This window comes from Saccharopolyspora sp. NFXS83, assembly GCF_026241095.1.
Lineage (GTDB): Bacteria > Actinomycetota > Actinomycetes > Mycobacteriales > Pseudonocardiaceae > Saccharopolyspora_C.
The window spans coordinates 1-56,753 of the sequence record NZ_JAPFGB010000014.1 but is presented as its reverse complement, the minus strand read 5'-3'; the positions used below and the strand labels follow the sequence as shown (position 1 = coordinate 56,753).

Sequence of the window (56,753 nt, the reverse complement as noted above, 5' to 3'; positions counted from 1 at the left end):
CGTTCAAGCCGTTCGCGCTGCTGACGATCGCGGTGACCGCCGGGGTCGCGTTCACGTTGTGGAGCGTCGTGGTCCGCAGGCGGATCGCCGTGCTGTGCGCGGTCGCCACCACGCTCAGCGGGTTCCTGCGCGGCTTCGACGAGCCGTACGCGTGGATGTCGGTGGCGTGGCTGGTGCCGGTCGCGGTGGCGGCCTGGCACGTGCTGCGCTGCCGGGAGCATCCGCACCGGGCGGCGACGGTGGGGCTCGGGCTGTTCCTGGGCTTCGCCGCGATCACCTACGCGCTGTACCTGGCGTTCGCCACGATGGTGCTGGTGGTGATGGCGGCCGTGGTCGCCGCGCGGCGGCTGCGGGCGGGCGGCGCGTGGCGCCGCGTGGCCGGTGGGCCGGCGCTGCGGCTCGCGGTGATCGGCGCGGTCGCGGCGGCGGTGGCGCTGCTGGTGTGGGCGCCGTTCGTGCTGGCGAAGCTGGGCGGTGCCGGGTCGGCGGGCGCGGCGAACCGGTACCTGCCCGCGGAGTCGGTGCCGCCGTTCCCGTTCCTCGAACCGACCTTGTTCGGCGCGTTGTGCCTGGCCGGTTTCTGCTGGCTGGTGCTGGCGTTCCGGCGCAGCGAGGCCGCGGCGGCGCTGCTGGTGCTGACGGCCTCGGTGTACGCGTGGTTCGGGTTGTCGGCGCTGGCGGTGGCGGCGCAGACGACGTTGCTGGCGTTCCGGACCACGGCCGCGCTGGAGGTGCTGCTGGCGGTGGCCGGAGTGCTGGGGCTGCTCGACCTGTGGGGCTGGGCGCGCACGCGGCTGGACGCCCGGTTCCGGCGGCAGGTCGCGGTGCTCGGGTTCCTGCTGCCGCTGGCGGGCGCGGTGAGCACCGTCGAGACCGCGCTCGCGTCCGCGGTGGACGAGTCGGCGGCTCCGGCGTACCAGGACTACTACCCGACGGGCGCCAACGCGCAGCGCCGGGCCGATCCGGCGGAACCCGGCTCCTGGAACGACGAGCTCACGGCAGCGCTCGGCGATCTCACGGGGCGCGCACCGGCGGACATCACGGTGCTCACGACCTACCACCCGATCATGTCGTTCGCCCCGTACTGGGGCTTCCAGCAGGAGACGCCGCACTACGCGAACCCGCTGTCGGCCTACGAGGACCGCGCCGCCGTGATCCGCGAGTGGGCGGCGGCGAGCGGCCCCGAGGAGCTCGCCGCGCTGCTGCGGCGCAGCCCGTACCCGGCGCCGGACGCGTTCCTGCTGCGCCGCGAGAGCGACGGGCTGCACCTGACGCTGTCGCACGACGCGTTCCCGCACCAGCCCAACGTCCAGGTCTACGACGTGCGGTTCGACCCGGCGCTGTTCGACTCGGCCGCCTTCGTCCGGCGTGACGCGGGTCCGTTCGCGGTGATCGCGGTGCGCTGATCGTTTCGGGCGGTCCTGACCGGGTGAGCTGAACCCGCCCCCGCTGTCAGGTTAGCCTTGCCTCAGAGAACCAGTCGCGATGAGGAGAGCTGATGGCTCAAGCGGGCAAGTCCAGGCCGGTCAAGCGGCTGCGAGTGCTGCGCAAGGAACAACTCACCCCGCACATGATCCGCATCGTCGCGGGAGGGGAGGGAATGCGGGCCTTCCAGGCCAACGAGTTCACCGACGCGTACGTGAAGGTGGTCTTTCCCGTCGACGGCGTGTCCTACCCGGAGCCGTTCGACCTCGGCGTGATCAACGCCGAGCTGCCCCGCGAGCAGTGGCCGAGCACCCGCACCTACACCGTGCGCCACTACGACCAGCAGGCCGGCGAGCTCACCTTGGACTTCGTCCACCACGGCGACACCGGGCTCGCCGGGCCGTGGGCGGCGAACGCCGCGCCCGGTGACGAACTGCTGCTGGCCGGACCCGGCGGGGCGTACGCGCCGGACGCCGCCGCGGACTGGCACCTGCTGGTCGGGGACGAGAGCGCGCTGCCCGCGATCGCCGCGGCCCTGGAAGCGATGCCCGCCGGATCCCAGGTCCGGGCGTTCGTCCTGGTCGACGGTGCCGACGAGCAGCAGGCGCTGTCCACCAAGGCCGACGCGGAGATCCGCTGGCTGCACCGCTCGTCGGGCGACGACCTCGTCGGTGCCGTGCGGGACTCGGAGTTCCCGTCCGGTGACGTGCACGCCTTCGTGCACGGCGAGGCCGGTTTCGTGCGGGAGCTGCGCCGCTACCTGCTCAACGAGCGCGGAGTGGGCAAGGACCGCCTGTCGATCTCCGGCTACTGGCGCGAAGGCAAGAACGACGAGCAGTGGCGCAAGGAAAAAGCGGCCGAACGAGCCGCGGAAGAGGCCAAGGCCTCCTGACGAGAGCTCGGCCGAACCCCGGTCACATGCGGTCGGCCGGGGTTTGGCCGGGGATCACCCGGACGACCTCGCGGAGTGCGACGACGAGGGCTTCGACGGCGGGTGACGGCGGGCCGCCGCGGATCGCGACGGCGATGGTGCGGGTGACCGTGGGGCTGACGGGGATCAGCCGGACGCCCGGGAAGCTTTCGACGGCGGCGCGCGGCGCCAGCGACACGGCCAGTCCGCCCGCGACGATCGTCATCTGCGTCGGGAAGTCGTCGGCGACGAACCGGACGTCCACTTCGATGTCGTGGCGGCGCATGATGTGCAGCTGCGCCTCGTGGTGGTCCGTTCCGGGCGGGCACGCGGCCCAGACCTGGTCGCGCACGTCGGACAGGTCGATGCGCTCGCGGGAGGCGAGCGGGTGCTCGGATCCGACGGCGAGCACCACGTCGTGGTCGACGAGCGGGTGCAGCTGGACCCGCGGCGGCATGCGCATCGGCAGCGACGACCAGTTCTCGATGATCACCGCATCGAGGTCGTGGCTGAGCAGCAGCGGGATCATGTCGATCGCCCCGCCGCCGCTGCGCGCGCTGGGCAGGACGTCGGGGTGGCGCAGCGCCAGCTTGTGCAGGGCCGGTGCCAGCAGCAGGCGGAAGCTGCTGTGCAGGGCGCCGATGCGCAGCGGTCCGACGGCGCGGCCGTCGAGCTCGGACAGCGCGTGCTCGGCCGCGGCGATCTTGCCGCCCGCCGCGCCGGCGGCCTCCGCGACGATCCAGCCGGCCGTGGTGAGGCGCATCCCGCGCCCCTCCGGCTCCACCAGCGCGGTACCGGCCTCGCGTTCCAGCTTGCGGATCTGCTGCGTGATGGCGGGACCGGTGACGTGCAGGGCGGCGGCTGCCGCTGCGACCGAGCCGTGCTCGGCCACCGCGGCCAGCACGCGGAGGCGCTCCCAGTTCAACACCTAAGCGATACTAATCTGATCAGCCGAAAAATAGTAACTAGTGCTGAGCAGTGTGCGGCGGCAGAGTGAAAGCCGTGAACGCTGATGGGTGGAAGCACGCCGCGAAGGGATCGACGGCGCCCGTGGTGTGGGTCGTGCTGGGGGCGCTGTCGCTGTCGGTGTCGGCGACGCTGATCGCGCTGGCCGGCACGTCCTCGGTGACGACGGCGTTCTACCGGTGTTCGCTGGCGCTGGTCATGCTGCTGCCGCTGCTGGTCCGCGAGGTGCGCAGGCACGGCCTGCCGGACCGGCGCTTCGTCGTGATGGCGCTGCTCGGCGGCGCGTTCCTCGGCGCGGACTACCTGCTGTGGAACGTGAGCATCGGCGACGTCGGCCCGGGCATCGCGACCGTGCTGGTGAACATGCAGATCGTGCTGTTCCCCGTCGTGGTGCGCGTGATCACCGGAACTCCGCTCGCCCGCCGGTTCGTCGTCGCGATCCCGGTGCTGCTGGTGGCGGTGATGTTGGCGGGCGGAGTCGTCGGCCCCGCTCCCGGGGGAGCCGCTCCGCTGCGGGGCACGCTGCTCGCGCTGGCCGCGGCGCTGGGCTACTCCGGGTACCTCTACTTCACCAGGGACTGCGGCGTCCGGTCGCCGGAGTACCTGGTCGCTCCGGTGTTCCTGGCGACGTTCGCCGCCGCCGCGATGGCCGCGATCACGGGCCTGTTCACGTCGGGCATCGAGGTCGACCTCCCGCCGCGGACCTGGGTGTGCCTCGTGCTGGTCGCGCTGTTCGGCCAGGCGGTCGGCTGGCTCCTGGTGGGGGCGGCGCTGCCCAGGTTGGCCCCGGCGCTGTCGTCGACGTTGCTGCTGCTGCAGCCGATCGGCGCGGTGCTGATCGGGATCATCTGGCTCGGCGACGTTCCGACGCCGCTGCAATCCGCGGGCTGCGCGATCGTGCTGGCCACCGTCTGGGTCCTGACCGCGGGAAGCGCGCGTTCGAAGCGGGGGAAGGGGCCCGAGTCCGGTTCCGGAGGTGACCTCGCGCGGGACGCGGAACGAGCGGTCGCAGCGACGAAGCCCTGATGCGCTCCGCCCGGCCTGGCAGGACGTGGACGGGCCGCCCCGGGGAGCGGCCCGTCCGGTGCGTCAGCAGTCGGATTCCGGGGTGTCGCCGTCGAAGCGGTCGGCGAGGTAGTCGACGGCGGAGCCCGCGCCGGTGATCAGGGTGCTCACGTGCTCACCGGGGAAGGTGCGCCAGGTGACCTCGGAGCCCGCCGCGCAGTACTGATCGCGGAGTCCTTCCGCCTGGTCGCGCGGGAGGATCTCGTCGTGGGTGCCGTGGAACAGGTAGATCGGTGCCTGCTGCGGGCGGGAACCGAGCGAGTTCTCCTCCAACCGCGCCTGCCAGCGCGGATCCTCCAGCGGGCTGTGCGTCGTGTAGTCCTTCAGGCGCTCGAAGGCGTGCCCGAACACGGCGTCCACGCAGGCGTCCTTCTCCTCCTCGAAGGTCTCCTTGCCCTTGTCGTTGAGGAACGACATCAGGTCCAGCTCTGGGTACGCCGCGTCGAAACCGGCGGCGGTGAGCATCGCGAACCCGAACCCGATGCCGCCGTCCAGGAAGGTCGACACCGCCGCCAGATCCGCCGGGTTCCCGCCCGCTGCCACCCCCACGACGTCCATCTCCGGCGCGTAGTCCGGCGAGAGCTCACCGGCCCAGGCCGCGGCACCGCCGCCTTGCGAGTACCCGGAGAACGCGATCGGCCCGTCCGGGCTCAACCCGGCAGCAGGCAGTCCGGTGGCGGCGCGAGCCGCGTCGATCACGGTGCGGCCCTCGGATTTTCCGACCACGTAAGGGTGTGTTCCGGGAGTGCCGAGACCTTCGTAGTCGGTGATCGCCACCGCCCAGCCCCGCTGGAGCATCGGCTCGACCAGCGGGCGCTCGTAGTCCGGCTGGAACTTCGACGGCGCGCAATCGTCCCCGATCCCGCGCGTTCCGCTCCCGATCGACACGACCGGCCGCTCGCCCTCGCCGCGCCACTCGGTGGTCGGCACCAGGACGCGGCCGGTGACGGCGATCGGCCGCCCGGTCGCGGATTCGGAGCGGTAGAGCACGAGGTACGCCTTGGTGCCCAGCTGCTGCGGCAGTTCGCGCCACCAGATCACGTCGCCGTTCACGCCGTCGGGCAGGGGAGCGGGCGGTTGGTAGAACTCGTCGCCGGGCGGGCCTTGCGGCGGTTCGGCGGTGGCCGCGGCGGCTCCGGAAGGAACGGCCAGCGCCAGCGCCGCGGCGACCGCGAGCGTCCGCCAGCCGAACGTGCGGAGTGGGGTGCGGGAGGACGAGATCGGTGGCACGGGAACTCCTCGTTGAGCGCGCACGCCGTCGTGCGCTTCCTGACCGATGTGGACGGTCGCGAAACCCGGTGGGTGCGGGGTCGCCATCGTCGGTGCGAGCGGGGTGCGCCGGGCGGGCTCCGGTGCCGGGGCGTTCGTCGGCGGCAGGCGGTCGTGGGCCGGAACAGATGCCGTGTTCGGCGAGATCGTCGCTGATCACAGCCGTGCGAGGACGGAAGTGTAGATCGCCGAAGCGGGACGTGGAACTCCTCGACGATCTCATTACGCGCGAGTAACCTGTTCGGCCTCCGCATTCGCGAGCCGAGCGATTTCCGCCGCGCAGCGGGGTTTCCGCGCGCTCGGCCCACCACCGGAACCGTCAGGTCAGCGCGTCAGGACGTCCCGGATCGCTCGCACGACCGCGTCCGGTCGGCTCCAGGTGATGTTCGAATGTCCGGCGTCGTCCAGCCGCCGGATCTCGGCTCGGGGGCGCGCCGCGGCCAGGTCCGAGTAGAGCCGGTGCTTGGCCCGGCCGGATTCGGCGGACTCGTCCCGAGATCCGGGCGGTGCGAGCTCGTCGGCGATCGGATCGGGCCCCATGGCGGACACGACGATCAGCGGCACGTCGGGCTCGGAACCGGCGTCGCGGACTTCGTCGAACAGGTGCCGCAGGTTCAGCGGTTCCCGCAGCGATCGCCGGTAGCCCTCGTCGCCGAACGCCCGGTCCAACAGCGGTTCCCGGATGTCGCCGGGCCAGCCGGTGAGCGCTCGGTCGAACGCGGCCCGGTACGCGGAGCGCATCGCGTTCACCTGCTCGGCGTGCGGGGCCGAGGGGTCGGTGTTCCAGTTCCGCAACCGCCGGGCTTCCTGCTCCGGGAGGTAGTCGGCGATGTCCTCGTGCGTGGGGTCCAGCAGGACCAGACCGGCGACCTCAGCGGGGAAGCGCTTCGCGTAGAGCCGTGCGTGCAGGCCACCGAGCGAGTGCCCGACCAGCAGGTACGGGCCGGGCACGGCCGCCGCGCGCAGCAGTTCGCGCAGGTCGTCGGTCACCTGCGCGCCGCTGCGGGGGAGGTCCACCGCGTCGCTCCAGCCCAGGCCGAGCCGGTCGTGGATGACGCTGGTGGTGAACTCCGCGACGAGGTCGTGCACGTTCCAGTAGTACAGCCCGGACATCCCGCCACCGGCGAGGAACACCACGGGCGGGTCGCCGGTGCCGGAACGGTGCAGCAGCATCGCGCCGCCCGAGACGTCGAAGAGCTCTCCTCGCGGAGCCGTGCTCGCGGTGTCGTCCACTGGACTCCTCGGCAGGAAGACCGGTCAGTGCTTCGCTTCCCTCGCAGGGTATCGGGAGAGGAGCGTCGGTCCCGCTACGTGAGCTGCTGGGCGGTGAGGGTGGCTGCGCCCGCGAGGGACAGGAGCATCGCCAGGTTCCGCGTGCGGCCCACGTCGAGGTGGGCGGCCAGCGGGCGGGCGAGCAGCACGCCCGCCGCCGCGGCGGGAGCGAGCAGCACCGCGTAGCGCAGGCTCTCGGTGGTCACCACGCCCGCCAGGCACAGGCCGGTGAAGGTCATGATCGAACCGAGCAGGAAGTACGCGCTCATCGTGCTGCGCAGCCTCGGGCCGGCCAACCGCTGCCACACCATCGCCATCGGTGGGCCGCCGATGGCCGTGGTGGTCGCCATCAGGCCCGAAGCCAGGCCCGCCACCACCACGGCGCGCCGCGTCGGGTGCGGGGTGAAACCCCACCACGACGCGAGCACGCCGAGCGCCACCACGGCCGCCACGCACAGCGCGAGCGCACGCGCGGGCAGCGCCGCCACCAGCACCGCCCCGGCGGCCACTCCGGGAACGCGGCCGAGCAGCGCCCACGCGGTGCCGCGCACGTCCAGGTGTTCGCCTTCCAGCAGCACGACCGCCCCGGTCACCGCCGCCGCCAGCAGCACCACCACCGCGGGCAGCAGCTCCGGCGCGAGCAGCGCGAGGACGGGGGCCGCGAGCATGCCCAGCCCGAACCCGATCGACACCTGCAGCAGCGCGCCGACGAGCACCACGACGCACAGCGCCGCGAACACGCCGCCGCTCATGCGGGCGTCAGCGGGAAGTGGCACCGGCCTTCGTGCGGTTCGGCGCGCACGTCGCCGCGGCTCACCACGCCGGGTGCTTCGGCCGCGCACCGGTCGGTGGCGTGGTGGCAGCGGGTGCGGAACCGGCAACCCGAGGGCGGGTTCAGCGGGGACGGGATCTCGCCGCCGAGCAGGATCCGCTCGGATCCCGGCGCGGGGTTGAGCTTCGGTGCCGCGGACATCAAAGCGGCGGTGTACGGGTGCAGCGGCCGGTCGAAGACGTCCGAGGTGCGGCCCTGTTCGATGATCTTGCCGAGGTACATCACCGACACCCGGTCGGCGACGTGACGCACCACCGACAGGTCGTGGGAGATGAACACGTACGACACGCCGAGCCGCTGCTGCAGCTCCGCCAGCAGGTTCAGCACTTGGGCCTGCACCGACAGGTCCAGCGCGGAGACCGGTTCGTCGCACACGATCAGGTCCGGGCCGAGCGCCAGCGCGCGGGCGATGCCGAGGCGTTGCCGCTGGCCGCCGGAGAACTCGTTCGGGTAGCGGTGGGCATCGCCTGCGCGCAACCCCACCAGGTCCAGCAGTTCGCGGATCCGGGCGTCCTTCGCGGGGCCAGTGGGCGCGGCATCGCGGTGCGTGCGCCACGGCTCGCCGATGATGTCGGCGGCCGTCATCCGCGAGTTCAGCGAGGCGAACGGATCTTGGAACACCATCTGCACCCGCCGCCGCCACGCCAGCAACTCCTTGCCGCGCAACGAGAACGGGTCCGTTCCGGCGAAGCGCACCGCGCCCTCGTCGGGGCGATCCAGCATCAGCAGCACGCGGGCCAGCGTCGACTTGCCGCAGCCGGACTCGCCGACCAGCCCGAGCGTCTCGCCGCGCCCCAGCCGCAGGTCGACGCCGTCGAGCGCGGTGAGCCGAGCGCCGCGCGCCACGCGGAACGTCTTGCGCAGACCGGAGACCTCCAGCAACGGCTCAGGCATGGGTGAGCTCCTCGGTGAAGTGGCAGGCGGCGGCGCGGGAGTCGCCGGTGGCGGTCAGGGCGGGGCGCTGCTCGGTGCAGCGCTCGCGGGCCATCGGGCACCGGGCCTGGAACGCGCAGCCCGCGGGGAGGGCGCTGAGTTCCGGCGGGCTGCCCGGTACCGCGGGCAGCGGCCTGCCCTTCTCGGCGTGCTCGGGAACGGAGTCGAGCAGGCCCTTGGTGTACGGGTGGCGCGGGTTCGCGAAGACCTCGGCGACCGGGCCGGTCTCCACCACGGTGCCCGCGTACATGATCGCCACGTCGTCGGCGTGCTCGGCGACGACGGCCAGGTCGTGCGTGATGAGCACCAGCGCCATGTCGTGGCGCGCCTGCAGGTCCCGCAGCAGCCGCATGATCTGCGCCTGCACCGTCACGTCGAGCGCCGTGGTCGGCTCGTCCGCCAGCAGCACGTGCGGCTCCAGCGCCACGGCCATCGCGATGAGCAGCCGCTGCCGCATCCCGCCGGAGAACTGGTGCGGGTAGGAGCGCGCGCGGGCGCGCGGTTCGGGGATGCCGACGGTCTCCATCAGCTCCACGGCCTTCTCCCGGGCCTTGCGCCGCGACAGGCCCCGGTGGATCCGGAACGGTTCGGCGAGCTGCCTGCCGACCGGCTGCACCGGGTTGAGCGCGGTGAGCGCGTCCTGGAACACGATGGACAGCGCCGGTCCGGCGAGCTTGCGGCGGGCGGTGGTGTCGAGCCGGAGCACGTCGGTCCCGGCGACCCGCACGGAACCGTCGGTGACCCGCGCGATCGGGTCGAGCAGGCCGACGATGGCCTGCGCGGTCATCGACTTCCCGCAGCCGGACTCGCCGAGCAGCGCCAACGTGCGTCCCTTGTGGACGGAGAATCCGACGTGGTCGACGGCGCGCACCGTCACGTGCGGGGTGCGCAGGTCGACGGTGAGGTCCTCGACGGCCAGCGCGGCATCCGGTGCGCCGGGCGCGCTCGCGGGCGTCGCGCCGGCCTCCGTGGTGGAGGAAGTCGTTGCGGTGGAACGGTTCCCGGTGGGGACGGCGCCCTCCTCCGCGCGCGGCAGCGTGAGCCGCCAGCGCTGCGCCGGATCCGTGGCCAGCCGCACCCACGCCGCCAGCACCGTCGCCGACACCGTGGTCACCACGATCGCCAGGCCCGGCAGCACCGCTATCCACCAGGCCGTCTGCAGGTATTGGCGGCCCTGCGCCACCATCAGGCCCCAGCTCACCTCCGGCGGCTGGATGCCGATGCCGAGGAAGCTCAGCGAGGACTCGGTGAGCATCACGAAGCAGAAGTCGGTGGCGGCCACCGTCAGCAGCGTCGGCATCGCGATCGGCAGGACGTGCCGGTAGATCGTCGGACCGCTGCCGGTGCCGAAGGTGCGCGCCGCGTCGACGAACAACCGGCTCTTGAGCTCCGCGGCCTCGGCGCGGGCGGTGCGCAGGTACACGGGGATGCGGGCCAGCGCGATGATGAGCACGATGTTCGCCGCGCTCGGCGCGAACACGTACAGCACCACCACCGCCAGCAGCAGCGACGGGAAGCTCAGGATCACGTCGGCGACGCGCATCGCCACGTTCTCCCGCCGGCCGCCGTGGAATCCCGCCCACATGCCCACGGCGGAACCCAGCAGCAGCGAGCACAGCACTGCCGGCACGGCGATGGACAACGTGGTGCCGGCGGCCTCGACGAGCCGGGCGAGCACGCTGCGGCCCAGCACGTCGGTGCCCAGCAGGCCGGTGACGCCGTGGTCGAACGACGGCGCCAGCAGGGACGCCCGCAGGTCCTGGCGCACGGCCGCGTCGCCCAGCAGCAGCGGGCCGAACACGGCGGTGACCAGCACGAGCCCCAGGACCACGGCGGCCACCGCCGCCATCCGGTCCTTGCCCAGCAGCGCCCACCAGCGCGGCGGTCGCCGGGACGCGTCGGCCGCGGTTTCGGCAGTCGTCATCGTCGTTTCCTCCGGCTCGGCAGTGCTGCGGCGGCCATGTGGGCGTCTGAACGAGGTGCTCCGGCTCGTCGTGCTGCCGGGGGCGGAGCCGCTGAGCGCGCGCAGCCGGACCACCGGCGGGTTCTGCGCGGCTTCGTCGTGCGGACGGCGATTTCGCCGGGGGAGCCGCACGAGAAGGCGATCCCGCGGCGAGGAAGCCGCTGAGGTTCCGCTACCCGGACACCTGCGCAGGTCATCCCGTAACTCCTTAGGCCGGTGCGGTCTGGCGCACGCGCGGATCGAGCAGCGCGTAGCAGACGTCGATGAGGATGTTCAGGGCGAAGATCGTCACGGCGGTCAGCAGCACGGCCGCCTGCAGCACCGCGAAGTCGCGCTGCAGGATCGAGTCGATCATCAGCTTGCCGATGCCCGGCCAGCCGAAGATCGTCTCCACCACGACGGCGCCGTTGACCAGGCCGATCGTCAGGTCGCCCGCGACGGTCAGCGCGGGCACCGTGGCGTTGCGCAGCGCGTGCCCGAACACGACCCGCCGCTCGCTCGCTCCCTTGCTGCGCGCCAGCTTCACGTAGGGCGCGGACAGCGCCGCCACCATCGCCCCGCGCACCACCTGCACCAGCACGCCGAACGGCCGGATCAGCAGCGTCGCGATGGGCAGCACCCACACCTCGGCGCCGCCGTCGACGCCGGAGGTCGGCAGCAGCGCCAGGCTCACCCCGAACACCAGCACGCCCATGATCGCGAACCAGAAGTCCGGGATGCTTGCCGCGGTCATCGACAGGAAGCTCGCGGTCCGGTCGGCGGGCGAGTTCGGCCGGTACGCGGCGAGGCTGCCGATCAGCACCGCCCCCGCGATCGCGATGAGCATCGTGACGGCCGCGAGCTGCAAGGTGGCGGGGAACGCGGCGAGCACCATCTCGCCCGCGCCCTGCCCGGTGCGCAGCGATTCGCCGAAGTCCAGCCGCAGCGCGCCCAGCACGTAGTCCCACAGCTGCACCAGGATCGGCTGGTCGAAGCCGTGCTCGGCGGCGAACTCGGCGCGCTGCTCGGCGGTGGCGCTCAGCGGCAGGTACAGGTTCACCGGGCTGCCGGTGAGCCGGGCCAGGCAGAACACGCCCAGCACCACCACGAGCAGCGGGATCGCGCTGGAGACGATGCGCTTGCGCAGGAAGGTCGTCATGTCAGCGGACCTGCCCGTCGGCGGGGGTGACGGCGGCGAGCCGCAGTTCGTCACCGGTGGCGGAGTTCGGTGCGTAGCGCACGGTCTTCGCGATGCCCAGCAGCCCGCGCATGTGCGCGAGGTAGGCGTACTGCGCGACCGCGTCCCGCTCGACGGCGAAGATCGCCGCGAAGGCGTCCTGGCGCGCCTGGCCGGAGAGCCCGTCGGCGCGGGCGATGCGCTCGTCGAGCTCGGGCGTGCCGAAGTTGGACTGCGGCCCGTCGCTGATCAGGTACTGGCTGGTGGTGAACGCGGCGTCCCCGGCCTGGTTGCCGTGCATGATCAGCAGCGCCACCGGTCCGGCGTCCACCGGCATCGGCCGCAGCTGGTACTGGAGGTGTTCGGCGGTGTCGGCCATCTGGATCCGCACCCGGAGGCCGACCTGGTTGAGCTGGTACTGCAGGGCTTCGGCAGTCTCGGAAACCCTGGGGAACTGCGCGTTGCGGGCGATGAGCGTGATCGGGCGGTCCACCGGCACGCCGTCGGCGGCGGCTTCGGCGACCAGGCGCCGCGCGGTCTCGGGGTCGGGGGGTGGCGCGGTCATCGCCGGGTTGAAGCCGACCACGCCTTCGGGCACCAGCTGCGCGGCGGGCTGGGCGAGCCCGTCGAGCAGCGCGTCCGTGATCCCCTGCCGGTCGATGGCCAGCCCGATCGCTGTGCGCACCCGGATGTCGTCGAGCGGTGCCTCCCGCCCGTCGAGGCGCAGCGCGGTGGTCTCGTTGTTCGGGTACGCGACGGAGTCGTCCTGGTCGGCGTCCTCCGGGTCGAGTCCGGTGGCGATGTCCGCCTCGCCCTTCGTGATCATCGCGGCGCGCACGCTCGATTCGCCGCGCCAGACGTAGCGCGCGGCGGGGAACGCGGGCCGCGGGCCCCAGTAGTCGTCGTTGCGGTGCAACGAGATGGACACGCCGGTCTGCCAGTCGGCGATCGAGTAGGGGCCGGTGCCGACGGGCTCGCGCACCTTCGCCTCGGTGCTGGTGCCGCGCGGCACGATCTCCACGAAGCTCAGCCGCAGCGGCAGGATCGGGTCCGGTTCGGCCGTGGTGATCGTGAGGCTGTTCGCGTCGTCGGCCCGCACGCTGAGGTCGCGGCCCTCGAAGACGTAACCGTCCACATTGCACGCGAGGTCGGAGTTCACGGCGCGGTCGATGGAGAACGCGGCGTCCTCGGCGGTGAACGGGCGCCCGTCGTGGAATCGCACTCCCGGCCGGGTGGTGAACGTCCACGTGGTGGGGGAGCTCTGGCGCCAGCCGGTCGACAGCAGAGGCCGCAACGCGCCGGAGGTCGGGTCGCGCTCGATCAGCGGTTCGCTGATGTTGGAGCGCACCACCACGCCGGTGGAGGTCAGCGAGGACTCGCACGGTTCGAGCGTCGGCGGTTCCTGGGTGAGCACGACGCGCAACGTGGCTCCGTCGGCCGCACCCGCGTCGCCGGTGGAGTCGCTGTTGGCGACCGCGCAGCCCGACAGCGTCGCCGCGACGGTGGTGAGCACGACGGCGTGGCGCAGGAACTCCCGGAGGGGCGCGCGCCCGGTGCGGTCGGGTTCGCCGGGGCGTGGCCCGGTCGCGGCAGGTGCGGAAGACATCATCGTCTCTCCGGGGTCCTCTTGTCGTTCGCTCCCGGCGACACGTTCACCCGGTCCCGAAACACCGAGCTGTCTATAAACGTGCAATCGGTCTGCATGTGTAGACGGAACCTAGGCGTGTCGAACGTGACCGTCAATACACCCGGGACGCCGCTCCGGGTCCGCCCCCGAGGAGGTCGAGGCGAGCTCCCGGAGTGCTTCGATCCCGCCGCCCACCTGGAGTCCGGATCGCTCGCCGGCCGGTATCGGTGGTGGTCAAGGCCCGTTCGTCGAGGCTTTCGCGAGGTGCGGGGCCAAGTGATCGGCGGGGTGGGCGTCGATCCGGACCACCTCCTGCCGGCGGGCATCGCACGTGCCGGACGAAGTCAGAAAAGGTATCGGCGGATGCCGGATCGGTGTTAGATCCGGCATCACCGCCGACCTAGGCTCGCCAGCAGCCGCCCACCTCCCGGCGAAGCGCGAGCACCACGAGCGCCGGACAGCACGAGGAGTTCCGCATGCCCCAGTCCGCCCCGCACGGCACCGTCCTGCAGGTCTGCCCGCTGTTGCCGTCGCTGGAGGAGTCCCTCGCGGCCCGCTACGACGTGGTCCGCCTCGCCGAGCAGCCCGACCCGGCCCGCTACCTCGCCGAACACGGCTCCGAGGTGGTGGCCGCGGTGACCAGTGCGCGCGTCGGGTTGAGCCACGAACTCATGGACGCGCTGCCGAAGCTCGGCGCGATCGTCCACTTCGGAGTCGGCTACGAGACGACCGACGTGGCGCGCGCCCGCGCCCGCGGCATCGACGTGAGCAACACGCCCGACGTGCTCACCGACTGCGTCGCGGACCTCGCCGTGGGCGGGCTCATCGACGTGCTGCGCGGCCTCGCCGCGGCCGACCGCTACGTGCGCGCGGGCGAGTGGGTGCCGAACGGGTTCGGGCTGCGCACCAAGGTGAGCGGCACACGCGTCGGCATCCTCGGGCTCGGCCGCATCGGGCAGGCCATCGCGCGCCGCCTGGAAGGGTTCGACGCCGAGATCAGCTACCACTCGCGGCGTCCCGTCGACGGTGTCGGATACCGCTACGCCGACTCGCCGCGCGCGCTGGCCGACGGCGCCGACGTGCTGGTGGTCGCCACCTCCGGCGGCGCCGAGACGCGGAACCTGGTGTCCGCCGACGTGCTCGACGCGCTCGGACCGCGCGGGTACCTAGTGAACATCGCCCGCGGCAGCGTCGTAGACGAACCCGCCTTGGTCGCGGCGCTCGTCGAGGGGCGCATCGCGGGCGCCGCCCTGGACGTCTTCGCCGACGAGCCGAACGTGCCCGCTGCGCTGCTGGAGGCGGACAACGTCCTGCTGCTGCCGCACATCGCCAGCGCCACGCACGAGACCCGGCAGGCGATGGGGGAGCTCACCTTCCGCAACCTGGACCACTTCATGACCGACGGCACCCTCGTCACCCCGGTACCCCCGGTCGTCTGACCGCTTCCTCGAGTGAACGGCTCGTTCGTCCAAGGTGATTGGGCGAACGGTCCGTTCGCTCCGATCGGTTTCGGGGTGAGCGGCGTTACTCGTGCGGTCTCCGGTGGGTCGTTGCCTCCGGGGGCCGGGGTTCTTAGCGTGTCCTGCGCACGGTGTCCGCTCGACCCGCGACGACCGCGGGCGGGAACGGCCACCTGCTGAGGAGGATGGCGTGAGCGGACGAGGTGGGAGCGGGCCGTCGCCCGGGACGAGGCGGGCCGATCGCGACCGAGGGCGAGGTCGTCGATGAAGCCCTTCCACGTGGTGTTGCTGTTACCGGTCGTCGCGCTGCTGGGGACTCCGTTCTTCCCGTTCGTCAACGCCGCGACGCCGTGGTTCGGGCTGCCCTCGGTGGTGGTGTGGGTGTGCGCGTGGTGCGTGCTCACCAGCCTGCTGCTGGCGTGGGTGCTGCGCCGCGAGGAGAGCGCCGGGCTGATCGGCGACGACGATCCGGCCGAGGCCGACGCCCCGGATCCTGGTGAGCGGCCTCCGGCCGGCTCCGCGGGACGGGAGGACCGGGCATGATCGCCATCGCGTTGGTCGGCCTAGTGCTGATCGCCGTCGTCGGCCTGCTCGGCAGGCGCGGCGGCGGGTTCGACCTGGCGGCCTGGACCGTCGGCGGGCGCCGCTTCGGTGCCGTGGCCACGTTCTTCCTGCAGGCCGGGGAGATCTTCACGACCTTCACGTTCCTCGGCATGTCCGGGATGGTGCTCGGCGGCGGGGTCGCCGCGATGTACATGCCGTCGTACCTGGTGCTCGGCTACGTGGGGATGTTCCTGGTGGGTCCGTTGGTGTGGCGGCTGGGCAAGCGCCACGGCTACCGGACGAACTCGGACTTCCTGCGCCACCGCTTCGGCAGCCCGCTGCTGGGCGGGTTGACCGCGGTGCTGGCGATCGTGTTCTTCATGCCCGTCATCCAGGTGCAGCTGGTGGGGCTCGGCACGATCGTCTCGTTCATGACCGGCGACGAGTCGTCGGGGACGGTGAGCATCGTGGTGGCGATGCTGCTGATCCTGCTGTTCGTGCTGTGGTCGGGCCTGCACGGGGTGGCGGCGACGTCCTACTTGAAGGACGTGCTGATGGTGGTCGCGCTCGTCGTCATCGCCGGTGGCGTGCTGCTGGCGCGGCAACCGGAGGGCGGGCTGTTCACCGCCGTGTTCCAGGGCGCGCGGGAACTGCTCACGATCCAGCCGTCCGGAACCTACGGAACGGCCTGGTACGTGACGAGCATCCTGGTCAGCGCGGCCGGTTTCGGGTGCATGACGCTGCCGTCGAGCTGGCCCGCGGTGCTGTCGGGCCGGTCCTCGAAGGCCGTGGCGTCCAACCACGTGTTCCTGCCGCTCTACACGATGGCCGTCGCGATCCCCGTCATGGTGGGCTTCTACGCCGTCGCGGACGCCACGACCCGAGCCGGGGACGAGAACGCCGCGCTGCTGGGCCTGGCGCAGGCGACGTTGCCGCCGTGGTTGCTGGCGGTGGTGCTCATCGGCGGCGCGGCCTGCGCCATGGTGCCCGCGGCGGGCGGCCTGATCTGCGTGGCGACGCTGGTGTCGAGCAACCTGGTGCCCAGCGGCGTGCCGGAGCAGGGGCGGCTGCGGGCGAGCCGGATCACGGCGGCGGTGGTGTCGGTGCTGGTGCTGGCGTTGACGCTGGGGCGGCCCGACTTGATGGCCGACCTGTACTTGCTCACCTACAGCGGCATGATCCAGCTGGCGCCGGCGAACCTGCTGGCGCTGCGCGAACCGGTCCCGGTGCGGTCGTCGGCGGTGCTGGCCGGGTTGATCGCGGGGGAGTGCGTGGTGCTGGGCGCGGCGCTGCTCGGCGTGAGCCCGTTCGGCGTCAACTCGGGGCTGACCGGCCTGGCGGTGAACCTGCTGGTGCTGGGCGTCGCCGTCGCGCTGCGGCGCCGCACCCCCGCGCCGCGCGAGCCGATCGGGGCGTGACCGTCCGGCGCGGAGCCCGCTGCGGTGGGTTCCGCGCCGCGACAGCGAGTGATCTTTCCTGTGAGTAGGGCCACGGGTGAGTAAAACCACTGGTAAAGACCATCTCGGGCTCGACGGTGGGAAGGCCGGCGGGAACGGCTCGCGGCGCACTCCGCCGCAATGCGCCGGAAACATGCCGGAAACTCGCGCGTACGCCCCTTTTTCGCCGTTCCCGGCCTGGTCTCTGGGCCGGACGAATCGGGCCGCGAGACGGGCGCGGAGCGGACTCAGAACGCGCTCGGGGGCTCGGAGGCCGAGATAGGGTTTCGCGGAGGCGGTAGCGGGCCGCCGGGACGAACGCTGGTTGCGGGCAGGGCTCACCAGGTATCACGCCGATGTTGACCGCCGAACCGGGTGATCAGACGAGATAGGAGCGAGCCTTGGCGAATCTCGACGAGAAGCTGCAGGACATCTACGACGAGGTGCTGCACCGCAACCCCGGTGAGGACGAATTCCACCAGGCGGTGCTCGAAGTTCTCGACAGCCTCCGCCCCGTCGTCGCGAAGCACCCGCAGTACGTCGACGCCGAGGTCATCCGACGGTTGTGCGAGCCGGAGCGGCAGATCATCTTCCGGGTGCCGTGGGTGGACGACAAGGGCTCGGTGCAGATCAACCGCGGCTTCCGCGTGGAGTTCAACTCGGCCCTCGGGCCGTACAAGGGCGGCCTGCGGTTCCACCCCAGCGTCTACCTGGGCATCGTCAAGTTCCTCGGTTTCGAGCAGATCTTCAAGAACTCGCTGACCGGGATGCCGATCGGCGGCGGCAAGGGCGGCTCGGACTTCGACCCGAAGGGTCGCTCCGACGGCGAGGTCATGCGCTTCTGCCAGTCCTTCATGACCGAGCTGTACCGGCACATCGGCGAGTACACCGACGTCCCGGCGGGTGACACGGGCGTCGGCGGGCGCGAGATCGGCTACCTGTTCGGCCAGTACAAGCGGATCACCAACCGCTACGAGTCCGGCGTGCTCACCGGCAAGGGCCTGACCTGGGGCGGTTCCCAGGTGCGCCCGGAGGCCACCGGCTACGGCACGGTGTTCTTCGTCGACGAGATCCTGAAGACCTCCGGCGATTCCTTCGAGGGCAAGAAAGTCGTCGTCTCCGGTTCCGGCAACGTCGCGCAGTACGCGATCGAGAAGGTCCACCAGCTGGGCGGGACCGTCGTGGCGTGTTCGGACTCCAGCGGTTACGTCGTGGACGAGAAGGGCGTCGACGTCGCACTGCTCCAGGAGATCAAGGAGGTGCGGCGCGACCGGATCGAGGAGTACGCGAAGGCGCGCGGCTCCGCGGTGCGGTTCGTGGCAGGCCGCACGGCGTGGGAGGTGCCGTGCGACATCGCGCTGCCCTGCGCCACCCAGAACGAGCTCGCCGCCGACCACGCCGCCGAGCTGGTCCGCAACGGCTGCAAGATCGTGGCCGAGGGCGCGAACATGCCCACCACGCCGGAGGGCATCAAGTTCCTCAACGAGGCCGGGGTGAAGTTCGCGCCGGGCAAGGCGGCCAACGCGGGCGGTGTGGCCACCAGCGCGCTGGAGATGCAGCAGAACGCTTCGCGCGACGCGTGGAAGTTCGAGCACACCGAGCAGCGCCTCGAAGAGATCATGCGCGGCATCCACGATCGCTGCCTGCAGACCGCCGACGAGTACGACACCCCCGGCAACTACATCGCGGGCGCCAACATCGCCGGGTTCACCAAGGTCGCCGACGCGATGCTGGCCCTGGGCGTCGTCTGAGCCGCGCGACCGGCCCGGCATCCGAACCGCGGCCGGGCCGGTCGCACCACCACCTGGCACGGGGTTCCGGGCGGCGAAGGTCGGTCTCACATGAGCGGGCTCACGGCGGCGGGCGGCAACCCGAGCAGCACGCCGCCGACGACGGCCGGGAGCCACCACGGGGCGCCGCTCCTGGCGAGGACCGCGGCCCAGGCGAGGTGCCACAGCAGCAGTGCCCCGAGCAGCGGCGCGATCAGGAGCACGAAGCTCGGCAGGACGCCCGCGACCGCCGCCGCCCCGATGCCGAGCAGCGCGGTGCACAGCACCGCCGCCCGCACGCCGTCCCGCCGCCGACCGTGCAGGCCGCGGGCCAGGAGCTCCGCGGCGGCGCAAGCGATGCCGCAGCCGGCGACCACCAGCGGGGTCCACCACCAGCGCGGACCGTGCGGAATCGGCTCGGCCAGGCCGAACCCGATGGGAACGGCGACCGCGAGCACGGCGTAGCTGGTGACCGCGCTCGACCTCCACGGAGCGAACCCCCGTCCACGGTGGACCGAATCCGGGGCGAGCAGGGCGAACGCGAGTCCGCTGCCGAGCCCGAACAGCGCGAGGAACCACCCGACCTCGCCTCCGACCGCCAGCGGTGACCATCCGGTCGGGACCAGTGCGGAACCGGTGACGGCGAGGACGGTTCCGGCCGCGACCGCACCGGCGATCCGGGCTGACGCGCCTGCCCGCGCCGTGCCTGGAGGCGCAGGGCGGAAGAGCTTGCGCACGAAGGGGAGGAAGCCGACCGCGAACGCGCCCCAGAGCAGCGCGGCGGCGAGCACCCGTTCGCCGGCCGCGTTCCCGTCCGGCGCGGCGGTGCCGTGCAGCGACGCCCGCAGCCAGCGCGCGGCTTCCGCGTGCGCTCGGGGCGCGAAGAGGATCGTGATGTGCTCGGCGTGCTCGACGGTGCGGCCCTGCCGAGCGTTGCCCAGCGCGGGATCCCCGTTCGGCGACCCTCGAACCGAGTCGGGATATCCGGCCCGCAAGGCGTCTTCGGCCGCCCGGTGGAACGCCGGGAACTCGTACTGGCCGGTGAGCAGGAGGAGGTCCTTCGGCAATGCCGGGTCCTGGAGCGAGTCACCGCCGCCGGGCAGCGAGATCGCCACCGTCGCCGCGATCTCGGGGTGCTCGGAGGCGAACCGGTGCACCGCCCCCGCTCCCATGGAGTGCCCGGCGAGGCCGATGCGGTCCGGATCCACCTCCGGCGTCCGGCGCAGCAGGCCGACGGTCGCGGTCAGGTCCGCCGCGAGCCGGGACTCCCGCGCGGAGCCTTCGGGCAGCGGCGTCCGGTTGGCTCCGTGCCCGGCGAAGTCCGGCAACGCGACGACGAATCCCGACCGCGCCAGCGTCGTGCCCCAGTCGGCCATCAGTCGACGGCTCCCGGCGTACCCGTGCGCCACGATCACCGCGGGCGCCTTCTCGGCGCTCATGTCGGCGGGGCGCACCAGGTCGATCGGTACGCCGTCGGCGACGGTCGTCGTGCGGACCACCCCCGAATCGACCCGCGCCACCCCGAACCCGGCCCCGACGAGCAGCAGCACCACCACGACGCACGACAACAGCAGCGGACCGGACCCTCCGGCCTCGGACCACGAAGACCTCACCACCCCGAGATCGTCCCACGCCCCCCGCCCGCCGAAGATCATCGGTGCTCGGCGGAGCGCGGCTCACCGCGATCCGCCGCTCTCGTCGCGGGGGATTCCGCGAGGCGATCGAGTGGTGGCAACGGGAACCGCGTCGAGGTCGCCGCGTGGAAAGCGGGATCGCGGCCGGCATTCGAAGGATCCGGATGGTCCGGTTCACCGCGGCGCAGTCGCCGGGGCTCGTGGCTCGGTGGCGGGATCCGGGCGGCCGGAGCGAGCCACCGGCCCGCTCGTGGTCCTCGTGGTTGGGTGCGGCGTGGTCGTGCGGTGGGGCTCGTCGGCGATGTCGCAGCGGGCCGCGTCCAGCCGGTCCCCGAGCCGGGCTCAGCCCCGGCGGGGACGCAGGACGGTGCGGGCGAGCGCGTCGAGGGCGTAGCCGAGCACGCCGATCACCAGGATCACCGCCATCACCTGGTCGTAGGCGAGCTGGTCCCGCGAGTTCAGGATCTGGTAGCCCAGCCCGGAATCGACGCCCAGCATCTCCGCGGGCACCAGCACGACCCACGCGATGCCCAGCGCCAGCCGCAACCCGGTCAGCACGTGGCCGCGCGCGGTCGGCAGCACCACGCTGGTGAGCACCTCGAACCGGCTCGCGCCGAGCGAGCGCGCCACCTGGAGGTGGCCGGGGGACACGGAGTGCACGCCCGCGGCCGTGTTGAGCACGATCGGCCACACGGCCGCCGCCGCGACAAGGAACGTCACCGGCCGGTGGCCGATGCCGAACACGGCCACCGCGATCGGCGCCCAGGACAGCGGCGAGATCATCCGCAGGAACTGGAACACCGGGCGGGTGGCCCGCTCGACGACGTCGAGCGAGCCCACCAGCAGCCCCACCGGGATGCCGATGACGGCGGCGATGAGCATGCCCAGCAGCAGCCGCCACAGGCTCGCCGCCACGTCCGGCAGCAGCACGCCCCGAGCCATCAGGTCGCCCACCGCGGGCACCGCGTGCTGCGGGGCGAACGAGGACAGCAACCGGTCGCCGGTGAGCACGTCGGTCACCAGCCACCACAGCGCCACCGCGACCAGGACCGCGACCAGCGGCGGTCCGGCGCGGTGCAGCAGCCGCCCGTCGTTCGAGGATTGCGGGGCGGTCTCCTCGGCTCCGCGCGGGGAGGTCGCGGTCATGCGGGGTTCACCTCTTCGCTGCGGAGTAGGGAGTCGGGCAGGCCGAACGCGCCGGGCCCGCCGAAGCGGTCCAGGCTGCTGCGCACGAACCGGTCGTCGACGAGCTGCCCGTGCACCTCGTCGGGGCGGATGCCGGTGAGGAACCCGGTGTCGCCGTCCACGACCGTGTCCCGCATGGCCGCCACGAGTTCGGCGGTGAAGCCGGGGAACGGGAACGGCTGGAACCCGATGCGCTGACCGGCCCAGCCGGGGTGGCGCAGCGCGCCGCGCTCGACGTAGTCGGCGGGCGGGTAGTCCAACGCCTTCGACACGGCTGTGAGCGGCTGCGGCAGGTACTTGCCGCCGGTGAGCGCCCGCGCCCCGGCCTGCCGGTCCCGCGCGAGTCCCAGCTGCGCCAGCGCCAGCGCGTCGACCAGCCCCTGCGCCCGGTCCGGTGCGGCGCGCAGGAAGTCCTCGTGGGCCAGCACCACGCAGCAGGCGTGGTCGCGCCACACGTCGCCGACGAAGCGCAGGATGCGCCCCACGCCTTTGATCTCGGCGATCGCGTTGAACGGGTCGGCGACGATGAAGCCGCCGACGGAACCGTTGTCCAGCGCGGGAACCATGTCCGACGGGCTCATCACCACCAGCTCCACCGTCCCGTCCGAGACCGAGGGCCGTTGCCGTACGACGGGGGTGAGCCCGGCGGCGCGCAGCATCCGCTGCAGCACGATGTTGTGGATGGACCACCAGAACGGGATGGCGACCTTGCGCCCGGCGAGCTGCTCGATCCGGTCGAGGGAGCGGTGCACGGTCAGCGCGGAGCCGTTGGTGTGGTTCCACGCCAGCACCCGGCACGCGGTGCCCATCGCGTAGCGCAGCTGCACCGCGAACGGCATCAGCAGGTGCACCACGTCGACCTGGCGGGTCAGGAACGCTTCGGCCAGCGAGGCCCAGCTGCGGAACTTCACGGGACGTTGCGCCCCGGTGCCGTGGTCGTCGAGCAGTCCGCTGCCGTGCGCGACGAGCAGCGGCGCGGCGTCGGTGATCGGCAGGTAGCCGATCCGCATGGCGGCCGACGAGGCATCGCGGTGCTGGGCGGCGTGCAGGCCGAGGTCCGCGGTGGCGCCGATCCCGGCCGCCGCCCCGAGCGCGCCCGCGCCGAGCAGCAGCGAGCGGCGGCTCCACGGCGGCCCCATCAGATCGCCCCTGCGCTGACCGGCCCCGCCGGGTACCGCGCCAGCAGTTCGTCGCGCAGCGGTCCGTCGACGCCGCCCGGAGCGTTCGACCACTCCTGGGCCACGCCACCGGACCCGTCGAGCATCGCGATGCGGTCGCCGACCAGCAGCGCCTCGTCCACGTCGTGGGTCACCAGCACCGTGGTCAGCGCCAGGTCATCGGTGGTCGACCGGACCCAGCGCCGCAGGTCGTCGCGCGCGGCCGGGTCGAGCGCGCTGAACGGTTCGTCGAGCAGCAGCAACGCCGGTTCGATCGCCGCCGCCCGCGCCACCGCGACGCGCTGCGCCTGCCCGCCCGAGAGCTGGTCCGGGTAGGAGTCCGCGAGCTCGGCCAGACCGAGGCGGGACACGAGCTCTTCGGCCCAGGCCGGGGCGAAGCGGTCCCGGTTGGCGCGGTAGCGCCCGCCGAGCAGCACGTTGTCCCGCACCGTCGACCACGGCATCAGGTGCGGCTGCTGGAACACGGCCCCGATGGGCGGCCGGGCGTCGCCACCGGACCACTCGACGGTGCCGCCGTCGAGGGATTCCAGCCCGGCGAGCACCCGCAGCAAGGTGGACTTGCCGCAGCCGCTGGGCCCGAGGAGCACCAGGAACTCCCCGTCCCGCACCGCCAGTTCGAGTCCATTGAGGACTCTGCGGCGGCGCGGACCGCGGCCGTAGGACTTGTCCGCTCCGGTCAGGCGGACCGTGAAAGTTCCCACCGCAGTTGCCCTTCCGTCGGAGCCTGGATCGGGAGGAAGGCCGCTTCGCGCAGCCGGCGGCTCGTGGCGCTCGTGGCGACGTAGCCGCGACCGCCGGTGACGGCGGACTCCAGCCTGGTCGCCGCGCCCGCGACGCGCGCGGCGTCCAGCCGCAGCCGCAGCAGGTCCGCCGCCGACGGGCGGTGCGTTGACCTGGCGAAGTCGAACAACCGGGCGCGCACCGAATCGTGCTCGGATGCGAGCTCGTCGAAGTCGTCGTCGAACTCGGCGTTCAAACCGGTCAGCAGCTCCGCCGAGCACCGCCGGGAGGCCCCGGCGAGCCCGGCGCAGAACGCGCTCTGCACCAGCAGGAACGTCGGGCGCACCGAGCGCACGAACCCGGTGAGGTCCTCGCTGAGCACGTGCTCGGCGGGCACCTCGACCCGCGAGAGTGTCGCCGAGGACGACCGCGTGCCGCCCAGCGCCAGCAGCTCCGGTGCATCGTGGACGGTCACCCCGGGATCGTCGATGCGCAGCACCGCGATCAGCCCGCCGCCGTCGGCGAACCGGGCGGGCACCACGACCAGCGCGTCCTCGAAGAGGTTCGACGCCCAGCGGATCGGTCCGTCGAGCCGGACGCCTCCCGCGGTGCGCTCGGCGATCACCGGAACGGGTTCGAGTCCGGCGACGTGCTTCATCGCCGGAGCCATCGCGGTGACACCGATCCGGGAACCGGCCCGCAATGCCGCGAGCTCGCCGTCGAGTTCCGGACCGGTGGATCCGCGAGCGAGGTACTCGACGACCATCCGCTGCGCCCACAACGAGAACCCGGAGCTCATGCAGCTCGCGGCGACGTCCTCGACCACCAGCAGCATGGTCGCCAGCTCGTCGCCCGCGTTGTCCGGGGCGCCGAGGCCGAGCAGTCCGCGTTCGCCGAGGAAGCGCAGACCGGGACGGACGTCGCAGCCGCCCCGGTCCAGCTCACCGGCCTGCGCGGTGAAGAACTCCGCGACGGCCGCGCGCTCCGGGTAGCCGGTGGGCGCCGCGACCTGCGCGGCGGTGTGCGCGGAGGTCATGGTTCAAGGTCCTTCCAAGATGGTCTTTCGTGGTGCCGTCCCAGCGGCGGAGCCGCTGCGCAGTGACCAGTTCGGGAGAGGTGACCACCGGCGGGTTCTCAGCGGCTCCCTCGCGAGGACGGCGAGTTCGCCGTGCGGAGCTGCGCGGGAGATCGATCCCGCAGCGAAGGGGCCGCTGGTTCCGCCACCCGGCCCGCCGCGCGAATCCGCGGCTTGCTCAGCCCCGATCCAAGGTGTGCAGGCGGTCGATGGGGGTGCTCACGACGTCTCGGGCCTTGCGGACGACGTCTTCGTCCGGCGCGTCGTAGAAGCACAGGCACTTCGCCATGTCCTCGCGCACGTAGGTGCGCAGGAACGTGACCTCGGGGACCTCGGCGTACTTCGGGGCCTTGGCCTTCTTGTTCGCCAGGTAGGTGTCCATGTCCAGGTCGGCGGGGAAGTCCCACTCGACGAGGTACCCGGCGTCCGGGCGGGCGGCCTTCACGTCGGCGAGTTCGGCGCCGACCAGGCGGACCAGGTGCGGGCCGGAGAGCTCCGCGACCTCGGGGAGCCGCTCGGTGTTCAGCGCGCCGCCGAGGTCGGCGTCGTCGGCGGCCTCCACCACGACGAACACCCGGTCCAGCGAGCCGGTCACCTGGGACTCGATCACTTCGCCGCCTGCGGTGCGGGCGGCGGCGTCGAAGGTGCTGAGCAGCTTCTCCGTCTCCGGGCGGGCGTTGTCGGTGGGCACGATCTCGTACAGGTACAGGGACATGGCGAAGCCTCCGGAACTGGCTCGGGACATGCGGCGTCGGACGGCTCTCAGCCGTCGCAGAGGTACCGCGGAAAGGGGAGATTCAGGCCAGGGGAGCAGGACAGACCGCGCTGGCGACCCGAAGCAGGTCCACCTGCAGTCGCCGCACGAGCTCCGAACGTGGCATGGCCCCACCCTAGGGCCAGACGGATCGGTCTGTCTATTGGTGTTACGGTGTGGTCATGGCCACCACGCGATCAGGCGGGACCGCACCCGCCCAGCGGCTGCTGGAGGCGGCCGGCGACCTGTTCGTGCGCGAGGGGATCCGGGCGGTCGGGATCGACCGGGTGATCGCCGAGGCGGGCGTGGCGCGGGCCAGCCTGTACCACGCGTTCGGTTCGAAGGACGCCCTCGTCGCGGCGTACCTCGACGACCAGGACGACGCCGACCGCAAGAAGTGGGAGAAGGCCACCGCGGGCCTCGACGCCCCGCGGGACAAGATCCTCGCCCTGTTCGACCTGGCCCACGGCGCGGCTGTCGCCCGGCGGTTCCGAGGCTGCCTGTACCTCAACGCCGCCACCGAGTTCCCCGACGCGGGGCACCCCGCCCGCGCCGCCGTGGACCGGCACCGCGCCTGGTTGCACGAGCTGCTGGTCGACCTGGCCGAGCAGGCGGGCGTCGCCGAGGCCGAGGCCACCGCCGAACGCGTCCGCTTGCTCTACGACGGCGCGGTCGCGGGTTCGAAGTTCAGCCGTAGCACCGACCCCATCGACCTCGGCAAGGAACTCGCGGCGAGCCTGCTGGACGAACGAGTCGCCCAGCGCGCGTAACCGCCACCGCAGTCCCTGAAGTGAGTGCCTCCTCCGTCCGGTGGGACCGGACGGAGGAGGCACCCGGCCGCAGGCCCCGTCGGCCCGTTCGGCCGGTGGGACGACGGTGGCGCTTACCCGAGCCGATCCGCGGGCGGTCGCGGAGTCCGCGAGGGGGAGTCAGCGGATGGTCGCGGCCGATTTCTCCTGACTGCGCACCAGATCGTCGTGCAGTGCGGCGATCTTGACCTGGAGTCGTTCGACGGCGTCCGGACCGAGCACGAGGTGCGAAGGTGGGCGGCCGTCGCCGCCGACACCGTGGCGATGCCGCGCCTCGACGCGGGCCGCCACCCGGACGATCCGAAGCTCTCGGCGTTGAACGGCGAATCGTCCATCCACAGCGGGGAATTCCGCCGCTGGTGGCCGGATCACCGCGTCCACCGGCGCACCACTGGCACCAAGGGCTACCGCCACCCGCTCGTAGGCGAGCTCGCCGTCACCTACCAGGCCCTGCAGCCCGCCGGAGATCCGGAGCAGACCCTGTTCGTCTGCACCACCGAACCGGATTCACCGTCGCAGACGTCGCTGCGGTTGCTGGCGCAGTGGAACGGGCCGGATCGCAGCCGCGGTCCGGCCGGGAAGTTCTGACCAGATCCCGCAGGCCTTTTCACCCGGACGGCGACATCGCCGGAATCGGCGTCCGGAGTCGGATCCGGGGATTCTTCTGGTAAATATGTGAGCGGGTGGTTCGAGATTGCCCTGAATGGATGGAAAACTTTCCGGAATCGGCTGGTCCGAGCGATCTGCCGACGGTGGTCGTTGCCGCTTCCGAGGCGGATCTGTACGGTTGTGATCACCGCATTAGACAACGTTGTCATGGGGGATTTGTGCGCGCTTCGGGGTCTTCCTCCTGCTGTCGGCGACGGTTCTCCGGGGCGTTGCTGCGACCGGAGCAGGCTCGGCGTCCCCTTCGCGCAGAACGGGATCCGCTGAATACGTTCCGGCGGAACCGCCGGAGGAAATGATGCAGCGGCGCCCGGATTCGCGATCCGCGCTCGCAGCCCGTTCGCGCTCACGCCGGAAAGGCGCCGCCTCCTCGCATCCGGTAGCGGACCGATCGAGTTCCCGCGGAGAATTCCGGTTCGCGATTCCCGCGCCGGGCGTTCCCGCCGCCACCTCGTCCTGACCCGTCGTCCCGTCACCAGGGAGAGGAGCACGATGCGCACATCCAGGCGCAGACGCACATCCGGCCGATACCGATCAGCGCTGGTCACCACGGTCGGGCTGGTCACCGCACTGGCCATGCCCGCGGCAGCGGTACCGGCCATCGCCGCGGCACCGGCCGCGCCGGACGTCGAAGATCCCGCGCAGTACGTCAACCCGTTCACCGGAACCCAGGTCGGCGGTCCCGACTTCGGCCACGGCGGCGGCGCGGGCAACACCTTCCCCGGTGCGGTGGCGCCGTTCGGGATGATGCAGTGGAGCCCGGACACCGCCGAATACCAGCACGGCGGCTACCAGTACGAGGACGACCGGATTCGCGGTTTCAGCCTCACCCACATCTCCGGTGCCGGCTGCGGGGACTTCGGCAACATCCCGTTCCTGCCCGTGCTCGGTGACGCCCCGGTGGCGGACTACGCGTTCTCGCACGAGAACGAGTCCGCGTCGCCCGGCGCCTACGACGTCACCTTCGACAACGGCCTGCGGACCGAGCTCACCGCCACCCAGCGGGCGGGGATCGCGAAGTTCACCTATCCGGAAGGGCAGACCGCGTCGCTGTCGGTCGACGCCGCGAAGGCGTTCAACGACGCGTCCGGATCGGTGACCGTCGAAGGCAACAGCATCAGCGGCTACACCGACGGCGGCGGTTTCTGCGGTGGCAGCAACAAGTACCGGATCTACTTCCACGCCGAGTTCGACGAGGACTTCACCGGCAGCGGCGTCGTGCGCGACGGCAAGGTCGACCCGTCGAGCAAGGAGATCACCGGCTCGGCCGAGGGAACCGCACCCGCGAACGACGGGCGGCCGGCCCCGCAGGACGACGGCGCGCAGGCGTTCGTGTCCTTCGACCCCGGCGCCGACCGCACGGTGACCGCCCGCGTCGGCATGTCCTTCGTCAGCCTCGACGGAGCGAAGGCCAACGCCGCCGAGGAACTCGGTGAGCGCGGCATCGGCGAAGTGCGCGACGGCACCAGGGCCGCGTGGAACGAGATGCTCGGCCGGATCGACGTCGGCGGCGGTGAGGAGCAGGACCGGCGTCGCCTCTACACCGGGCTCTACCACTCGCTGCTGCACCCGAACGTCTTCAGCGACGTCAACGGCGAGTACACGGGCTTCGACGGCAACGTGCACACCGCGGAACCGGGGCACGCCCAGTACGCGAACTACTCGGGCTGGGACGTGTACCGCTCGCAGATGCAGCTGGTCTCGCTGATCGCGCCGGACATCGCCTCCGACATCGCGCAGTCCGCGGTGAACCAGTCCGTCCAGGGCGGCTACTTCGACCGCTGGACGGTCGCCAACGGCGGTACCGGCGTGATGACCGGCGACCCGCTGCCGATCATGATCGCGAGCGCGCACGCCTTCGGCGCCACCGACTTCGACACGGCCGCGGCGCTGGAGCGGATGGTGGCGGGCGCCTCGAACGCCGATGAGCGCCCCGTCCACGACAAGTACGGGGAGCTCGGCTACATCCCGGCCGATGACGAGGAATCCTGGGGATCGGTGTCGACCACGCTGGAGTACACCAGCGCGGACTTCGCGGTGGCCCAGTTCGCCCAGCGGATCGGTGAGAGCGGCACGCACGACGAGTTCCAGCGCCGCGCGCAGAACTGGAAGAACCTGTTCAACCCCGGCAACGGCTGGATCCAGCCGCGCGAGGCCGACGGCGCCTGGCCGGCGTTCGCCCCTGAGCAGCAGGACGGCTACGTCGAGGGCAACGCCGCGCAGTACACCTGGATGGTGCCGTTCAACCACCGGGAGCTGTTCGACCAGATGGGCGGGGACGAGCAGGTCACCGGGCGGCTCGACGAGTTCTTCGCCGAGCTCAACGGTGGCCCGGACAAGGCCAACGCCTACCTCGGCAACGAGCCCTCCGCGAACACCCCCTGGGCGTACGCCTACGCGGGACAGCCGCACAAGACCCAGGACGTGGTGCGGCGTGCGCTGACCGACCTGTTCAGCGCGGAACCCAACGGTCTGGTCGGCAACGACGACCTCGGCCAGATGTCGTCCTGGGCGGTGTGGGCGTCGCTCGGCATGTACCCGGAGGCGCCGGGCCGGGCCGAGCTCGTCCTGGCCAGCCCGCTGTTCTCGTCGATCAGCATCGACCGGGGCAACGGGAAGACGATCAACATCAACGCCCCGGACGCCTCCCGGGACACGAAGTACGTGCAGGGCCTGGCGGTCAACGGCGCGCCGAGCGGCAAGGCGTGGCTGTCCGAGCAGTTCGTCAACGAGGGCGGCACGCTGGACTACACCCTCGGCGCCGAACCGAACGCCGAGTGGGGCAGCGCACCGGAGGACGCGCCGCCGTCGTTCGGCGCCCCCGGCCAGTGATGATCAGTCCGAACAGGATGGTCCGACTCCGCTGCGGTGGAGAAGGTTCGAGGCCCTCGGCTCGCGCCGGGGGCCTCGGTCCGTTCGGCTCCGAGAGGCGAGCAGCGGGAGCAGGACCTCGTCGACGATCGCGCGGACCTCGGCCTCGGGCACGGCACCGCGTCCGCTGGCCGACGTCCGCGCGACCCGCGCGCTGCGGCGGATCTGGCGTGGTGGCGTCGAAATCACCCCAGAAGGCTGACCTGGGCCGAGCGGGTGCTCCCGCGCCTGCTCGGCCCGGTGTCCTACCCCGGTGGGATCACACGTCCCAGGGGGTCCCGTACTTCTTCGTGAGCTCGCGGATCTGCTCCGGTTCCAGCAGTCGAGGCGTGTGCGTGCCCAGGCGCAGCAGCAACGCCGCGACCTCCTCGATCTCCACCGCCGCGTCCACCGCCGCCGCGAGCGTCGCCCCGGAGGTGATGGGCCCGTGGTTCTGCAGCAGCGCCGCGCGGAAGTCGAAGTCGAGCGCTTCCAGCACGTCGGCCTGCGCCGGGTCGCCGGGTGCCGCGTAGGGGATCAGCGGGGACTGGCCGACGCGCATCACGAAGTACGGGGTCAGCGGCGGGATCGCGCTGCGCTGCGACCACGGTGACAGGCACGCGACCCCGGCCGCGTTGCGGGAGTGCAGGTGCACCACCGCGTTCGTGCCCGGTTCTCGGCGGTAGAACGCGCCGTGCAGCGGGAACTCCTTCGACGGCCGGGGACCGGCCAGGTGCTCGCCGTCGAGCGACAACTCGGAGAGCGCTTCGGGGTCGAGTTCGGCGAGGTCCGCTCCGGTCGGCGTGAGCAGCATCCGGTCGCCTTCGCGGACGCTGATGTTGCCGGAGGAACCCGGGCTGAGGCCGAGCGCGGCCAAGCGGGCACCGGCGGCGACCAGTTCTCGCCTCGTCATGACAGCACGTCCCAAGCCGTGGTGAAGATGTCGACCCCTCCGAAGTTCCCCGATTTCAACGCCACGTCCACCGCGCGGACCTCTCCGTCCACATGGGACTCGGTTCGGCACCACGGCACGCCCGGAGCGATCTGCGAGCCGACGTGCAGCGCGGTCGCGCCCAGCGCCAGCACCACCGCGCCGGAGGTCTCGCCGCCCGCGACGAGCAGCCGCCGCGCTCTGGACACGACCAGTTCGCTCGCGCAGCGCGCCAATGCCCGTTCCAGCAGCTCCCCGGCGGGCGTCGCGCCCTCCGCCGGTTCGAGCTCGTCGCCCGCGCCCACCGCGTAGATCATCGGCGGCAGGGCGGGATCCGCCTCCCACCGGGTACGGACGAACTCGATCAGCTCGGCGACGGCTGCCTCGAAGTCCGCGCGCAGCGCCGCGACGTCGAGCTTCCGGTTCGGCAGCAGGGACTTCGCGTGCTCCACCTGCCCCCGGGTCGCCGCCGAAGCGCTCCCGGCGAGCACCACGGCGGGCCCCGGCCCGGCCGACTCCGCGCGGGCGCTGCCCGGGTGCGGACCGGTGAGGCCGAGCGCGAGCCCCGCGCCGCCGGTGAGCACCGGATCCTCGGCGGTGGCCGCGGCGATCGTCATCAGGTCCGCGTCGGTGGCGGCGTCGACCACCACCAGCGCCGATCCCGATCCGGCCAGCTCGTCGCGCACCGCGTCGGAGCCTGCCCGCACCACGTCGTGGCCGATCAGCCGCACCGGGCGGCGGGTCTGCGGGGCGAGCAGCCGCAGCAGGTCCGAGTCCCGCATCGGAGTCAGCGGGTGGTCGCGCATCGGGCTCTCCGCCAGCGGCTGATCGCCGACGAACAGGTGCCCGCGGTGCACGGTGCGGCCGGTGGCCGGGAACGAGGGCACCACGACGGCCCGGCCGGCCCCGAGCTCGTCGAGCACGGCGTCCACGACCGGGCCGATGTTGCCGGTGGGCGTGGAGTCGAACGTGGAGCAGTACTTCACGTAGATCCGCTCGCATCCGACCGCCCGCAACGCGCGCAGCGCGGCGAGGGAGTCGCGCACGGCTTCCTCGACGGGGGCGGTGCGCGACTTCAGCGCCACCACCACCGCGTCCAGCTCGTCCAGCGGCTCGGCGGGTTCGGCCGTGCCGATCACCACGGCGGTGCGGAAGCCGCGGGAGACGAGCATCGTCGCGAGGTCGGTCGCCCCGGTGAAGTCGTCGGCGATCGCGCCGATCAGCGGCATGCGTCCTCCCGGTCGCGGTGCGCCCGCGGGGAGCGGGCGGTTCGGTCGTCCGCGGGACGCGGACGGGGTGGTGGGCCGGTGCTGCTGCCCGGCCGCGTTCGTGCGGGAGCCGCCCTCGTGGGGGAGGACGAGCCGATCCGCATCCGTGAAAAAATGTTAGCACGCTTGACTATTATGTGAATCAATGAATATGTTCTGTTAAACCGTGTGATGCCGGACTTGACCGGATCGGCCATCGCGCCGCAGCGCCAGCGCTCGACGACGCGAGGACTCAACGAGGAGACCCATGAACGTGCAGCCACGCCCACCGGGCACCGGCGATCGGCCCGTCGGCTACGCGCTCTCCGGCGCGGCCGGCGGATTCGCGCGCACCCTGCTGGCGCAGACCCTGCTGATCCCCGCGCTGGCCCCGGCAGTGCTGTGCGACGTGGACGTGCCCCGGCTGCACGCGCTGTGCCTCGAACTGGGCTACGCGCCCGAACAACTGCGCACCTGCACCGACGCCGAGCAGACCGCCGCGGCCACCGCCGCCGGGCGGATCGCGCTCGTCGCCGACCAGGAACTGCTCGGCGCCGGGCAGTGGGACGTGCTCGTCGAGGCCACCGGCAGCCCCGCCCACGGCTACGCGATGGCCCGCGCCGCGCTCACCGCGGGCAGGCACGTGGCCATGGTCAGCAAGGAGGTCGACTCCGTCGCCGGACTGCACCTGGCGAGGCTGGCCGCGGACAACGACGTCGTCTACGCCCCCGCCGAAGGCGACCAGCCCGGCAACCTCATCCGGTTGCTCGACTGGGCCCGGCTGCTGGGCATGGACGTCGTGGCCATCGGCAAGTCCAGCGAGTACGACCTGGTCTTCGACCCGGCGACCGACACGGTGACGCAGCTCGACCGGACCGTGCCCGCCCCGGCGATCGGCGAGCTGCTCACCCTCGGCGAGGACGTGCGCGGCACCCTCGCGGCCCGCGCGGACGCCGTCGCGGAACTGCCCACCGGGGCGACCGCCGACTACTGCGAAATGGCCGTCGTCGCCAACAACACCGGGTTCCGGCCCGACGTGGAACGGCTGCACTACCCGGTCGCGCGGATCGCCGAGCTCGCCGACATCTACTCGCTGCGCGAGCACGGCGGCGTGCTGCACGAGGCCGGCGCCGTGGACGTGTTCAGCGCGCTGCGCCTGCCCGACGAGGCCTCGTTCGCCGGCGGCGAGTTCGTCGTGCTGCGCACCAACGACGCCGAGACCTGGCGGATCCTCGCCGAGAAGGGCCACGTGGTGAGCGAGGACGGGCGCTACGCGACCGTCTACCTCCCGTACCACCTGATGGGCGTCGAGACCCCGGCGACGCTGCTCGCGATCGCCGCGCACGGCCGGACGCCGGACGCGACGCCACCGGGCAGGCACGCGGTGCTCGCCGGACGCGCCCAGCGCGACCTCGCCGCGGGCACCGTGCTCGACATGGGCGGGCACCACCACGACGTCACCGGCGTGCAGGCCGTCCTGCTGCGCGACGAGAACGCCCCCGCCGACGTCGCCCCGCTGTACCTCGCCGCGCACACCGCGCTGGGACGCGACGTCGCCGCCGGAGAGCTGATCACCCTGTCCGACCTGGCGAACCCCGACCCGGCGCTCGTCGAGGCCTGGAACCTGGGCGGCGAGTGGGCGCGGGAGATCGCCCGATGAGCGCCGAACTCACCCCGCTGCTGCTGGCGGCAGGCGCGATCGTCGTCCTGATCGTGCTGATCACGAAGATGAAGCTGCACCCGTTCCTGGCGTTGATGATCGCCGCCCTCGGGCTCGGCTTCGCCAACGGCATCGCACCCGGCGAGACCGCCGAGCACTTCCAGACCGGATTCGGCGACGCCCTCAGCGACACCGGACCCGTCATCGGGCTCGGCACCATCCTCGGCGGCATCCTGCTCGGATCCGGGGGAGCGGACCGCATCGCGACCGCGTTCATCGGGACCCGGCCCGTCAAGTGGATCCCCGCGGCGATCGCCGCCGCCGCGCTGCTGATCGGCATGCCGCACCTGTTCGACGTGAGCTTCGTGATGCTGGTGCCGCTGGTGTACGCGGTGGCCAAGCGGACCGGCTCGCACCTGCTGTTCGTCGGGCTGCCGATGGCGGCCGGGCTCTACGTCTCGCACGGCCTGCTGCCGCCGCACCCGGCGCCGACGCTGGCGGTCGCCGCCTACGACGCCAACACCGGGATGACCATCTTCTTCGGCCTGGTCATCGCGATTCCGGTGGCGATCATCTGCGGCCCGGTGCTGACACCGCTGCTGGCCCGCTGGTTCGGGCCCGCGCCCGACCTGGACAAGAGCCCGGTGCCCGACCCCGGTCCGGCCGAGGGCGAACTCCGCCGTCCCGTGTCGCTGGTGCTGGCGCTGATCACCGTGGTGCTCCCGGCGGGCCTGATGCTCATCGGCACCCTCGGCACCTCGATGACCGCACCGGGAACCTGGGCGAACGTGCTGTTCGAGGCCTGCGACACGCCGGTGCTGTCGCTGCTGGCGGCGGTCGTGTTCGCGTTCTTCGCGCTGGGCGTGCGGTCCGGGTTCGGGTTCGCGAAGTTGCAGAAGATGGCCGCGAAGGGACTCGGTCCCGTCGGCGCGATCATCCTGATCCTCGGCGCGGGCGGCGGCCTCAAGGAGATGCTCTCCGCCACCGAGGTCGACAAGCTGATCACGCAGTACGCCGTCGACTGGGCGGTGCCGCCGCTGCTGCTGGCGTGGACCGTGGCCGCGCTGCTGCGGATCTGCCTTGGTTCGGCGACGGTCGCCACCGCCGCCGCGACCGGCATCGTGGCTCCGCTGGTGGCCGCGTATCCCGGGCTGTCGCCGGAACTGCTGGTGCTGGCGACCGCGTCCGGTGCCGTGATGCTCTCGCACGTCAACGATTCCGGGTTCTGGCTGTTCAAGGAGTACTTCCAGCTCAGCGTGTCCCAGACCTTCCGGACCTGGACGCTGATGCTCTCCTTGCAGTCCCTGCTGAGCCTCGGCGGCGTGCTCCTGCTGAGCGCCATCGTCTCCTGACGCCCGTCGGTGACCGCCTCCTCCGCCCACGAGCAACGGCGGAGGAGGCGTTCACCGGAAAGGGCAGCGGTGGGTTCCGGGGAGCCGCCGACGTGCGGTGGCGACAATGGACGTGATCGGTTCGCCGACGAATGGGGAGTGGGGCATGGACGCGTCGGAGAATCCGCCGCTCATTCCTGATCAGCGCCGCGAGCAGCTGGTCAAGCACCTGCGGCGGGAAGGGGTGCTCAGCGTCCAGCAGATCACCCAGCTGTTCGGCATTTCGCACATGACCGTGCGCCGCGACCTCGCCGAACTGGAACGACAAGGCCTGGTGTTCTCGGTGCCCGGCGGCGCGCGCATCGCCAGCCAGGTGCACGCCGAACCGACGTTCCAGACGAAGTCGGTGACCGAGCAGCCCGAGAAGCAGGCGATGGCGCGGGAAGCCGCCCGGCACGTCCACGACGGCATGACGGTCTACCTCGACGCGGGCACCACGATGCTCACGATGATCCCGCTGCTGGTGGAGCACGCCGAACTCACCGTCGTCACCAACGACTTCACCGCCGTGGAACGACTGCTGCCCGCCACCCACCTCGACGTGATCCACCTCGGCGGGCTCGTCGAACCGGCGAACCGCTCCAGCGTGGGGCGGCTGGCGGCGGCGACGCTGCGCCAGCTGGCGCTGGACGTGGCGTTCATCAGCGCGAGCTCCTGGGACCTGCTGCGCGGCGTGACCACCCCGTCGGAGCGCAAGGTCGAGGTCAAGCACGCCGCGATGGCCGCCGCCTCGCGGTCGCTGCTGGTGGCGGGTTCGTCGAAGTACGGGACCTTCGGCCGGTACAAGGTCGCGTCGCTGCACGCCTTCGACGAGGTGATCACCGACGCCGCCTTGGCCGGCGCCGCGGCGGAAGGGATCCGCGCGGAGGGGGCCGACCTGCGGCTGGTGAGCCCGGAGGACTAGGCGGTGCTGCAGGTAGCGGGTGGGTCTTGGGCGGATAGCTCTACGGCCAGTTCCATGCAGCGCAGGCGGGCTGGGGAGAAGTCGTAGGGCATCTTGCCGCTGGTTTCGAGCGCGCTCATGGAACCAGCCTCCCGCCTGCCAGAGCCGAGGTCGGCCTCGCCGTCATCGGCGGTGGCAGGGTGCAGGGTGTCCCAGGCGTCGAAGAGGGCATCGTCGTCCTCATCCAGGCCGGACTCCTCGATGACGGCGTGCAGGGCGCTTTCGAAGGCGTGCCGCTCGGCGGCCACTCGAGCCACCCGTGGATCATCGACGGCGACGCTGTCGTCGAGTGCCTCCTCGGCGTCATCGATGCGGTCGGAATCCTCCCGCAGAGCGGGATGCGTGGCCAGGGCGACGAAGCGGGTGGCCTGGACGGCGGCGCCGAGCGGGCCGAAGATCCGCTCAGTGACCAGCAGGCTGTCCAGGTCCGCCTGACGCAGGGAGTCTTCGGGCAGGTCCTTGAGGCGTTCGGTGACGAAATCGGAGAGCAGGCCCATCCGGCTGCCTTCGGTGCGCATCCGCTGCACGGCGGTCCGTTGCCGCCGCAATTCCGCCTCCTGCTCGGCGAGGGCTTCCTCCAACCGCTCCAGGATGCCCGCGACACCGTCTCCGCTGTCCGCGCCGGCCCCGGTGGTAAGGGCGTCGCGGATGTCGTCCAGGGCGATCCCGGCGTCGGCCATCCTGCGAATCCACAGCAGGCGGATCATGTCCTCGTACCCGTAGCGGCGGCGGCCATCGCCGCCCCGCTCAGGCTCGGGGAGCAGGCCGATCTCGTGGTAATGGCGGATCGCCCGTGGCGTGCTGCCGACGAAGGCCGCCGCGTCACCGATCTTGACCTGGCGGGGTGACATGAAGGACGAATGCATGAACTGGGACCTTTCCTCGGGACGTAAGTCCACCGGACCACATGCCGCTACGGAAGGTGCAACCCCATCCACACCGCGCCGCCGGGTCGAAGAAGGGCGGACGGCCACCGCCACGTCCGCGGCCCCTGCGGTTGCGGATCTGATCGGCCGGGTCAGGAATCGTGCACCTGTTGCCGCATCCGCGCAGGTAGGCGCGATTCGCGCGTGAAGAGCACGCCTTGTCGCCCGCGCCCCGCAGCGGGCGGCTCCTCGGCCGACTGACCCCAGGCCGGGGCACCTCGATCGCGTTCAGGACCGGCTCGAACTGCGGACCGTCGCCGCACTGCCCGGCGGTGATCAGCAGCGACAGCGGTTTCTGCCCCTGCTCGCACGCCAGGTGAATCCTTCGTGGTGAACCCGCCCCGCGACCTGCCCGCTCCAGGGTCTTCAGGTGCGGTGCTGACTCCGCCTGGCGGTTCTTTCTGCGGCACCAGGCGTTCCGCACCTCGGTCCCGCGACGTATCCCCGGTCGTGGAGGTGGGTGCAAGAAAAATCCGGCCGGCCGAGGGATCTCGACCGGCCGGACGGGTTCCGGTGTCAGTGCTCGTCGTAGTGATCGCCGTGGACGGCGTGGCGGTGGCCGTCGTGCAGGTAGTCGGTGTGGTCGCCGTGCGGCACGGCGGTGTGGCCGCAGTCCGGCCCGTGCGCGTGGGAATGCCCGTCGTGCGCGATGTGGTCCGACGGTTCGCACTCGTCGTAGTGGTCGTCGTGGGCCCGGTGCAGGTGACCGTCGTGCGCGTAGTCGGTGTGGTCGCCGTGCGGCACCGCGGTGTGCCCGCAGTCCGGCCCGTGCGCGTGCGGGTGGTCGGCGTGCTGGGCGTGAGCCGTCGTCATGAGGAACCTCGCAACTGCGTTTCGGTCGGTCGGCACCGCCAGGTGGAGCAACCTCGCGGTCCTCGTCACATTAGTCACCGTGCATATGTCGGCAACTCGGCGCGCCGCCCCGGCAGCCGCCGATCCCGCCGCCCGCGTCGTGGCTCGACACCACGAGCCGGGCGGCGGGACCGGGTGATCAGGACACGACGCCGCTGAGCTCGTTCGGCGCGGCGGGCAGGGTGCCCGTGGCGGTCTTCTCGCCGGTCGCCAGGTCGATCGCGTGGATCTCCTTCCGGTTCGGGTCGGTGACGTAGGCGGTGCCGCCGCGCACGAACAGCGCGGGGCGCGGCTGCTGCCACTCCAGCGGTTCCTGCCACGAGCCGGTGACGGGGATCGTGTTCACGACGCGTCCACCGGCCGGGTCGATCACGCGCAGACCGCCGTCGGTGCCCAGCACGAGCGCCTCGCCCTGCGGGCCGCGCGCCAGCGAGCGGAAGGTGTAGCTGGTGCCGAGGTCGACCAGCCGCAGGCTCCCGTTCGCGGTGTCGATCAGCGAGATCTGTTCGGGGCGCTCCAGCTCGGCGTCCTCGTCGACCTTGTAGTCGCCGAGCACGACGGGGGAGTGCTCGGAGCCCGCCTGGTTGCCGATGCGGCCGTACTCGGCCGGGCTGGTGATCTTCGTGATGGTGCCGTCCCGGTAGACCACCGCGCCGTTCTCGCAGCCGACCACGATCGCGTCGCCCTGCGCGGCGGCTTCGCCGTGCACGCCGGGGCAGTCCTCGTTGCGCGCGATCTCCTTCCCGTTCTCGTCGAGCACCACGATGCCGACGCGTTCGTCCTCGTTGCCGAGGGTGGTGAGGAGTTCGCCACCGGCGAGTTCGACGGCGACGCCGTGGTGCGGTTCGGCGGTCTTGTGCTGCTCGGTGGCGGGTTTCCCGTCGCCGAGGTCGTTCGGGTCGAAGGAGGTGACCTCGCCGGTGCCGTCGCTGAACAGCACGGTGCGCCCGGCGTGGCGGACGACGTGGCCGGGCTTGGCGCCGGGGAACGTGACGTCGGTCAGCGCGGGGTGCGCGGCGTCGAGCAGCTGGAACCCGTCGGAGGTGGACACGACCACGTGCTCGTCGTCGCCCGCCGGGTTGAGGCGGTTGAAGCCGTCGAGCGGGATGTCGGCGGCGACCTGGAGGGTGCGGCCGTCGAGCACCCAGATGCCGCCGTCGTAGGTGGCGACGACCGGTTCCGGCACGGCGGGACCGGCGGGAGCGGCCTGCGGCTTCGGTTCGGGCGACGCGCAGGCGCTGAGCGCGAGCGCGGCGGTGGCGAGCGCGACGCCGGTCTTGACGGCGGTCCTCGTGGTGGGCATGGAGGTTCCTCTTCTCTTGTGCCGTCGAGTGGTTCCGGTGCTCGGCGGGGTCATCCGCCGAGCCCGGTGGCGATGGCTTCGGCGTTGGACCGGGTCATCTCCAGGTAGGTGCCGGCGCCCTCGCCGGGCGGGCTCAGCGATTCGGAGAACAGCGGCACCACCCGCACGTCGAGCCCGGCCTGGTCGGCGAGCGCGCGGGCGAGCCGGTCGGGTTGCGAGGAGTCGGCGAAGACCGCCCGCACGCCCGCCTGGCGCACGGCTCCGGCGAGCCCGGCGAGGTCGGAGGCGCTGGGGGAGGCCAGCGTCGTCCCGCTGGGGATCACCGCGCCGATGACCTCGAAGTCGTAGCGCTGCGCGAGGTAGCCGAACACGTGGTGGTTGGTGACGAGCTTGCGCTGCTGCGCGGGAATGGCGGCGAACCGCGCGGCGGTGGCGGTGTCGAGCGCCTCCACCTCGCCCCGGTAGCGCGCGGCGTTGGCCCGCACGACCGCCGGGTCGACTCCGTCGACGTGCTCGACGACCTGCTGCGCGATGACGTCGACGGCGGCGGCGACGCGGCGCGGGTCGGTCCAGAAGTGCGGGTCGGCCTGGCCGCGGGACTCGTCGCTGGTGTAGCGGATCGGGTCGACCCGTTCGCCCACCGGCAGCGTCGCGACCCCGGCGGTCTCCGCGGCCCGCACGCTGCGCAGCACGCCCTCCTCCAGACCGAGTCCGTTGTGGACGACGAGGTCGGCGAGCTCGAACTCGGCTGCCTGCTGGGCGGAGATGCCGAACGAGTGCGGATCCGCTCCGGGACGCATCAGCACCGACACCTGGGCCTGGTCGCCGAGGACGTTGCGGGTGATGTCGCCGAGGACGTTGGTGGTCACGACCACCTGGGCGCGTTGCGGTCCGCCGCCGGAGCAGCCGGTGAGCACGAGCAGCACCGCCGCCGCGGTCGCGGTGAGCGCCGCCGTGATCCGCCGGCTCATCGTCCGGTCTCCGCGAGGTGCGCGGCCTTGCCGCCGAGCCGGAATTCGCGGGCCAGGCGCAGCGAATCGTTGTAGTCGATCTCGTGGATCGTCCCGGCGTCGACGTCGTTGACGTAGGCGCGGGTCGTGTCGATCCGGATCACCGGCAGCGGTCCCGAGGTGTCGACGGGACGCTCGGTGACCCTGGTCTTCGCCGTGGCGGCACCGGTTTCGGGGTCGTGGGCGTGCAGCACGCCGTCTGCGGTGAGCGCGAGCAGCGGGCCGCCTTCACCGACGGCGTTGACGGCCACGACGGGCCCGGTCTCGACGTGCGTCCACTTCCGGTCCGAGAGGTCCAGCGACCACGCGCCGCGCTCGCCCGCCTTCGCGGCGAGGGTGGCGCTGCCGGGGCGCTGCTGGAACTCGCGGGCGCGTTCGTCCTCGCCGACCGGGCGCGGGTAGGGGATCTTCTCGCCGTGGAAGGCGCCGTCGTCCTCGGAGACGAGCAGCGCGCCGTCGGCGCAGCCGAACACGACTCCGCGCCGGGTGAGCGCCGCACCGCTCGGCCGCGGGCAGGACGGCTCGACGGTGCCGGTGGCCTCGCCCGCCCGGTCGAGCACCCGCACCGCGCCGTCGGGGGAGACCGTCAGCACGTGCGCCTCGTAGGGGACGGCGGCGGTGCCCGGGGCGAGTTCGGCGCGGCCGACCTCGGTGAGGGTGCCGCCGTCGAGCGCGGTCCGGTCGAACAACGTCGCCGAACCGTCCGAAGTGGACACGGCGGCGACGCCGGTGTCGTTGTGCGCGCCGGAGGTTCGGCCGGGGAGGTCGCCGACCTCGCGGATGTCGGCGCGGTAGTAGTGCACGTGATCGCCGTGGTCCACCCTCCACGAGCCGCTGTCCACGACGCGCGTGCCGCGGTCCCCGGTCAGGTAGGCGTACCGGCCGTCGTCGGTGATGTCCCGGACTCCCGGCACCGCGCCGAGTTCCACCACTTCCTCGGTGATCAGGTCGAGCACCCGCACCGCGCCGGTGTCGCCATCGGCGACGACGAGGCGGGATTGGGCTTCGGCGGCCTCCTCGGCGCCTTCGACGTAGCCGTGCGGCACGTCCGGTGGCGGGGCGGCTTCGCCACCGGGGGAGTCGCAGGCGGTGGCGGCCAGCGCGACGAGCGCGAGGGCCAGCGCGGCGGGTTTCGTCTGACGAGGTCTCACAGTGCGTGCTCGACTTCCGTGTTGGTTTTCTCCGGGGTGGCCCGGACCCGGTCGCGCAGTTCGGCGCCGAGTGCGGACAGGAAGAACAGGACGACGGCGGTGGCGGCGATCGTCGCTCCGGCGGCGGTGCCCCAGTGCCAGGAGACGAGCAGCCCGATCGCGGTGGCGGCCATGCCGAGCGCGGCGGCTCCGGCCATCACCACCGGGATGCGCTTGGCCCACAGCACGGCCGCCGCGGGCGGGGCGATGAGCAGCCCGAACACCAGCAGCGTGCCGACGATGCGGAACGAGGCGACGATCGCGAGCGTCACCAGACCGAGCAGCAGCGCGTTCGCCAGGCCGGGGCGCAATCCGAGGGTGCGGGCCTTGCGCGGGTCGAACGAGAGCGCCACGAACGCGCGGTGCCCCGCGACGGAGACGATCACCGCGAGCAGCAGCGCGACGGCGAGCTTGCCCAGTTCGGGGCCGGTCACCGCGAGCACGTCGCCGAACAGGAACCCGGTCAGGTCCACCGCGAACGACTGCGAGTGCGACACGATGATCACGCCGGCCGACAGCATTCCGACGAACAGCAGGCCGATGCTCGTGTCCCGCGACAGTCGTTGCGAGCGTCCGAGCGCGGTCACGCCGAAGGCCATCACGCCCGCGCTGAGCGCCGCGCCGAGCAGCAGGTCCCCGCCGAGCAGCGCGGCCAGCGCCACCCCCGGCAGCATCCCGTGCGACATGGCGTCCCCGAGGAAGGCCATGCCGCGCAGCACGACCCAGGTGCCCGCGAGCGCGCAGATCAGCGAGACCAGCACCCCGGCCCACAGCGCGCGCTGCACGAAGGACACCTCAAAAGGGACGAATAACCAATCCATGACAGATCACCCTATAGTGAAAACGATTGTCGTTGTAGGGTGAGCTTCGTGAGAGCCATCACCGACGACGTGACCACCGACGATCGCCCAGCCGCCCTGCGCGGCGTCTCCGCCGGGTACCGCAGGCATCCCGTGCTGCACGACGTCACCGCCGAGTTCCCGGCCGGGCGCCGGACCGCGGTGGTGGGGCCGAACGGTTCCGGGAAGTCGACGCTGCTGGGCGTGCTCGCCGGCGTCCTCCCGGTCCTCTCGGGCTCCGTGCGGCGACCCGGTTCGGCGGGTCCGGCCCTGGTCGCGCAGCGCAGCTCGGTGTCGGACGCGCTGCCGCTGACGGTGCGCGCCGCCGTCGAGATGGGGCGGTGGGCGAGCACCGGCCCGTGGCGCCGGTTGTCGAAGCGGGACCGGGAGGTCGTGGCGGACTGCCTGGAACGGCTCGGCGTGGCCGAACTGGCCGAGCGCCCGCTGGGTGCGCTGTCCGGCGGCCAGCGGCAGCGCGTCCTGGTCGCGCAGGGATTGGCGCAGCGAGCGGGTTTGCTGCTGCTGGACGAACCGGCGGCCGGGCTGGACGTCGCCGCGCAGCGGCACATCACCGCGGCGCTCGACCAGGAGCGGTCACGCGGCACCACGGTCGTGCAGGTCACCCATGACTTCGCCGAAGCGCGCGAAGCCGATCACTGCCTGGTGCTGCGCGATGGCCGCCTGCTCGCGGCGGGGCCTCCTGGCGAGGTCCTCACGCGAGAGGTGCTGAGCACCGTCTGGGCCGGTGTGCCCGCGTTCTGACTCGCCGGAAGTCGTTGCGACGCTGGGGTTTCCCCGCCGCGATCACCGAAAGCGCAGCGCTGGTCCGGTGAATTCGGGCGGTGGCAACGGGATTCGCCGCCGGTGACCGAGCGGGATCAGGCGGTCGCCGCGCCGTCGGTGTCCCCGCCGAGCCGCCCCGGTTGGAAGGTGCTGCGGTACGTGCTGGGGGAGATGCCGAGCCGGGCGCGCAAGTGCTGGCGCATCGAGGCCGCCGTCCCGAACCCGGAATCCGCCGCCACCTGGTCGACCGGCAGCTCGGTCTCCTCCAGCAGCTGCCGCGCCCGTTCGACGCGCTGCCCGGTGAGCCACTGCACCGGTGACAGCCCGGTCTCGTCGCGGAACCGGCGGGTGAAGGTGCGCACGCTCATCGATTCCAGGTCGGCGAGCTCCCGCAGCGACAGCACCCGGTGCAGGTTCTCCAGCGCCCACGCCCGCGCCCGCCCGGTGGAGGAGCTCCGCGGCTCGGGCACCGCGCGCCGGATGAACTGCGCCTGCCCGCCGTCGCGGTGCGCGGGCACGACGGCGCTGCGGGCCACGTCGTTGGCGACCGTCGCGCCGTGCTCCTCCCGGATCATGTGCAGGCACAGGTCGATGCCCGCAGCCTCGCCCGCCGACGTCAGCACGGAACCCTCGTCGACGTAGAGCACCGACGGGTCGAGCTCCACCTGCGGGAACGTCCGCCGGAACCGCTCGGCCGCGTTCCAGTGCGTGGTCGCGGTCCTGCCGTCGAGCAAGCCCGCGCCCGCGAGCACGAACGCGCCGGTGCAGATCGACGCGATCCGCGCGTGTTCGGGGATCCGCGCGAGCGCGGCGAGCAGTTCGGGATCCGGTTCGGTTCGCGGCTCGTAGTCCTCGTCGGAGGCGGGCACGAACACGATGTCGGCCGCCGCCAACGCCTCGGTCCCGTGCCGGACGCGCACGGAGAAGTCGGTGGTGGTCCGCAGCTCGCCCGGATGGACCGCGCAGGTCACCACGTCGTACAGCGACTCCCCGGCGGCGTCGCGGGCCAGCGAGAACAACTGGTGCACGAAGCCCAGTTCCATCGGCAGCAGCCCCGGTCGCACCAGCACCGCGACGCGGCACCGGCCCGGTTGGCGAGAAGCACCCATGGCCCGATCCTTGCACATGTTGTCCTTCGGGCCACTCGTGCCGGCTCCGGTGCGGCACCACGATGAGTGGCACGACGTCGATGACGCCTCCGCCCGGCCACCCGGTGGGCGGAACCGAAGGTGAACAACGCCCGCTGCGGGCGGATTCCGGAGAGGAACCGGCGATGGCACTGGTGTGGATCGCGCTGCTTGTCGAATTCGCGGTGGTCTTCAGCATCGCGGCGGCCCTGGCGACTTGGGCGCAGCACAGCTGGACCGGGCGCGTACGACCGCGACCGGTGGGTCGCCCGGCGAAAGACCGTCGGCTCGCCGACCTGGCGCCGAACCACCGAACCCCGTGCGCGGACCACTGAAAGCGGTGCGGAACCCGACCGGGGTTCCGCACCGCTTACCGCCCTGCTGGGGGAAATTCGTCGACACGACGCCCCGCGGAGCACGACGTCTTGTCAGCGGCGAAGCCGCCGAGCAGCGACCGCCGGACCAGCCGGCACCGCCGCGGGTTCTCAGTCGTCTTCTCTCTCGAGAGGACGGCTTTTTCCCTCGTGGCCGAGCCACTCGGGAAATAGATCCCGCAGCGAGAAGACGACTGAGGTTGCGCCACCCGCCCCTCTCGGCGGCCCTGGCTCAGGCGCTCGGGTTGAACTCGATGTCGGCGGGCTTGGCCTTGGCGAGGTTGTCCTCGAAACTGCCGTCCTTGATGCCGAGGCTGGCGCTGCCGAAGTCGGCGCCGGTCAGCTTGTCCCGGATGCCTTCGGGGTAGTTGTCCCAGCTGACCGGGTCGGGGTACTGCCAGGTGCCGTAGTCGTTCTCCGGCTGCTCGTCCTTGCCCGCCAGGCGGAAGCAGTGCGTGCTGGGACCGTCCTTGTGGTAGACGATCTTCGCGTGGGTGTCCTCGAAGCCGACGTCCGACGCGGGGTAGGTGGAGAAGTCGCCGTGCGCCGAAGTGGAGACGTACTTGGCCTGGTCCTCGTTCACCCACACCACGACGTGCTCGATGTCGTGGCGGTGCCCGAACGCGTCGTGCACGCCGTCGAGTGCCTGGTCCTTCTCGAAGTAGAGGTCGTACATGTGCGCGCACCAGTCGTTGTCGCATTTGGTGCGCACGTAGGAATTGGTGTTGTCCAGGTCCGACTTGTCGTGGCAATTGCCGTTCAACGCACCGGACGGTTCCAATCCGGGAGCGAGCGTTCCGTCCGGTCCGATCGCCGGAGTGGGATAGCAGCCGTCACCGTCGTAATCGAAAGCGGGCTGCCATTTCGCGTCGGCGTCGGTGGCGCTGCCCGGCAGCGCCTGCGGCGGGTCGGCCAGGGCCGCGGCGGGCGGCAGGCCGATGAACAGCACGGCCGTGCCGACCATCGCGCGGAACGCGAACGAGGACTTCCCGAGTCGCCGGGGGCTTCTCCGCGTTCTGTCGGTCTCCATTGTTCCCATCGCAGCAGAGCCTTCCGATCGCGCCGATAAGATCGCCATGATCATAAGGTCCGGTGGTGGAGCTGGATAGTGCGTCGGCCGATGCGTTCGGCCGGGTTCACGACCGGTTCACCTTTCTTCCGATCCCGCTGTGGCGAATATAGGACAATTGTTCGCCGTGCTGGACGAGTCGGCATAAAATGCGTCCTCCTTTCCTCGTTCGGCGGCGGTGCGCTCCTGATCCGATGAGCGTGCGGAACCGGCTGGGCCCAGTCGGCGCCGCCGGTCGGCGGCGGGGTCAGCGCGGCGCCGGGATGCTGCGCAGGGCCAGCAGCGCGTTCTTGTCCGGCTTGCCCGCCGACGTCAGCGGAACCTCGGGCAGCGCGGTGATGGTGGCGGGCACCGCGCCCGCGCCGAGTTCGGCGGCCACCAAGGCGCGCAACGACTCGTGGTCCGGATTCCGCCTGCCGGCGGCCACCAGGTAGGCGTGGATCGCTTCGCCGGTGCGGTCGTCGGGAGCTCCGGCCACGTAGGCCTGATCGACGTCTGGGTGCGAGGCGAGGACGCGTTCGATCGGGCCCGCGTACTGCAGCACCGCGTTCACCATGATCACGTCTCGGGTGCGCCCGGTGAGGTGCAGGAATCCGTCGTGGTCGAGGTGGCCGAGGTCGCGGGTGCGGACCCAGCCGTCGTGCAGCACCGCGGCGGTCTCCTCCGGAGCGCGCCAGTACTCGGACAGGGCGTTGGGCACCCGCACCCACACTTCGCCTTCCGCGCCGGTGGGCACGGGTGCGCGGGAGTCGTCGCGGATCTCCAGCCGCACCCCGTCGCGCGGGCGCCCGACCGAGTGCGCCGCGTCGGGGGAGGCCGCGATGTCGTCGGCGGACAGCAGGCTGACCATGCCCAGTTCGGTCTGCCCGTAGCCCACGTGCACCGCGGAGCCGATCCGCGCGTGCGCCTGCGCCAGCCGGTGCGGTTCCAGCGGCGATCCGGCGACCAGCAGCATCCGGGCCGCGCTCAGATCCACTTCGCGCTCGCGCAGGTCGTCGAGGATCTGGTGCAGCCGCGGCACGGTGAGCAGGCAGGCGGTGATCGACAGGTCCGCCAGCACTTCCGGGAACTCCGGGGGGCCGGAGGGGATCACCGCGGTGCCGCCGGAGTTCAGGCACAGCGCGAGGTGTTCCTGCATCACGGCGCTGCTGAGCGTGCCGAACAGCAGGAAGCGGCGGTAGTTCGCGGCGAGCCGCGCGGTTTCGTCCGTCCACTCCGGCAGCTGCCAGGACCAGTGCCGGGTCAGGGCGCGGTAGTCGAACACCGTCCCCTTCGGCGTCCCGGTGCTGCCGCTGGTGAACGTGATGATCGCCGGGTCGTCGAGTTCGCCGCGCGCCACGGGGGTTTCCTGCTCGCGCAGCAGTTCCGGCCCGATCGTGAGCACCGTCGCCTCGCCCGCCGCGGTGCGCAGCCGGGCGGTGGGTTCGTCGGTGACGACGGCGTCGATGTCCTGGTCGAGGATGTGGGCGAGCTGCTGCGCGGTGAGACCGGGCCGCAGCACGATGACGCGGCAGCCGAGCGTGTGCGCGGCGAGCTGCGCGGCGAAGCCCTCCGCGCTCACGGCCGTCGCGATCGCGACTCCGCTGCGGTTGCCGAGCCCGGCGGCGCGCAGCCCCGCGGTGCACCGGCCGATCAGCTCCAGCAGTTCACCGCGAACGAGGATGCGACCGTCCTGTTCGAACGCGGGGGTGAGCGGGTCCGCGCCGAGCGCATCGAGCAGTGCTTGCGGAAAAGGTTGTGCCCGATCTGCGTGGTGATGATCACCTGCGGGATTCACTGCTCCCATTTTTACCGCTTTCCGTCGAATAGTCGAACGTTTTCGGGCGCATGGCTCATCGGTTTCGAACGAGCGGTCCCGGCAAGTGGATCTCTACCACCGGAACAGTGGTCCAACCACATATCGCCGCTGTGACGTGCATCACGAACAACTACTCCGGGGTAGTGCTTTAAGGTTCAAGTAAGAAACTTCCTGCCCTGTTCGGAGGCGAACGATACGTGGCCGAAGACTACTCCCTTGATTATCTCGTTATCGGTGGCGGTCCCGCCGGTCTGCAGGCGGGGTATTTCTTGGAACGCGCCGGGCGCAATTATGTGATCGTGGAATCAGGGGAATCCCCCGGAACCTTCTTCACCGAGTACCCGCGGCATCGGCAGCTCATCTCCATCAACAAGGTGCACACCGGCTCGGACGATCCGGAGCTGAACCTGCGCACCGACTGGAACTCGCTGCTGTCGGAGGAGAACGCGCCGCTGTTCACCGAGTACACGCCGCGCTACTTCCCCGCCGCCGACGACTACGTGCGCTACCTGGCCGACTTCGCCGACACCCACGGCCTGGCCGTCCGCTTCGGCACCCGCATCGTCGAGGTCACCAAGCCGGACGACTTCCTGGCCCGTGACCAGCACGGGAACACATACCGGGCGAAGCGGGTGATCGTCGCGACCGGGGTGACCCGGCCGAACATCCCCGAGATCGACGGCGTCGAGCACGCCGAGCCCTACACCGAGGTGTCGGTCGACCCGGCGGACTTCACCGGGCAGCGGGTCCTCATCATCGGGCGCGGCAACTCGGCCTTCGAAACCGCGGACAACCTCATCGAGAACGCGTCCGTCATCCACGTGGCGGGTTCGGGGTCGCTGAAGCTGGCCTGGCAGACGCACTTCGTCGGACACCTGCGCGCGGTGAACAACAACTTCCTGGACACCTACCAGCTGAAATCGCAGAACGCGGTGCTGGACGGCCGCATCCTGGGCATCCGGCGGGACGGCGACGGACTGGTCGTGCGGGTGAGCTTCGAACGCGTCGACGAAGTCGTGAAGGAAATCCGCTACGACCGGGTCATCCTCGCCACCGGATTTCGGTTCGACGCGTCCCTGTTCGCGTCGGAATGCCGTCCGGAACTCATCATCGACGACCGATTCCCGGCGCAGAACAGTTTTTGGGAATCGACGAACGTGCCGGGGCTGCACTTCGCGGGCACGATCACCCAGGTGCTCGACTTCAAGAAGTCGACGAACGGATTCATCCACGGATTCCGCTACGGGGTCCGCGCGCTGCACCGCATCCTGGAACACCGGGAGCACGGCGTGGCCTGGCCGGTGCGCGCGCTCGCCGCGACCCCGGAGGCCACGACCGACGCGGTGATCGAGCGGGTCAACCGCACCTCCGCGCTGTGGCAGCTGTTCGGCTTCCTCGGCGACGCCGTCCTGCTGGGGCCGGACGGCCCGCGCTACGCCGAGGAGGTCCCGGTCGCCTACTTGCACGAGGCGGCGGACGGCGGCGCGTTCGGCGACGTCGAGTCGTACCTGACGATCACCTTGGAGTACGGCGAGGACCACGACCGGATCAACCCGTTCGACGTCACGGCCGGCCGGGTGTCCCAACAGGACACCGCCGGGCTCGACGGCCGCTACCTGCACCCTGTGGTGCGCCACTTCCGAGCCGGGGAACTGCTCGCCGAGCACCACATCACCGAGAACCTCGAGAACGAATGGGACGGCGAGCAGGTGCACCGCGCGCCGCTGCGCGAGTTCCTGCGGGACAGGCTGACGGTTCCGGCGGGCGCGTGATGAACGGGTTCGCCGAACAGCACGACCGCGCGAAAGAAGTGCTCGACCCGGTCGCCTACGACTACTTCGCGGGCGGCGCGGGCGACGAACTCGCCCTGGTGGACAACGAGAACTCGTTCGCGAGGCTGGCGCTGCTGCCCAGGGTGCTGCGGGGCGGGGCGAACCGGGACCTGACGGTGCGCCTGCCCGGCGCCCCGAGCGCGCTGCCGATCATGGTGGCGCCGACCGCGTTCCACCGCCTCGCCCACCCGGAGGGGGAGCTCGCCACGGCGCGTGCCGCCGCGGCGGCGGGCGCCGTGCTCATCTCCAGCATGGCCTCGACGGTCGCCATCGACGAGGTCGCCGCGGCAGCCCGCCAGGTGCGCGCCGAGGCCCCGGTGTGGTTCCAGCTCTACCTGCAGCCGGATCCGCGGGTCACCGCCCGGCTCGTCGAACGCGCCGAGCGCGCGGGCTGCTCGGCGCTGGTGGTGACCGTGGACTCGCCGGTGTTCGGCATGCACGAGCGGGATCGGCGCAACGGGTTCCACGACCTGCCCGACGGGTACGCGGCGGAGAACATGCGCGGTCTGCCCGGCGGGCCCGCCGGTGGCACGCGGGACATCGAGATGTCCCCGGAGATCTCCTGGCAGGACGTGGAATCGCTGCTGGCCATGACCCGGTTGCCGGTGCTGCTCAAGGGAATTCTGCATCCCGATGACGCGCACCTCGCGGTCGGTTTCGGCGTGGACGGGATCATCGTGTCCAACCACGGCGGGCGGCAGCTGGACGCGACGCCCGCGCCCATCGACGTGCTGCCGCACATCACGAAGGCCGTCGGCGGCGCGATCCCGCTGCTGCTGGACGGCGGAGTGCGCCGCGGCACCGACGTGGCCGTGGCGCTCGCGCTCGGCGCCACCGCGGTCGGCGTCGGCAGGCCCGTGGTGTGGGGGCTCGCCGCCGACGGGGAGAAGGGCGTGCGCGACGTGCTGGAGCGGCTGCGCGTCGAGTTCGACCAGGCGCTGGCGTTGTGCGGCGGGCGCTGCTGCGGCGACCTGACCCGCGACGTGGTGGTGCCCCGGGGTTTCGGAGGTTCCTGGTGAGAGTGGTCCCCGTGCTGGCCGCCGCCGCGGTGCTGACCGCGCCGCGCTGGTTGCCGCAGCGCGTGGTGGCGCTGCGCGGCAAGGTCTTCGAACTCGTCAACGGCGACAACGCGATCACGCTGCCCGGCGAGCGGTTCGGGCCCGAGGAGTTCCGCGAGATCTACTCGCACCCGAACGCAGGTGGGCGCAGCGAAGGAGCCGGGCTCTCCGACCTGTTCTGGTACTGGCTCTCGCCCGGCCCCGAAGTGCACCAGGAGCACATCGAGGCGGGCCCGCGCTACGACGACGTCGCCCGCACCACCCAGCGCTTCCTCGCCGGGAGCAGCGCGTCGCTGGCGGCCACCGCGGCCCGGTGCGCGGCGGCGGTCCTCGACGAGGAGGTCCGGGGGGACGTGACCGCGGTGCGGTTGCGGGACCTGATGATGCCGATCTGGGCCGAGTTCAACTACGAGCTCGTTTTCGGCGAACCCTGCCCGCGCCGCGCGCGCGATCTCATCGTCGGCAACGCCACCGACGTCGTCAACGCGCTCAAGTGCACCGGCCTGCGCCACCCGGAACGCCGGGCCCGGCTCACCCGCTACCTGCGGGCCCGCGTCGAGGCCGGGGACGTGGTGCACGACCTGCCCGCCACCCTGGACATCCCCGAGCAGGTGCACTACCTGCAGGGCACGTTCTTCAACACCTCGGTCGTGCAGCTCTCGGAAGCGATGGCGCACCTGCTGCTGGTGCTCGCCCAGCACCACGACGTGCAGCAGCGGCTCGCGGCGAACCCGTCCGACGAGCGCTACTTCTCCCACGTGCTCGACGAGGCGCTGCGGGTGTTCCCGCTGTTCGGCATCGCGCACCGCATCACCACCGGCGACATCGACGTGGACGAGCACACCACGCTGCCGCGCGGATCGGTGCTGTGCTTCAGCTATCCCGACTACCACGCGAGCGGCCACCGGGACCCGGAGGTGTTCGACCCGTGCCGCTGGGCGGAGCTCTCCGCCCGCGACGTGCCGCACGTCCCGTTCGGCATCGCCGCGAACCGGCCCTGCCCGGCGTGGCGGTTGTCGCCGCTGGTGATGCGCGCGGTGACGGGGGAGGTGCTGCGCCGGTTCCGGCTCGATTCCAGCGTGCGCCACACCCGGTCGCTGCCCTCGCGCGGGCCGTGCTTGCTGGTGCGCCGGGGCGCGCCGGAGCGGGGGACCGCCGCGGTCCTCGGTCTGCTGCGCGTGCGCGACCGGTGGGAGGACGTCGAGTGCAGCCTGCGGCAACTGGTGCTGGGGACCTGGATGGTGCTCGACGCCCGCAGGCAACGCCTCGCCGGACGCTACTTCGAACAACCCCCGCCGGGCTGCCCGGCGCACCGCTGACGTCTCGAATCTCCCGCAGCAGCACGGAATCGCCGTCCGGCGCGCGTCGTCGCGCCCCTCTCCCGCGGAGGAAGCACCATGTCCCCCACCGAACTCGCCCCGGCGTTCTTCTTGGCGGCGATCGTGATCCTGGTCAGCTGCCGGTTGGTCGGGCGCGTGCTGCGGGCCTTCGGGCAGCCTCCGGTGGTGGGGGAGATGGTGGCGGGGGTGGTGCTCGGCCCGTCCCTGCTCGGCTGGATCGCGCCCGCCGCGGAGCAGGCCGTGTTCCCGGAGGCGCTGCGGCCGGTGCTGTACGTGGTGGGGCAGATCGGGCTGGTCGTGTTCATGTTCCAGGCGGGCTACGAGTTCCGGGTGGACCGGTTGCGCCAGGTCGCGCGGCCCGCGTCCCTGGTGTCGGTGGCCGGGATGCTCACCCCGCTGCTGCTGGGGATCGCGCTGACCTGGATCGCCGCGGACACCGGTGGCATGTTCCCACCGGGCGTGCCGCTGCTGGTCTCGGCGCTGTTCGTGGGTGTCACGCTGGCGATCACCGCGTTCCCGATGCTGGCTCGGATCATCACCGAACGGGGGCTGTCCGGCACCCGGTTCGGGTCGTTGTCGCTGGCTTCCGGCGCGGTGGACGACGCCGTCGCGTGGGTGCTGCTGGCCGGAGTGCTCAGCATCAGCGCCGCCAGCATCGGCCCGTTCGCGATCACGGCCGGCGGCAGCGCGGTGTTCGTCGTGGTGCTCGTCGCGATCGTCCGCGCCGGGGGCCGGGCCCAACGCGCGGTGCGGCGGCTCAACCCGGAGCACCTGCTGATGGCCGTGGTCGTGGTGCTCTTCTTCGCCGCCTGGTACACGGACAAGATCGGGCTCTACGCCGTGTTCGGCGCGTTCAGCCTCGGAGTGGTGCTGCCGCGATCGGCGGCCGTCGACGCGGCGGTGCACGCGATGAAGCCGGTCAGCACGCTGTTCCTGCCGTTGTTCTTCACCTATTCGGGGCTCAACACGAACATGGCGCTGCTGCTGGATCCGGGGCTGCTGCTGTTCACGATCGGCGCGGTGTTCGTGGCGGTCGTGGGCAAGCTCGGTGCCTGCTGGGCCGCCGCGCGGCTGGCGGGGGAGCCGAACTCGGTCGCCGTCCGCGTCGGCGCGCTGATGAACGCCCGCGGGCTGATGCAGCTCATCGCGATCAACGTGGGGCTCGCGGCGGGCATCGTGACGCCGCAGCTGTTCAGCGTGCTCGTGGTCGTCGCCCTGGTCACGACGATCATGGCGACGCCGCTGCTCACCTTGTTCGACCGCCTGGAGCGCAAGCGGACACCGGAACCGGCGGGGGTCTGATGCCCGGATTCGGTGCCACGACCAGCGCATTCCCGCAATGTGGATCTTGAAGTGCCGGGTCGCGAATTCGCCCTATGCTCGTCTGCGCGGTGCCGCTTCCGGGCACGGTGGAAGGTGAGGGGAATCGCTGATGCGGCATGCGCTCAGGTGCGCGGTGCTGTTCCTGCTGGTGATGGTGGCCCTGCCCGCGCACGCGAGCGCGGCCTCGGCGCAGGAGCCCGAACGGCCCGTGGTCCGGGTCGGCACCGAAGGGACCTATCCGCCCTTCTCGTTCCACGATCCGGGGACGCAGGAACTCACCGGCTACGACATCGACGTGATCAAGGCGATCGCCGACAAGGCCGGGTGGGACCTCGAATTCGTCGAGACGCAGTGGGACGCCGTGTTCCCCGCGCTCGACGCCGGGCGGCTCGACGTCATCGCCAACCAGGTCTCGGTCAACGAGGAACGCGCCGCCAAGTACGGCCTGTCCGATCCCTACACCTACTCGCGCGGTGTGATCATCCGGCGCACCGGTGACGAGGGCATCCAGACGCTCGACGACCTGCGGGGCAAGACGACCGCGCAGTCGAGCACCAGCAACTGGGCACAGGTCGCGAAGGACGCGGGCGCGAACGTCGAAGCCGTCGAAGGCTTCGCGCAGGCGGCGGCACTGCTCACGCAGGGCCGGGTCGACGCGATCGTCAACGACAACATCGCCGTGCTCGACTACCTGGCCAGCACCGGCTCCACCGAGGTGGAGATCGCGGGCAACGCCGGTGCCGAGACCAGCGAACAGGTCCTCACCTTCCGCAAGACCGACCAGGCCCTGCTCGACCAGGGGAACCGGGCGATCGCCGAGCTCAAGGCCGACGGGACGCTCAAGGGCATCTCGGAGAAGTACTTCAAGGCCGACGTCTCGGTGCCCGACGGCGGTGAAGCCGACCTGTCCGAGGGGCGCGGTCACCGCAGCACCTGGGACGTGCTGCGCAGCACGGCGTGGCCGATGTTCGTCGGCCTCGTCCAGGTGACGATCCCGCTGACGGTGCTGAGCTTCGCGATCGGGCTCTCGCTCGCCCTGCTCGTGGCCCTCGCGCGGATCTCGCCCTACAAGGTCCTGTCCGGACTGGCCCGCGCGTTCATCTCGATCATCCGCGGCACCCCGCTGCTGCTGCAGCTGTTCATCGTCTTCTACGGGCTGCCGCAGCTCGGGGTGAAGTTCCCGCCGTTCACCGCGGCCGTGATCGCGTTCAGCCTCAACGTCGCCGGTTACGCGGCGGAGGTCGTGCGCTCGGCGATCCTCGCGGTGCCGAAGGGGCAGTTCGAGGCGGCGGCCACGATCGGACTCGACTACCGGCAGACGCTGCGCCGGATCATCCTGCCGCAGGCGACGCGGACGGCGGTGCCGCCGCTGTCGAACACGTTGCTGTCGCTGCTGAAGGACACCTCGCTGGGGTCGGTGGTGCTGCTGACGGAGCTCTTCCGGGAGTCGCAGCTCGCCGCCGCCGAGAGCAACGAGTTCCTCGCCCTGTACGCCTTCGCCGGGCTGTACTACTGGGTGATCTGCGTGGCGCTCTCCGCCGGGCAGAAACGACTGGAAACCCGACTGGACAGGTACGTGGCCCGATGACCGACACCACAGCGCACCGAGCAGAGCCCGCCCGCGTCCGGGTGCACGGGCTGGAGAAGTCCTTCGGCGACCGGAAAGTCCTGCGCGGCATCGATTTCGAGTCCAGGCGCGGGACCTCGACCGTGCTGCTGGGGCCGTCCGGTTCGGGCAAGACCACCGTGCTGCGCTCGCTGAACGTGCTGGAGACGCCCGAATCCGGTGTCATCGGCATCGACGACGTCGAGATCGACTTCGCCCGGCTGCCCACCGGCAAGGCCGGTCGCCGGGAGGGCGCCCGGTTGCGGGCGCAGAGCGGGATGGTCTTCCAGGCGCACAACCTCTTCCCGCACCGCACGGTCCTGGAGAACATCATCGAGGGCCCGGTGGTGGCGCAGCGGCGCCCGCAGGAGGAGGCCGTCGCCGACGCCCGGATCCTGCTCGACCAGGTGGGGCTCGGCGACCGCGCCGACTCCTACCCTTTCCAGCTCTCCGGCGGGCAGCAGCAGCGCGTCGGCATCGCGCGAGCGCTGGCGTTGAAGCCGCGCGTGGTGCTGTTCGACGAGCCGACGTCGGCGCTGGACCCGGAGCTGGTGGGCGAGGTGCTGGCGGTGATCAAGGACCTCGCCGCCGAAGGCTGGACGATGGTGGTCGTCACCCACGAGATCCGCTTCGCCCAGCAGGTCGCCGACCAGGTGTTGTTCCTCGACGGCGGCGTCATCGTCGAGCAGGGCACCAGCGCCCAGGTGATCGGCGACCCGCAGGAGGACCGGACCCGCCGCTTCCTCAGCCGCATCCGCGACCACGGCTGACGGCCCCGAGTCCGGTGCGCACGAGCTCGGGCGGTGCGAGCCCGCCGCCCGAGCCGTGCCGTGCGAACGTTCCGACTTGCAGTGACCCGTGCCTTAGCCGAGGCAGGCCCCGCAGAGCCGGAATCCCTTGATATCACTGGGAAAGAGCCGGTCGAGGCGATCCGGTGTCGCATTGGCGAGGATGGTCCATGCCCTTGCGCACCGCGGACCGGTCCGGCTCGGACTCGTCGAGTTCAGCCGGGGGTGGCGTGCGCGAATGCCACGAGCGGGCCGGTCGTCACGCCGGATCCCCGTCGCCGATCGCCTCGGCGACCGCGTCGGCGAACGCCGCGGTGCCGGTCGACCCACCCATGTCCGCGGTGCACGTCCCGGCGGCGACCGCGGCGGCGATGGCGGATTCCAGCAGTGTCGCGGCCCGGCGCAGCGCGTCGTCGTCGTTGCGGTTTCCCAGCCACTCCAGCAACATCGCGGCGGAGAGCATCATCGCGATCGGGTTGGCGATGTCGCGTCCCGCGATGTCCGGGGCCGAACCGTGCGAGGCCTGGGCCATGCACTGCCGGTCGGAGGCGTTGATGGAGGGCGCGATGCCCAGCGATCCGGCGAGCTCGCCGGTGAGGTCGGAGAGGATGTCGCCGAACATGTTCTCGGTGACGATCACGTCGAACTCGGGAGCGCGGCGCAGCAGGTGCACGGTCATCGCGTCGATGTGGAAGTCGTCGACGGTGACGTCGGGGTACTGCTCGGCGATCTCGCGGCACACGTCGCGGAACAGCCCGGTGGTCAGGCGCAGCACGTTCGCCTTGTGCACGATCGTGAGTCGCTTGCGCCGGCCGCGGGCCAGCTCGAAGGCGGTGTGCGCGATCCGCTCCACCGCGGGCCGGGTGATGATGCCGTGCGCGATGGCGACGTCGGGGGTGGGCATGAACTCGCCGGTGCCCGCGTGGGTGTTGCGGTCGGCGTAGAAGCCCTCGGTGTTCTCCCGCACGATGACCAGGTCGGTGCCGGGCACCATCGCCTTCGCGCCCTCGAACGCCTTCGCCGGGCGGATGTTGGCGTAGAGCCCGAAGCGGGTGCGGATGGTCCCACTGGGGTTGAGCCGCGAGCGGTGCGGTTCGGGGTAGGCCGCGCTGTCGTGCGGTCCCAGCAGCCACGCGTCCAGCCCGGCCAGCGCCTCCAGCGTCGATTCCGGGATCGGTGTCCCGTGCTCGTCGATCGCGGACCGGCCGAGCGGCAACGGGAGCCAGTCGACGCCCGGCGCCTCGGCTGCGGCCAGCGCCGCATCGACGACGCGGGTCGTCGCGGGCACGATCTCCGCGCCGATCCCGTCGCCTTCGAGCAGGCCGAGTCGGTACGCGGGGGTGGGGCGTGCGGTCATGGAATCTCCTCCGGAAGTCGCGGACGGCGATATCCTGGAGGTTATAACCTCGGTTGGTCAATGTTTGGATCTGAAGTCTTCGATCGGTGAGGAGCCAGCCAATATGCGAGGAGTACTCCTTATAGCGAGTTCGTCCAGGGCGTTTCACCTGGTGGTCGGGCGCGGAAGCCGGCGCGGTAGCTTATAGCCGAACGGGAGGTGCGGCATGAGCGAACCGGCGGTGTCACCGCTGATGACCAAGAGCGAGCTGGCGTACGTCAGCGTCCGCGACAAGATCCTCTCGGGCGAGTTCCCGCCCGGTTCGGTGCTCAACCAGGCCACGCTGGCGCGCACCATCGGCATCAGCACCACGCCGCTGCGCGAGGCGCTGCGCAGGCTCAAGGCGGAGCGGCTGGTCGAACTGGACGCGCACCGCGACGCGCGGGTCACCGAGCTCCACGCGGAAGAGGCCCGCGACCTGCTGGAGATCCGGCGCTCGCTGGACCCGCTCGCGGTGTCGCTGGCCGCGC

Annotated in this window: 49 protein-coding genes (1 of these 49 running past the window's edge); 22 read left to right on the top strand and 27 right to left on the bottom strand. The window is 71.7% G+C overall.

The annotated features are described in order from the left end of the window. Both OOZ19_RS16790 and OOZ19_RS16785 read left to right on the top strand, forming a co-directional pair. Positions 1-1,406, top strand: the 3' portion of a protein-coding gene (locus OOZ19_RS16790; protein WP_266091052.1) for an arabinofuranosyltransferase. It extends 460 nt beyond the left edge of the window; the window shows 1,406 of its 1,866 coding nt (coding positions 461-1,866); the start codon falls outside the window, past its left edge; its stop codon occupies positions 1,404-1,406. Positions 1,407-1,498: 92 nt separating this feature from the next. Continuing rightward, positions 1,499-2,317 (top strand): siderophore-interacting protein, encoded by an 819-nt coding sequence (locus tag OOZ19_RS16785; protein WP_266091051.1) that lies wholly within the window; start codon positions 1,499-1,501, stop codon positions 2,315-2,317. 22 nt (positions 2,318-2,339) lie between these two features. Here the strand turns inward: OOZ19_RS16785 and OOZ19_RS16780 are convergent, their stop codons facing one another. Next, the gene (locus OOZ19_RS16780) at positions 2,340-3,263 is read right to left on the bottom strand and encodes a LysR family transcriptional regulator (protein WP_266091050.1); all 924 of its coding nucleotides are present in this window, start codon (positions 3,261-3,263) and stop codon (positions 2,340-2,342) included. A 74-nt stretch (positions 3,264-3,337) separates the two neighbouring features. Here OOZ19_RS16780 and OOZ19_RS16775 point away from each other — a divergent pair, with 74 nt between their 5' ends. Beyond that, complete coding sequence (locus OOZ19_RS16775) at positions 3,338-4,327, top strand: DMT family transporter (RefSeq protein ID WP_266091049.1); 990 nt, start codon at positions 3,338-3,340, stop codon at positions 4,325-4,327. Positions 4,328-4,390: 63 nt separating this feature from the next. On the opposite strand, the gene OOZ19_RS16770 is transcribed toward OOZ19_RS16775, so the two are convergent. The 7 genes from OOZ19_RS16770 to OOZ19_RS16740 all read right to left on the bottom strand — a co-directional run bounded on the left by OOZ19_RS16770 (position 4,391) and on the right by OOZ19_RS16740 (position 13,400). After that, the gene (locus OOZ19_RS16770) at positions 4,391-5,596 is read right to left on the bottom strand and encodes a lipase family protein (RefSeq protein ID WP_266091048.1); all 1,206 of its coding nucleotides are present in this window, start codon (positions 5,594-5,596) and stop codon (positions 4,391-4,393) included. A 363-nt stretch (positions 5,597-5,959) separates the two neighbouring features. Beyond that, the gene (locus OOZ19_RS16765) at positions 5,960-6,868 is read right to left on the bottom strand and encodes an alpha/beta fold hydrolase (RefSeq protein ID WP_266091047.1); all 909 of its coding nucleotides are present in this window, start codon (positions 6,866-6,868) and stop codon (positions 5,960-5,962) included. A gap of 74 nt (positions 6,869-6,942) precedes the next feature. Beyond that, complete coding sequence (locus OOZ19_RS16760; RefSeq protein WP_266091046.1) at positions 6,943-7,659, bottom strand: TSUP family transporter; 717 nt, start codon at positions 7,657-7,659, stop codon at positions 6,943-6,945. Then, on the bottom strand, positions 7,656-8,633 hold the full coding sequence (locus tag OOZ19_RS16755; protein WP_266091045.1) for an ABC transporter ATP-binding protein: 978 nt from the start codon (positions 8,631-8,633) through the stop codon (positions 7,656-7,658). The genes OOZ19_RS16760 and OOZ19_RS16755 overlap by 4 nt, the downstream gene beginning before the upstream one ends. Then, positions 8,626-10,596: a dipeptide/oligopeptide/nickel ABC transporter permease/ATP-binding protein gene (locus OOZ19_RS16750; RefSeq protein WP_266091044.1), complete on the bottom strand. Its 1,971-nt coding sequence runs from the start codon at positions 10,594-10,596 to the stop codon at positions 8,626-8,628. Before OOZ19_RS16750 ends, OOZ19_RS16755 begins: the two co-directional genes overlap by 8 nt. A 247-nt stretch (positions 10,597-10,843) precedes the next feature. Beyond that, complete coding sequence (locus OOZ19_RS16745; protein WP_266091043.1) at positions 10,844-11,773, bottom strand: ABC transporter permease; 930 nt, start codon at positions 11,771-11,773, stop codon at positions 10,844-10,846. Position 11,774: 1 nt separating this feature from the next. Then, positions 11,775-13,400, bottom strand: a complete 1,626-nt coding sequence (locus OOZ19_RS16740; protein WP_266091042.1) for an ABC transporter substrate-binding protein — start codon at positions 13,398-13,400, stop codon at positions 11,775-11,777. Between the two features lie 494 nt (positions 13,401-13,894). Between OOZ19_RS16740 and OOZ19_RS16735 the strand changes: the two genes are divergently transcribed. The 4 genes from OOZ19_RS16735 to gdhA all read left to right on the top strand — a co-directional run bounded on the left by OOZ19_RS16735 (position 13,895) and on the right by gdhA (position 18,608). After that, positions 13,895-14,857: a 2-hydroxyacid dehydrogenase gene (locus OOZ19_RS16735; RefSeq protein WP_266091041.1), complete on the top strand. Its 963-nt coding sequence runs from the start codon at positions 13,895-13,897 to the stop codon at positions 14,855-14,857. Positions 14,858-15,142: 285 nt separating this feature from the next. After that, a complete protein-coding gene (locus tag OOZ19_RS16730) occupies positions 15,143-15,421 on the top strand; it encodes a hypothetical protein (protein WP_266091040.1) in 279 nt (92 codons plus the stop codon). After that, positions 15,418-16,839 carry a sodium:solute symporter family protein gene (locus tag OOZ19_RS16725; protein WP_266091039.1) on the top strand — a complete coding sequence of 474 codons (1,422 nt, stop codon included), beginning with the start codon at positions 15,418-15,420 and terminating at the stop codon, positions 16,837-16,839. Before OOZ19_RS16730 ends, OOZ19_RS16725 begins: the two co-directional genes overlap by 4 nt. A gap of 419 nt (positions 16,840-17,258) precedes the next feature. Continuing rightward, positions 17,259-18,608 carry an NADP-specific glutamate dehydrogenase gene (gene gdhA / locus OOZ19_RS16720; RefSeq protein ID WP_266091038.1) on the top strand — a complete coding sequence of 450 codons (1,350 nt, stop codon included), beginning with the start codon at positions 17,259-17,261 and terminating at the stop codon, positions 18,606-18,608. 86 nt (positions 18,609-18,694) lie between these two features. Here the strand turns inward: gdhA and OOZ19_RS16715 are convergent, their stop codons facing one another. From OOZ19_RS16715 to OOZ19_RS30185, 7 genes are all read right to left on the bottom strand, one after another. Further along, positions 18,695-20,242 carry an alpha/beta fold hydrolase gene (locus tag OOZ19_RS16715; RefSeq protein WP_266091037.1) on the bottom strand — a complete coding sequence of 516 codons (1,548 nt, stop codon included), beginning with the start codon at positions 20,240-20,242 and terminating at the stop codon, positions 18,695-18,697. A gap of 360 nt (positions 20,243-20,602) precedes the next feature. Beyond that, on the bottom strand, positions 20,603-21,406 hold the full coding sequence (locus tag OOZ19_RS16710) for an ABC transporter permease (RefSeq protein WP_266091036.1): 804 nt from the start codon (positions 21,404-21,406) through the stop codon (positions 20,603-20,605). Next, the gene (locus tag OOZ19_RS16705; RefSeq protein ID WP_266091035.1) at positions 21,403-22,584 is read right to left on the bottom strand and encodes an ABC transporter substrate-binding protein; all 1,182 of its coding nucleotides are present in this window, start codon (positions 22,582-22,584) and stop codon (positions 21,403-21,405) included. Before OOZ19_RS16705 ends, OOZ19_RS16710 begins: the two co-directional genes overlap by 4 nt. After that, positions 22,584-23,324, bottom strand: coding sequence for an ABC transporter ATP-binding protein (locus tag OOZ19_RS16700; protein WP_266091034.1), 741 nt, complete (start codon positions 23,322-23,324; stop codon positions 22,584-22,586). The genes OOZ19_RS16705 and OOZ19_RS16700 overlap by 1 nt, the downstream gene beginning before the upstream one ends. Further along, positions 23,300-24,379 (bottom strand): acyl-CoA dehydrogenase family protein, encoded by a 1,080-nt coding sequence (locus OOZ19_RS16695; protein WP_266091033.1) that lies wholly within the window; start codon positions 24,377-24,379, stop codon positions 23,300-23,302. Before OOZ19_RS16695 ends, OOZ19_RS16700 begins: the two co-directional genes overlap by 25 nt. Before the next feature lie 217 nt (positions 24,380-24,596). Next, on the bottom strand, positions 24,597-25,133 hold the full coding sequence (locus tag OOZ19_RS16690) for a DUF4242 domain-containing protein (protein ID WP_266091032.1): 537 nt from the start codon (positions 25,131-25,133) through the stop codon (positions 24,597-24,599). Between the two features lie 82 nt (positions 25,134-25,215). Next, complete coding sequence (locus OOZ19_RS30185) at positions 25,216-25,299, bottom strand: putative leader peptide (RefSeq protein ID WP_416309450.1); 84 nt, start codon at positions 25,297-25,299, stop codon at positions 25,216-25,218. 55 nt (positions 25,300-25,354) lie between these two features. Between OOZ19_RS30185 and OOZ19_RS16685 the strand changes: the two genes are divergently transcribed. The 3 genes from OOZ19_RS16685 to OOZ19_RS16675 all read left to right on the top strand — a co-directional run bounded on the left by OOZ19_RS16685 (position 25,355) and on the right by OOZ19_RS16675 (position 29,479). After that, entirely contained in the window at positions 25,355-25,942 is a 588-nt protein-coding gene (locus OOZ19_RS16685; RefSeq protein WP_266091031.1) for a TetR/AcrR family transcriptional regulator, read from the top strand. Positions 25,943-26,149: 207 nt separating this feature from the next. Beyond that, positions 26,150-26,569: an MmyB family transcriptional regulator gene (locus OOZ19_RS16680; RefSeq protein WP_266091030.1), complete on the top strand. Its 420-nt coding sequence runs from the start codon at positions 26,150-26,152 to the stop codon at positions 26,567-26,569. A 570-nt stretch (positions 26,570-27,139) separates the two neighbouring features. Then, positions 27,140-29,479: a GH92 family glycosyl hydrolase gene (locus OOZ19_RS16675; RefSeq protein WP_266091029.1), complete on the top strand. Its 2,340-nt coding sequence runs from the start codon at positions 27,140-27,142 to the stop codon at positions 29,477-29,479. A 298-nt stretch (positions 29,480-29,777) separates the two neighbouring features. Here OOZ19_RS16675 and OOZ19_RS16670 read toward each other — a convergent pair whose 3' ends face one another. Both OOZ19_RS16670 and otnK read right to left on the bottom strand, forming a co-directional pair. Continuing rightward, complete coding sequence (locus OOZ19_RS16670; RefSeq protein WP_266091028.1) at positions 29,778-30,410, bottom strand: class II aldolase/adducin family protein; 633 nt, start codon at positions 30,408-30,410, stop codon at positions 29,778-29,780. Continuing rightward, positions 30,407-31,657: a 3-oxo-tetronate kinase gene (gene otnK, locus OOZ19_RS16665; protein WP_266091027.1), complete on the bottom strand. Its 1,251-nt coding sequence runs from the start codon at positions 31,655-31,657 to the stop codon at positions 30,407-30,409. The genes OOZ19_RS16670 and otnK overlap by 4 nt, the downstream gene beginning before the upstream one ends. Before the next feature lie 286 nt (positions 31,658-31,943). On the opposite strand from otnK, the gene OOZ19_RS16660 reads away from it, so the two are divergent. The 3 genes from OOZ19_RS16660 to OOZ19_RS16650 all read left to right on the top strand — a co-directional run bounded on the left by OOZ19_RS16660 (position 31,944) and on the right by OOZ19_RS16650 (position 35,630). Continuing rightward, positions 31,944-33,335: a homoserine dehydrogenase gene (locus OOZ19_RS16660; protein ID WP_266091026.1), complete on the top strand. Its 1,392-nt coding sequence runs from the start codon at positions 31,944-31,946 to the stop codon at positions 33,333-33,335. Continuing rightward, the gene (locus OOZ19_RS16655; protein ID WP_266091025.1) at positions 33,332-34,687 is read left to right on the top strand and encodes a GntT/GntP/DsdX family permease; all 1,356 of its coding nucleotides are present in this window, start codon (positions 33,332-33,334) and stop codon (positions 34,685-34,687) included. The genes OOZ19_RS16660 and OOZ19_RS16655 overlap by 4 nt, the downstream gene beginning before the upstream one ends. Positions 34,688-34,832: 145 nt before the next feature. Then, positions 34,833-35,630, top strand: a complete 798-nt coding sequence (locus tag OOZ19_RS16650) for a DeoR/GlpR family DNA-binding transcription regulator (protein WP_266091024.1) — start codon at positions 34,833-34,835, stop codon at positions 35,628-35,630. On the opposite strand, the gene OOZ19_RS16645 is transcribed toward OOZ19_RS16650, so the two are convergent. The 6 genes from OOZ19_RS16645 to aztB all read right to left on the bottom strand — a co-directional run bounded on the left by OOZ19_RS16645 (position 35,627) and on the right by aztB (position 41,771). Next, the gene (locus tag OOZ19_RS16645) at positions 35,627-36,535 is read right to left on the bottom strand and encodes a MerR family transcriptional regulator (protein WP_266091023.1); all 909 of its coding nucleotides are present in this window, start codon (positions 36,533-36,535) and stop codon (positions 35,627-35,629) included. The two genes, OOZ19_RS16650 and OOZ19_RS16645, sit on opposite strands and share 4 nt — an antisense overlap. Positions 36,536-37,111: 576 nt before the next feature. Then, entirely contained in the window at positions 37,112-37,408 is a 297-nt protein-coding gene (locus tag OOZ19_RS16635) for a hypothetical protein (RefSeq protein WP_266091022.1), read from the bottom strand. Between the two features lie 178 nt (positions 37,409-37,586). Continuing rightward, positions 37,587-38,750, bottom strand: a complete 1,164-nt coding sequence (gene aztD / locus OOZ19_RS16630) for a zinc metallochaperone AztD (RefSeq protein WP_266091021.1) — start codon at positions 38,748-38,750, stop codon at positions 37,587-37,589. Positions 38,751-38,800: 50 nt separating this feature from the next. Beyond that, a complete protein-coding gene (aztC, locus tag OOZ19_RS16625; protein ID WP_266091020.1) occupies positions 38,801-39,721 on the bottom strand; it encodes a zinc ABC transporter substrate-binding protein AztC in 921 nt (306 codons plus the stop codon). Then, positions 39,718-40,911: a hypothetical protein gene (locus OOZ19_RS16620; protein ID WP_266091019.1), complete on the bottom strand. Its 1,194-nt coding sequence runs from the start codon at positions 40,909-40,911 to the stop codon at positions 39,718-39,720. Before OOZ19_RS16620 ends, aztC begins: the two co-directional genes overlap by 4 nt. Next, positions 40,908-41,771 carry a zinc ABC transporter permease AztB gene (gene aztB, locus OOZ19_RS16615; RefSeq protein ID WP_266091018.1) on the bottom strand — a complete coding sequence of 288 codons (864 nt, stop codon included), beginning with the start codon at positions 41,769-41,771 and terminating at the stop codon, positions 40,908-40,910. The genes OOZ19_RS16620 and aztB overlap by 4 nt, the downstream gene beginning before the upstream one ends. Positions 41,772-41,819: 48 nt before the next feature. Between aztB and aztA the strand changes: the two genes are divergently transcribed. Beyond that, positions 41,820-42,551, top strand: a complete 732-nt coding sequence (gene aztA / locus OOZ19_RS16610; RefSeq protein WP_266091017.1) for a zinc ABC transporter ATP-binding protein AztA — start codon at positions 41,820-41,822, stop codon at positions 42,549-42,551. A 116-nt stretch (positions 42,552-42,667) separates the two neighbouring features. Here aztA and OOZ19_RS16605 read toward each other — a convergent pair whose 3' ends face one another. Then, on the bottom strand, positions 42,668-43,681 hold the full coding sequence (locus tag OOZ19_RS16605) for a GlxA family transcriptional regulator (RefSeq protein ID WP_266091016.1): 1,014 nt from the start codon (positions 43,679-43,681) through the stop codon (positions 42,668-42,670). Positions 43,682-43,845: 164 nt separating this feature from the next. On the opposite strand from OOZ19_RS16605, the gene OOZ19_RS16600 reads away from it, so the two are divergent. Further along, complete coding sequence (locus OOZ19_RS16600) at positions 43,846-44,034, top strand: hypothetical protein (RefSeq protein WP_266091015.1); 189 nt, start codon at positions 43,846-43,848, stop codon at positions 44,032-44,034. A 271-nt stretch (positions 44,035-44,305) separates the two neighbouring features. Here OOZ19_RS16600 and OOZ19_RS16595 read toward each other — a convergent pair whose 3' ends face one another. Then, positions 44,306-45,037, bottom strand: coding sequence for an NPP1 family protein (locus OOZ19_RS16595; RefSeq protein WP_416309449.1), 732 nt, complete (start codon positions 45,035-45,037; stop codon positions 44,306-44,308). A gap of 352 nt (positions 45,038-45,389) precedes the next feature. After that, positions 45,390-46,919, bottom strand: coding sequence for a class I adenylate-forming enzyme family protein (locus OOZ19_RS16590; protein ID WP_266091013.1), 1,530 nt, complete (start codon positions 46,917-46,919; stop codon positions 45,390-45,392). Positions 46,920-47,137: 218 nt separating this feature from the next. Between OOZ19_RS16590 and OOZ19_RS16585 the strand changes: the two genes are divergently transcribed. From OOZ19_RS16585 to OOZ19_RS16560, 6 genes are all read left to right on the top strand, one after another. Then, the gene (locus OOZ19_RS16585; protein ID WP_266091012.1) at positions 47,138-48,712 is read left to right on the top strand and encodes an NAD(P)-binding domain-containing protein; all 1,575 of its coding nucleotides are present in this window, start codon (positions 47,138-47,140) and stop codon (positions 48,710-48,712) included. After that, complete coding sequence (locus OOZ19_RS16580) at positions 48,712-49,791, top strand: alpha-hydroxy acid oxidase (protein WP_266091157.1); 1,080 nt, start codon at positions 48,712-48,714, stop codon at positions 49,789-49,791. Before OOZ19_RS16585 ends, OOZ19_RS16580 begins: the two co-directional genes overlap by 1 nt. After that, a complete protein-coding gene (locus OOZ19_RS16575; RefSeq protein ID WP_266091011.1) occupies positions 49,788-51,149 on the top strand; it encodes a cytochrome P450 in 1,362 nt (453 codons plus the stop codon). The genes OOZ19_RS16580 and OOZ19_RS16575 overlap by 4 nt, the downstream gene beginning before the upstream one ends. Before the next feature lie 78 nt (positions 51,150-51,227). Further along, positions 51,228-52,472 carry a cation:proton antiporter gene (locus OOZ19_RS16570; protein ID WP_266091010.1) on the top strand — a complete coding sequence of 415 codons (1,245 nt, stop codon included), beginning with the start codon at positions 51,228-51,230 and terminating at the stop codon, positions 52,470-52,472. A gap of 130 nt (positions 52,473-52,602) precedes the next feature. Beyond that, a complete protein-coding gene (locus OOZ19_RS16565) occupies positions 52,603-54,081 on the top strand; it encodes an ABC transporter substrate-binding protein/permease (protein WP_266091009.1) in 1,479 nt (492 codons plus the stop codon). Next, positions 54,078-54,869, top strand: coding sequence for an amino acid ABC transporter ATP-binding protein (locus OOZ19_RS16560; RefSeq protein ID WP_266091008.1), 792 nt, complete (start codon positions 54,078-54,080; stop codon positions 54,867-54,869). The genes OOZ19_RS16565 and OOZ19_RS16560 overlap by 4 nt, the downstream gene beginning before the upstream one ends. A gap of 277 nt (positions 54,870-55,146) precedes the next feature. Here OOZ19_RS16560 and OOZ19_RS16555 read toward each other — a convergent pair whose 3' ends face one another. Beyond that, positions 55,147-56,244, bottom strand: coding sequence for an isocitrate/isopropylmalate dehydrogenase family protein (locus OOZ19_RS16555; RefSeq protein WP_266091007.1), 1,098 nt, complete (start codon positions 56,242-56,244; stop codon positions 55,147-55,149). A 205-nt stretch (positions 56,245-56,449) separates the two neighbouring features. Here OOZ19_RS16555 and OOZ19_RS16550 point away from each other — a divergent pair. Beyond that, the coding region (locus OOZ19_RS16550) for a GntR family transcriptional regulator (protein ID WP_266091006.1) at positions 56,450-56,753 on the top strand (304 nt) is incomplete at its 3' end.

What these genes read in the sequence shown, in the direction of transcription:
- OOZ19_RS16755 (WP_266091045.1), bottom strand. Translation starts at nt 8,633, where the DNA reads ATGCCTGAGCCGTTGCTGGAGGTCTCCGGTCTGCGCAAGACGTTCCGC.
- OOZ19_RS16670 (WP_266091028.1), bottom strand. Translation starts at nt 30,410, where the DNA reads ATGACGAGGCGAGAACTGGTCGCCGCCGGTGCCCGCTTGGCCGCGCTC.
- OOZ19_RS16675 (WP_266091029.1), top strand. Translation starts at nt 27,140, where the DNA reads ATGCGCACATCCAGGCGCAGACGCACATCCGGCCGATACCGATCAGCG.
- OOZ19_RS16635 (WP_266091022.1), bottom strand. Translation starts at nt 37,408, where the DNA reads ATGACGACGGCTCACGCCCAGCACGCCGACCACCCGCACGCGCACGGG.
- OOZ19_RS16695 (WP_266091033.1), bottom strand. Translation starts at nt 24,379, where the DNA reads ATGACCTCCGCGCACACCGCCGCGCAGGTCGCGGCGCCCACCGGCTAC.
- OOZ19_RS16600 (WP_266091015.1), top strand. Translation starts at nt 43,846, where the DNA reads ATGGCACTGGTGTGGATCGCGCTGCTTGTCGAATTCGCGGTGGTCTTC.
- OOZ19_RS16745 (WP_266091043.1), bottom strand. Translation starts at nt 11,773, where the DNA reads ATGACGACCTTCCTGCGCAAGCGCATCGTCTCCAGCGCGATCCCGCTG.
- OOZ19_RS16740 (WP_266091042.1), bottom strand. Translation starts at nt 13,400, where the DNA reads ATGATGTCTTCCGCACCTGCCGCGACCGGGCCACGCCCCGGCGAACCC.
- OOZ19_RS16685 (WP_266091031.1), top strand. Translation starts at nt 25,355, where the DNA reads ATGGCCACCACGCGATCAGGCGGGACCGCACCCGCCCAGCGGCTGCTG.
- OOZ19_RS16730 (WP_266091040.1), top strand. Translation starts at nt 15,143, where the DNA reads ATGAAGCCCTTCCACGTGGTGTTGCTGTTACCGGTCGTCGCGCTGCTG.
- OOZ19_RS16690 (WP_266091032.1), bottom strand. Translation starts at nt 25,133, where the DNA reads ATGTCCCTGTACCTGTACGAGATCGTGCCCACCGACAACGCCCGCCCG.
- OOZ19_RS16570 (WP_266091010.1), top strand. Translation starts at nt 51,228, where the DNA reads ATGTCCCCCACCGAACTCGCCCCGGCGTTCTTCTTGGCGGCGATCGTG.
- OOZ19_RS30185 (WP_416309450.1), bottom strand. Translation starts at nt 25,299, where the DNA reads ATGCCACGTTCGGAGCTCGTGCGGCGACTGCAGGTGGACCTGCTTCGG.
- OOZ19_RS16705 (WP_266091035.1), bottom strand. Translation starts at nt 22,584, where the DNA reads ATGGGGCCGCCGTGGAGCCGCCGCTCGCTGCTGCTCGGCGCGGGCGCG.
- OOZ19_RS16555 (WP_266091007.1), bottom strand. Translation starts at nt 56,244, where the DNA reads ATGACCGCACGCCCCACCCCCGCGTACCGACTCGGCCTGCTCGAAGGC.
- OOZ19_RS16710 (WP_266091036.1), bottom strand. Translation starts at nt 21,406, where the DNA reads ATGACCGCGACCTCCCCGCGCGGAGCCGAGGAGACCGCCCCGCAATCC.
- OOZ19_RS16785 (WP_266091051.1), top strand. Translation starts at nt 1,499, where the DNA reads ATGGCTCAAGCGGGCAAGTCCAGGCCGGTCAAGCGGCTGCGAGTGCTG.
- OOZ19_RS16645 (WP_266091023.1), bottom strand. Translation starts at nt 36,535, where the DNA reads ATGCATTCGTCCTTCATGTCACCCCGCCAGGTCAAGATCGGTGACGCG.
- OOZ19_RS16565 (WP_266091009.1), top strand. Translation starts at nt 52,603, where the DNA reads ATGCGGCATGCGCTCAGGTGCGCGGTGCTGTTCCTGCTGGTGATGGTG.
- aztD (WP_266091021.1), bottom strand. Translation starts at nt 38,750, where the DNA reads ATGCCCACCACGAGGACCGCCGTCAAGACCGGCGTCGCGCTCGCCACC.
- otnK (WP_266091027.1), bottom strand. Translation starts at nt 31,657, where the DNA reads ATGCCGCTGATCGGCGCGATCGCCGACGACTTCACCGGGGCGACCGAC.
- OOZ19_RS16760 (WP_266091046.1), bottom strand. Translation starts at nt 7,659, where the DNA reads ATGAGCGGCGGCGTGTTCGCGGCGCTGTGCGTCGTGGTGCTCGTCGGC.
- aztB (WP_266091018.1), bottom strand. Translation starts at nt 41,771, where the DNA reads ATGGATTGGTTATTCGTCCCTTTTGAGGTGTCCTTCGTGCAGCGCGCG.
- OOZ19_RS16655 (WP_266091025.1), top strand. Translation starts at nt 33,332, where the DNA reads ATGAGCGCCGAACTCACCCCGCTGCTGCTGGCGGCAGGCGCGATCGTC.
- OOZ19_RS16595 (WP_416309449.1), bottom strand. Translation starts at nt 45,037, where the DNA reads ATGGTCGGCACGGCCGTGCTGTTCATCGGCCTGCCGCCCGCCGCGGCC.
- OOZ19_RS16580 (WP_266091157.1), top strand. Translation starts at nt 48,712, where the DNA reads ATGAACGGGTTCGCCGAACAGCACGACCGCGCGAAAGAAGTGCTCGAC.
- OOZ19_RS16660 (WP_266091026.1), top strand. Translation starts at nt 31,944, where the DNA reads ATGAACGTGCAGCCACGCCCACCGGGCACCGGCGATCGGCCCGTCGGC.
- aztC (WP_266091020.1), bottom strand. Translation starts at nt 39,721, where the DNA reads ATGAGCCGGCGGATCACGGCGGCGCTCACCGCGACCGCGGCGGCGGTG.
- OOZ19_RS16605 (WP_266091016.1), bottom strand. Translation starts at nt 43,681, where the DNA reads ATGGGTGCTTCTCGCCAACCGGGCCGGTGCCGCGTCGCGGTGCTGGTG.
- OOZ19_RS16560 (WP_266091008.1), top strand. Translation starts at nt 54,078, where the DNA reads ATGACCGACACCACAGCGCACCGAGCAGAGCCCGCCCGCGTCCGGGTG.
- OOZ19_RS16650 (WP_266091024.1), top strand. Translation starts at nt 34,833, where the DNA reads ATGGACGCGTCGGAGAATCCGCCGCTCATTCCTGATCAGCGCCGCGAG.
- OOZ19_RS16750 (WP_266091044.1), bottom strand. Translation starts at nt 10,596, where the DNA reads ATGACGACTGCCGAAACCGCGGCCGACGCGTCCCGGCGACCGCCGCGC.
- OOZ19_RS16725 (WP_266091039.1), top strand. Translation starts at nt 15,418, where the DNA reads ATGATCGCCATCGCGTTGGTCGGCCTAGTGCTGATCGCCGTCGTCGGC.
- OOZ19_RS16735 (WP_266091041.1), top strand. Translation starts at nt 13,895, where the DNA reads ATGCCCCAGTCCGCCCCGCACGGCACCGTCCTGCAGGTCTGCCCGCTG.